The 56161-nt window shown below is 63.6% G+C and carries 56 protein-coding genes, 3 tRNA genes and 3 pseudogenes (2 of these 62 running past the window's edge); 29 read left to right on the top strand and 33 right to left on the bottom strand.

The features are described from left to right. On the bottom strand, window positions 1-769 hold the start of the coding sequence (locus J1M87_RS19390) for a hypothetical protein (RefSeq protein ID WP_241257137.1). The gene continues 1484 nt to the left of window position 1, outside the view; 769 of the gene's 2253 nt are visible here — the first part of the coding sequence; it begins with the start codon at window positions 767-769; its stop codon lies beyond the left edge, outside the window. 205 nt (window positions 770-974) lie between these two features. On the opposite strand from J1M87_RS19390, the gene J1M87_RS19385 reads away from it, so the two are divergent. Beyond that, window positions 975-2867 carry a glycosyltransferase gene (locus J1M87_RS19385; RefSeq protein ID WP_206491187.1) on the top strand — a complete coding sequence of 631 codons (1893 nt, stop codon included), beginning with the start codon at window positions 975-977 and terminating at the stop codon, window positions 2865-2867. On the opposite strand, the gene J1M87_RS19380 is transcribed toward J1M87_RS19385, so the two are convergent. The 5 genes from J1M87_RS19380 to J1M87_RS19360 form a co-directional block, all read right to left on the bottom strand. Beyond that, the gene (locus tag J1M87_RS19380) at window positions 2868-3731 is read right to left on the bottom strand and encodes a TylF/MycF/NovP-related O-methyltransferase (protein ID WP_206491186.1); all 864 of its coding nucleotides are present in this window, start codon (window positions 3729-3731) and stop codon (window positions 2868-2870) included. A 39-nt stretch (window positions 3732-3770) separates the two neighbouring features. Beyond that, on the bottom strand, window positions 3771-4682 hold the full coding sequence (locus J1M87_RS19375) for a glycosyltransferase (RefSeq protein WP_241257136.1): 912 nt from the start codon (window positions 4680-4682) through the stop codon (window positions 3771-3773). After that, complete coding sequence (locus J1M87_RS19370; protein WP_374222410.1) at window positions 4666-5466, bottom strand: ABC transporter ATP-binding protein; 801 nt, start codon at window positions 5464-5466, stop codon at window positions 4666-4668. Before J1M87_RS19370 ends, J1M87_RS19375 begins: the two co-directional genes overlap by 17 nt. A 16-nt stretch (window positions 5467-5482) precedes the next feature. Then, a complete protein-coding gene (locus tag J1M87_RS19365; RefSeq protein ID WP_206491183.1) occupies window positions 5483-6319 on the bottom strand; it encodes an ABC transporter permease in 837 nt (278 codons plus the stop codon). A 107-nt stretch (window positions 6320-6426) separates the two neighbouring features. Next, window positions 6427-7008: a bacterial proteasome activator family protein gene (locus tag J1M87_RS19360; protein WP_206491182.1), complete on the bottom strand. Its 582-nt coding sequence runs from the start codon at window positions 7006-7008 to the stop codon at window positions 6427-6429. Window positions 7009-7184: 176 nt separating this feature from the next. Between J1M87_RS19360 and J1M87_RS19355 the strand changes: the two genes are divergently transcribed. Next, a complete protein-coding gene (locus J1M87_RS19355) occupies window positions 7185-8390 on the top strand; it encodes a cysteine desulfurase-like protein (RefSeq protein ID WP_206491181.1) in 1206 nt (401 codons plus the stop codon). A gap of 34 nt (window positions 8391-8424) precedes the next feature. Here the strand turns inward: J1M87_RS19355 and J1M87_RS19350 are convergent, their stop codons facing one another. Continuing rightward, a complete protein-coding gene (locus tag J1M87_RS19350; RefSeq protein ID WP_206491180.1) occupies window positions 8425-9414 on the bottom strand; it encodes an NAD(P)H-quinone oxidoreductase in 990 nt (329 codons plus the stop codon). A 112-nt stretch (window positions 9415-9526) separates the two neighbouring features. Continuing rightward, window positions 9527-10561, bottom strand: coding sequence for an L-glyceraldehyde 3-phosphate reductase (gene mgrA / locus J1M87_RS19345; RefSeq protein WP_206491179.1), 1035 nt, complete (start codon window positions 10559-10561; stop codon window positions 9527-9529). A gap of 77 nt (window positions 10562-10638) precedes the next feature. Here mgrA and J1M87_RS19340 point away from each other — a divergent pair, with 77 nt between their 5' ends. From J1M87_RS19340 to J1M87_RS29475, 6 genes are all read left to right on the top strand, one after another. Further along, the gene (locus J1M87_RS19340) at window positions 10639-11151 is read left to right on the top strand and encodes a MarR family winged helix-turn-helix transcriptional regulator (protein ID WP_206491178.1); all 513 of its coding nucleotides are present in this window, start codon (window positions 10639-10641) and stop codon (window positions 11149-11151) included. Window positions 11152-11196: 45 nt separating this feature from the next. Further along, window positions 11197-11286, top strand: a tRNA-Ser gene (locus J1M87_RS19335). A 1711-nt stretch (window positions 11287-12997) separates the two neighbouring features. Next, complete coding sequence (locus J1M87_RS19330; protein ID WP_206491177.1) at window positions 12998-13579, top strand: hypothetical protein; 582 nt, start codon at window positions 12998-13000, stop codon at window positions 13577-13579. 611 nt (window positions 13580-14190) lie between these two features. Further along, entirely contained in the window at window positions 14191-14475 is a 285-nt protein-coding gene (locus J1M87_RS19325) for a hypothetical protein (RefSeq protein WP_206491176.1), read from the top strand. A 179-nt stretch (window positions 14476-14654) separates the two neighbouring features. Further along, window positions 14655-14876 (top strand): hypothetical protein, encoded by a 222-nt coding sequence (locus J1M87_RS19320; RefSeq protein ID WP_206491175.1) that lies wholly within the window; start codon window positions 14655-14657, stop codon window positions 14874-14876. A 425-nt stretch (window positions 14877-15301) separates the two neighbouring features. Then, window positions 15302-15574 carry a hypothetical protein gene (locus J1M87_RS29475; protein WP_374222402.1) on the top strand — a complete coding sequence of 91 codons (273 nt, stop codon included), beginning with the start codon at window positions 15302-15304 and terminating at the stop codon, window positions 15572-15574. On the opposite strand, the gene J1M87_RS19310 is transcribed toward J1M87_RS29475, so the two are convergent. Further along, a complete protein-coding gene (locus J1M87_RS19310; RefSeq protein ID WP_206491174.1) occupies window positions 15548-16021 on the bottom strand; it encodes a MarR family winged helix-turn-helix transcriptional regulator in 474 nt (157 codons plus the stop codon). The genes J1M87_RS29475 and J1M87_RS19310 overlap by 27 nt on opposite strands. A gap of 1258 nt (window positions 16022-17279) precedes the next feature. Here J1M87_RS19310 and J1M87_RS19305 point away from each other — a divergent pair. After that, window positions 17280-17654, top strand: coding sequence for an SdpI family protein (locus J1M87_RS19305; protein WP_206491173.1), 375 nt, complete (start codon window positions 17280-17282; stop codon window positions 17652-17654). 23 nt (window positions 17655-17677) lie between these two features. On the opposite strand, the gene J1M87_RS19300 is transcribed toward J1M87_RS19305, so the two are convergent. Then, window positions 17678-18508: a hypothetical protein gene (locus J1M87_RS19300; RefSeq protein WP_206491172.1), complete on the bottom strand. Its 831-nt coding sequence runs from the start codon at window positions 18506-18508 to the stop codon at window positions 17678-17680. 96 nt (window positions 18509-18604) lie between these two features. Here J1M87_RS19300 and J1M87_RS19295 point away from each other — a divergent pair, with 96 nt between their 5' ends. Continuing rightward, a complete protein-coding gene (locus tag J1M87_RS19295; protein WP_206491171.1) occupies window positions 18605-19417 on the top strand; it encodes a formate/nitrite transporter family protein in 813 nt (270 codons plus the stop codon). A 15-nt stretch (window positions 19418-19432) separates the two neighbouring features. Here J1M87_RS19295 and J1M87_RS19290 read toward each other — a convergent pair whose 3' ends face one another. Next, window positions 19433-20356: a pseudouridine synthase gene (locus J1M87_RS19290; RefSeq protein ID WP_307830863.1), complete on the bottom strand. Its 924-nt coding sequence runs from the start codon at window positions 20354-20356 to the stop codon at window positions 19433-19435. Window positions 20357-20434: 78 nt separating this feature from the next. Further along, the gene (locus J1M87_RS19285) at window positions 20435-20698 is read right to left on the bottom strand and encodes an excalibur calcium-binding domain-containing protein (RefSeq protein WP_307830862.1); all 264 of its coding nucleotides are present in this window, start codon (window positions 20696-20698) and stop codon (window positions 20435-20437) included. Between the two features lie 270 nt (window positions 20699-20968). Between J1M87_RS19285 and J1M87_RS19280 the strand changes: the two genes are divergently transcribed. Continuing rightward, complete coding sequence (locus J1M87_RS19280) at window positions 20969-21172, top strand: DUF3072 domain-containing protein (protein WP_206491170.1); 204 nt, start codon at window positions 20969-20971, stop codon at window positions 21170-21172. A 315-nt stretch (window positions 21173-21487) separates the two neighbouring features. Beyond that, the gene (locus J1M87_RS19275; RefSeq protein ID WP_206491169.1) at window positions 21488-22534 is read left to right on the top strand and encodes an alpha/beta hydrolase family protein; all 1047 of its coding nucleotides are present in this window, start codon (window positions 21488-21490) and stop codon (window positions 22532-22534) included. On the opposite strand, the gene hisC is transcribed toward J1M87_RS19275, so the two are convergent. Then, on the bottom strand, window positions 22523-23578 hold the full coding sequence (gene hisC / locus J1M87_RS19270) for a histidinol-phosphate transaminase (RefSeq protein WP_206491168.1): 1056 nt from the start codon (window positions 23576-23578) through the stop codon (window positions 22523-22525). The two genes, J1M87_RS19275 and hisC, sit on opposite strands and share 12 nt — an antisense overlap. Before the next feature lie 94 nt (window positions 23579-23672). On the opposite strand from hisC, the gene J1M87_RS19265 reads away from it, so the two are divergent. The 4 genes from J1M87_RS19265 to J1M87_RS19250 all read left to right on the top strand — a co-directional run bounded on the left by J1M87_RS19265 (window position 23673) and on the right by J1M87_RS19250 (window position 25246). After that, the gene (locus J1M87_RS19265) at window positions 23673-24437 is read left to right on the top strand and encodes a dienelactone hydrolase family protein (protein WP_206491167.1); all 765 of its coding nucleotides are present in this window, start codon (window positions 23673-23675) and stop codon (window positions 24435-24437) included. Window positions 24438-24560: 123 nt separating this feature from the next. Next, window positions 24561-24650, top strand: a tRNA-Ser gene (locus J1M87_RS19260). A gap of 55 nt (window positions 24651-24705) precedes the next feature. Continuing rightward, window positions 24706-24778: transfer RNA gene (locus tag J1M87_RS19255), tRNA-Arg, on the top strand. Window positions 24779-24976: 198 nt separating this feature from the next. Next, window positions 24977-25246 (top strand): hypothetical protein, encoded by a 270-nt coding sequence (locus tag J1M87_RS19250; RefSeq protein ID WP_206491166.1) that lies wholly within the window; start codon window positions 24977-24979, stop codon window positions 25244-25246. Window positions 25247-25431: 185 nt separating this feature from the next. On the opposite strand, the gene J1M87_RS19245 is transcribed toward J1M87_RS19250, so the two are convergent. The 3 genes from J1M87_RS19245 to J1M87_RS19235 form a co-directional block, all read right to left on the bottom strand. Beyond that, window positions 25432-26496 (bottom strand): hypothetical protein, encoded by a 1065-nt coding sequence (locus J1M87_RS19245; RefSeq protein ID WP_206491165.1) that lies wholly within the window; start codon window positions 26494-26496, stop codon window positions 25432-25434. Between the two features lie 193 nt (window positions 26497-26689). Then, window positions 26690-27370, bottom strand: coding sequence for a DedA family protein (locus J1M87_RS19240; RefSeq protein ID WP_206491164.1), 681 nt, complete (start codon window positions 27368-27370; stop codon window positions 26690-26692). Continuing rightward, window positions 27367-28188 carry a phosphatase PAP2 family protein gene (locus J1M87_RS19235; RefSeq protein ID WP_206491163.1) on the bottom strand — a complete coding sequence of 274 codons (822 nt, stop codon included), beginning with the start codon at window positions 28186-28188 and terminating at the stop codon, window positions 27367-27369. The genes J1M87_RS19240 and J1M87_RS19235 overlap by 4 nt, the downstream gene beginning before the upstream one ends. Before the next feature lie 103 nt (window positions 28189-28291). Here J1M87_RS19235 and J1M87_RS19230 point away from each other — a divergent pair, with 103 nt between their 5' ends. Next, the gene (locus J1M87_RS19230; RefSeq protein WP_206491162.1) at window positions 28292-28972 is read left to right on the top strand and encodes a response regulator transcription factor; all 681 of its coding nucleotides are present in this window, start codon (window positions 28292-28294) and stop codon (window positions 28970-28972) included. A 110-nt stretch (window positions 28973-29082) separates the two neighbouring features. On the opposite strand, the gene J1M87_RS19225 is transcribed toward J1M87_RS19230, so the two are convergent. From J1M87_RS19225 to J1M87_RS19210, 4 genes are all read right to left on the bottom strand, one after another. Then, complete coding sequence (locus J1M87_RS19225) at window positions 29083-30303, bottom strand: phosphodiester glycosidase family protein (RefSeq protein ID WP_206491161.1); 1221 nt, start codon at window positions 30301-30303, stop codon at window positions 29083-29085. Window positions 30304-30467: 164 nt separating this feature from the next. Next, window positions 30468-30860, bottom strand: coding sequence for a hypothetical protein (locus J1M87_RS19220; protein WP_206491160.1), 393 nt, complete (start codon window positions 30858-30860; stop codon window positions 30468-30470). A gap of 250 nt (window positions 30861-31110) precedes the next feature. Then, the gene (locus J1M87_RS19215) at window positions 31111-31443 is read right to left on the bottom strand and encodes a hypothetical protein (protein ID WP_206491159.1); all 333 of its coding nucleotides are present in this window, start codon (window positions 31441-31443) and stop codon (window positions 31111-31113) included. Between the two features lie 291 nt (window positions 31444-31734). Then, window positions 31735-32547 (bottom strand): hypothetical protein, encoded by an 813-nt coding sequence (locus tag J1M87_RS19210; protein WP_206491158.1) that lies wholly within the window; start codon window positions 32545-32547, stop codon window positions 31735-31737. Between the two features lie 83 nt (window positions 32548-32630). Here J1M87_RS19210 and J1M87_RS19205 point away from each other — a divergent pair, with 83 nt between their 5' ends. The 3 genes and pseudogenes from J1M87_RS19205 (at window position 32631) to J1M87_RS19195 (ending at window position 36060) form a co-directional block, all read left to right on the top strand. Beyond that, window positions 32631-34034 carry a cell wall metabolism sensor histidine kinase WalK gene (locus J1M87_RS19205; protein WP_206491157.1) on the top strand — a complete coding sequence of 468 codons (1404 nt, stop codon included), beginning with the start codon at window positions 32631-32633 and terminating at the stop codon, window positions 34032-34034. A gap of 576 nt (window positions 34035-34610) precedes the next feature. Beyond that, window positions 34611-34869, top strand: a pseudogene (locus J1M87_RS28755) (ATP-binding protein); the annotation flags it as partial. Window positions 34870-35073: 204 nt separating this feature from the next. Further along, window positions 35074-36060: an alcohol dehydrogenase catalytic domain-containing protein gene (locus J1M87_RS19195; protein WP_206491156.1), complete on the top strand. Its 987-nt coding sequence runs from the start codon at window positions 35074-35076 to the stop codon at window positions 36058-36060. 1045 nt (window positions 36061-37105) lie between these two features. Here the strand turns inward: J1M87_RS19195 and J1M87_RS19190 are convergent. Further along, window positions 37106-37564, bottom strand: a complete 459-nt coding sequence (locus J1M87_RS19190; protein WP_206491155.1) for a hypothetical protein — start codon at window positions 37562-37564, stop codon at window positions 37106-37108. A gap of 110 nt (window positions 37565-37674) precedes the next feature. Between J1M87_RS19190 and J1M87_RS19185 the strand changes: the two genes are divergently transcribed. Continuing rightward, the gene (locus J1M87_RS19185) at window positions 37675-38550 is read left to right on the top strand and encodes a bifunctional methylenetetrahydrofolate dehydrogenase/methenyltetrahydrofolate cyclohydrolase (protein WP_206491154.1); all 876 of its coding nucleotides are present in this window, start codon (window positions 37675-37677) and stop codon (window positions 38548-38550) included. Here J1M87_RS19185 and J1M87_RS19180 read toward each other — a convergent pair. From J1M87_RS19180 to J1M87_RS19170, 3 genes are read right to left on the bottom strand one after another with little or no spacing between them, the layout of a single operon-like run. After that, the gene (locus tag J1M87_RS19180) at window positions 38520-39323 is read right to left on the bottom strand and encodes an IclR family transcriptional regulator (RefSeq protein ID WP_206491153.1); all 804 of its coding nucleotides are present in this window, start codon (window positions 39321-39323) and stop codon (window positions 38520-38522) included. The genes J1M87_RS19185 and J1M87_RS19180 overlap by 31 nt on opposite strands. Window positions 39324-39375: 52 nt before the next feature. After that, the gene (locus tag J1M87_RS19175) at window positions 39376-40068 is read right to left on the bottom strand and encodes a GntR family transcriptional regulator (protein WP_206491152.1); all 693 of its coding nucleotides are present in this window, start codon (window positions 40066-40068) and stop codon (window positions 39376-39378) included. Between the two features lie 41 nt (window positions 40069-40109). Further along, on the bottom strand, window positions 40110-41213 hold the full coding sequence (locus tag J1M87_RS19170; protein ID WP_206491151.1) for an aromatic ring-hydroxylating dioxygenase subunit alpha: 1104 nt from the start codon (window positions 41211-41213) through the stop codon (window positions 40110-40112). Between J1M87_RS19170 and J1M87_RS19165 the strand changes: the two are divergent. Continuing rightward, window positions 41198-42250, top strand: a pseudogene (locus J1M87_RS19165) (amidase); the annotation flags it as partial. The gene J1M87_RS19170 and the pseudogene J1M87_RS19165 sit on opposite strands and share 16 nt — an antisense overlap. Here J1M87_RS19165 and J1M87_RS19160 read toward each other — a convergent pair. Next, window positions 42247-43299 carry an NAD(P)H-binding protein gene (locus tag J1M87_RS19160; protein WP_206491150.1) on the bottom strand — a complete coding sequence of 351 codons (1053 nt, stop codon included), beginning with the start codon at window positions 43297-43299 and terminating at the stop codon, window positions 42247-42249. The pseudogene J1M87_RS19165 and the gene J1M87_RS19160 sit on opposite strands and share 4 nt — an antisense overlap. Before the next feature lie 87 nt (window positions 43300-43386). Between J1M87_RS19160 and J1M87_RS19155 the strand changes: the two genes are divergently transcribed. Both J1M87_RS19155 and J1M87_RS19150 read left to right on the top strand, forming a co-directional pair. After that, complete coding sequence (locus J1M87_RS19155; RefSeq protein WP_206491149.1) at window positions 43387-44187, top strand: alpha/beta fold hydrolase; 801 nt, start codon at window positions 43387-43389, stop codon at window positions 44185-44187. Then, the gene (locus J1M87_RS19150; protein WP_307830861.1) at window positions 44184-45368 is read left to right on the top strand and encodes a SpoIIE family protein phosphatase; all 1185 of its coding nucleotides are present in this window, start codon (window positions 44184-44186) and stop codon (window positions 45366-45368) included. The genes J1M87_RS19155 and J1M87_RS19150 overlap by 4 nt, the downstream gene beginning before the upstream one ends. Here J1M87_RS19150 and J1M87_RS19145 read toward each other — a convergent pair. The 6 genes and pseudogenes from J1M87_RS19145 to J1M87_RS19120 form a co-directional block, all read right to left on the bottom strand. Next, complete coding sequence (locus tag J1M87_RS19145) at window positions 45345-45704, bottom strand: STAS domain-containing protein (RefSeq protein ID WP_206491148.1); 360 nt, start codon at window positions 45702-45704, stop codon at window positions 45345-45347. The genes J1M87_RS19150 and J1M87_RS19145 overlap by 24 nt on opposite strands. Before the next feature lie 66 nt (window positions 45705-45770). After that, window positions 45771-47102 (bottom strand): MCE family protein, encoded by a 1332-nt coding sequence (locus J1M87_RS19140; RefSeq protein WP_206491147.1) that lies wholly within the window; start codon window positions 47100-47102, stop codon window positions 45771-45773. Window positions 47103-47233: 131 nt separating this feature from the next. Continuing rightward, a pseudogene (locus J1M87_RS19135) lies at window positions 47234-47464 on the bottom strand (hypothetical protein); the annotation flags it as partial. A 204-nt stretch (window positions 47465-47668) separates the two neighbouring features. Next, window positions 47669-48226, bottom strand: a complete 558-nt coding sequence (locus J1M87_RS19130) for a class I SAM-dependent methyltransferase (RefSeq protein WP_241257132.1) — start codon at window positions 48224-48226, stop codon at window positions 47669-47671. A gap of 81 nt (window positions 48227-48307) precedes the next feature. After that, complete coding sequence (locus J1M87_RS19125) at window positions 48308-48739, bottom strand: DUF5313 family protein (RefSeq protein WP_206491145.1); 432 nt, start codon at window positions 48737-48739, stop codon at window positions 48308-48310. Continuing rightward, window positions 48736-48981 carry a DUF2892 domain-containing protein gene (locus J1M87_RS19120; protein WP_206491144.1) on the bottom strand — a complete coding sequence of 82 codons (246 nt, stop codon included), beginning with the start codon at window positions 48979-48981 and terminating at the stop codon, window positions 48736-48738. Before J1M87_RS19120 ends, J1M87_RS19125 begins: the two co-directional genes overlap by 4 nt. A 134-nt stretch (window positions 48982-49115) precedes the next feature. Here J1M87_RS19120 and J1M87_RS19115 point away from each other — a divergent pair, with 134 nt between their 5' ends. Further along, window positions 49116-51296, top strand: a complete 2181-nt coding sequence (locus J1M87_RS19115; RefSeq protein ID WP_206491143.1) for an MMPL family transporter — start codon at window positions 49116-49118, stop codon at window positions 51294-51296. A gap of 158 nt (window positions 51297-51454) precedes the next feature. Beyond that, window positions 51455-51718: a metal-sensitive transcriptional regulator gene (locus J1M87_RS19110; RefSeq protein WP_042938034.1), complete on the top strand. Its 264-nt coding sequence runs from the start codon at window positions 51455-51457 to the stop codon at window positions 51716-51718. 197 nt (window positions 51719-51915) lie between these two features. On the opposite strand, the gene J1M87_RS19105 is transcribed toward J1M87_RS19110, so the two are convergent. Further along, window positions 51916-52254, bottom strand: coding sequence for a hypothetical protein (locus J1M87_RS19105; RefSeq protein ID WP_241257131.1), 339 nt, complete (start codon window positions 52252-52254; stop codon window positions 51916-51918). Next, window positions 52251-53456, bottom strand: a complete 1206-nt coding sequence (locus tag J1M87_RS19100; RefSeq protein WP_206491142.1) for an FAD/NAD(P)-binding oxidoreductase — start codon at window positions 53454-53456, stop codon at window positions 52251-52253. Before J1M87_RS19100 ends, J1M87_RS19105 begins: the two co-directional genes overlap by 4 nt. A 301-nt stretch (window positions 53457-53757) precedes the next feature. On the opposite strand from J1M87_RS19100, the gene J1M87_RS19095 reads away from it, so the two are divergent. The 3 genes in view from J1M87_RS19095 to J1M87_RS19085 are tightly spaced (at most 31 nt apart) and all read left to right on the top strand, a layout consistent with a single transcriptional unit that may run on beyond the window. Continuing rightward, window positions 53758-55152 carry an MBL fold metallo-hydrolase gene (locus J1M87_RS19095; RefSeq protein ID WP_206491141.1) on the top strand — a complete coding sequence of 465 codons (1395 nt, stop codon included), beginning with the start codon at window positions 53758-53760 and terminating at the stop codon, window positions 55150-55152. Between the two features lie 31 nt (window positions 55153-55183). Further along, a complete protein-coding gene (locus J1M87_RS19090; protein WP_206491140.1) occupies window positions 55184-55972 on the top strand; it encodes a GntR family transcriptional regulator in 789 nt (262 codons plus the stop codon). Between the two features lie 28 nt (window positions 55973-56000). Continuing rightward, a protein-coding gene (locus J1M87_RS19085) for a rhodanese-like domain-containing protein (protein ID WP_206491139.1) crosses the window boundary here: on the top strand, window positions 56001-56161 show its start. Its footprint extends 178 nt past the window's final position; the window shows 161 of its 339 coding nt (coding positions 1-161); its start codon is at window positions 56001-56003; its stop codon lies beyond the right edge, outside the window.

Here is a 56161-nt window from a genome sequence, read left to right as displayed (position 1 = left end):
GCACTCCGGGCAGGAAGGTGAGGGCCCCACACGCCGCAGCGGCAATGCCCACCGCACAGACCTTCAGCGCTGGACGCCAGAGACGCTGGAACAGGCGTTCGCCGATCGCGACGGATCCGATCATCACGGCGGCCATCACGGCGGCGTGGACGTACCCGACGCTGATAGCGAGGTAGAGGAATGCGAACGGGATGAGCGGGCCGCTGCGGCCGCGGGCGTAGGACACCGAGCTCGCCCACGCGTTCATGATCCACGCGGTTCCCATCAGTGCGGTCACCCACGAGGTGTTCTCGAAGAACAGGGTGAACCCGACGAACGGTGCGCTCGCGCCTGCCACAGCAGCCCAGTTGGCACGTGCGCCGTAGGCGAGTGCGACGCGGTAGACGCCCAATCCCAACACGATCGAGAAGCCGAGCTTGACGGCGGTGGCGAGCAGCACCAGGTTGTCGATCGACGGCGAGATGTAGTTGATCGCCATCTGGACCGGGTTCCACAACCCGCCCTGACCTTCGACCGGGTAGTTGCCGGCCATCCACTGATCGAGCACGAGGGAGGGGAAATGCCCATCGCGCAGGATGCGTCCGAGTTGGAGCCAGTTGGGGACAGCCCCGGACTCGGTGTCGTCGATGTAGAAGAACCGCGGATCGACTACGAGTATCAGCAGATACCCCAGGACGACGACGGCGGCGACAGCTGCTCCCCATACACGCCGTTCTCGTGTGCCGTCGGGCCGAGAAGCGCGCGTGATCTGCGTGTCTGTGGGGGGCAAGGTCAACTCCGTGAGTTCGGGCAACGACACCCGACTGTAGCTCTCGAGGTGCCGTGGAACCGAAACGCAGACGGTTCGCAGAGCGCGCGTCGAACCGATCGGTCGTGGGCTGTGCAACCATGGTCAGTGGTCTTGTTCTCGCTTCGGCCGCACTTGTTCGTCACTCGCACTGTCACTTCTGGAACTGGATGGGGTATTTCTCGGTATGGACGGCACTGCTCTCGATCGTCTCGGCTCGCCTTCGAATGTGTCGGCTTCTGCCGGCGGTGACGGCGAGTCCGAACTGACTGTGCAGAGACTTCTGTTCGACGGTCCGTCACCCCTGGTCAGCGCCGATATGTACAGCGCGGTCGGTAAGGGCAACGCCGAGCGCACTCGTACCGGTATTCGGATCGCCAAGCGCAGCGTCGTGCACACGAACAGCTATTTCGGACGGTTCCCGGCCAGTTACTGGCAGCGGTGGACGACGGTCACCGAGGTGGTTCTGCGGGCGAACGTCGCCGGGGCAGGCCGAGTGGATCTGGTGGCCACCGACTACAAGGGCCACGAGCGGACGATGGCGAGTATCACTGTCGATACGCCCGATGCTTCGACTCGCATTGCCGTTCCGGTGGCCACCACGCAGTTCCTGGACGGCGGTGCGCTGTTCGCCCGGTTCACCACGACGTCGAGTGAGCTGTCGGTGCAGGACGCGGAATGGACGGTCGCCGCGCCGGAGAGGCTGCGACCCACCTCGGTGGTGATCTGCACCTTCAACCGCGCCGACGACTGCGCCAATACCGTCGCCGCCATGGCCGACGATCCGATCGCGCTACTGGGCGTCGACAACGTGTACGTCGTCGATCAGGGCACCGATCAGGTCCAGACGCGCGAGAAGTTCCAGCGCGTGGCCACCGAGCTCGGCGACAAGCTCGTGTACATCACTCAGCCCAATCTCGGCGGCGCAGGCGGGTTCACTCGTGGCCTGTACGAGGTGCAGGGCAAGGGCGGCGATCCGGCCAACGTGATATTCATGGACGACGACGTCCTGTGTGAGCCCGAGGCGATCGTGCGGATGAACTCGTTCGCCAACATGACCGTCGAGCCGGCGATCATCGGTGCGCAGATGCTGTACCTGCTGCATCCCGATCGCGTGCATGTCGGTGCCGAGGTGGCGAACCTGCAGAAGCTCGAGGCCGGAATCCACGTCAAGAATGCGGTGTCGGACAAGAGCGCGTTCAAGCGCAAGCGTCAGCAGGACGTCCGCGTCGATGCGGGGTACAACGGCTGGTGGTCCTGCCTCATCCCGTCCGAGATCGTCGGGCAGGTCGGCTACCCGCTGCCGCTGTTCTTCCAGTGGGACGATATCGAGTACGGATATCGTTCTCGTGCAAATGGATTCGCCACGGTGACGTTGCCGGGTGCGGCCGTCTGGCACGCCGATTTCGCGTGGAAGGATTGGGACGAGTGGCACCGCTACTTCAACCTCCGCAACGGCATGATCACCGCGGCCTTGCACATCGACCTCGACGGTAGGGCACTGGCCAAGCAGCTGTTCACCGATCTGCTGCGCTACCTGGTGTCGATGCAGTACGGCATGGCGTACACGCTGATCAAGGCCATCGAGGACTTCCTGGCCGGCCCGGACAATCTGCTCGACGGCGGCATGGACGCTGCTGGATCCATTCGTCGCGAACGTGCTGCATACGGAGAAACGAAGCGGCACAACGCAAACGAGGTCCCCGGAGTGCGTCCGGCCGATATGTTCATCACTCCTGCAGGCCCGCATCCGAAGAAGAGCATGGAATTCGCGGTCTTGGCCAAGAGGGTGCTCAATCAGTGGCGCGGCTCGGTCGATCCCGGCCCCGTCGCCATCTCGGCCGATGACGCGCACTGGTGGCACGTCTCGCTGTTCGCCCACGCCATCGTCACCGATCGCTCGCAGGAGGGCGTTCGAGTTCGCAAGCGCAACAAGGCACATGCGGCCGAACTCCTCAAGCGCGGAGTGGTCGCGCTCAGGCGTCTGCGCAGCGAAACGCCTGCGGTTGCGGCCTCCTACCGGGCCGCCGCGCCGACGCTGACGAGCCGAGAGAACTGGGCTCGCCTGTACGGGCAGTGATTACTTCTTCCGAACTGTAGGTGCCTTCCGGATACGCACGACGACCTGCTCGTTGTCGGCGGTGTACCCCAGGTAGTCGAACTCGGTGCCGGTGCGTGCGACGAATTCCGTCCACGCCCGGTATTCGTGGTTGCGCCAGCCGGGAAAGTTGAAGTATTCGTCGAAGACGATCACGGTGCCCACTGCGAGTCGATCGGCCACCAGATCGAGCACGGTGACCGTCGAGGAGTACAGGTCGGCGTCCAGGTGCAAGAACGCCAACTTCTCGTGGTGGCCCTTCAGAAAGCCCGGCAAGGAATCCTCGAACAGGCCGGGGACGATCTGCGCGCCCGGGACCTCGGGGATGTTGTCCTGCTCGAACAATCCCTTCGGGAAACCGGTCCGCCACGTTTCGGGTAGACCGGAGAAGACGTCGAATCCGGCGACGACGGTGATGTCCTTGCGTGAGGTCAGTTCGTCGGCGATGATCTCGAGCGTCGTGCCGCTGGCGACGCCGAATTCGAGGGCCATGCCGCGGATGGAGACCTCGCCGAGCGCGAAGCGCAGCGTCGCGTGGGGGCGCAGGAAGGTGGGAGCCTGCGGCATCATCTCTTCGGCGAACTCGGCGCTCTGCGCGGCTGCTTCGACATCGGACGCGTAGGGGATATCGCGACGCATCCGCATCTCGAGGCCGCGGATGAACGCGTGCAGATCGTCGATCTCACGGCGTTGACGCTCGAGGAGGTCGAGCAGTTTCGCCTGCTGGTCGCCGGTCTGCTCGGCCAATTGTGCCGTCTGTTGCTCCAGAACCTCGCCGATGATTCGTTGAAGTTTCTCCCGAGCCGAAATCTTGATGCGATCCGCGAGCTTCCGAGGTTCCGTCATGGGCACACGGTAGCGGTTTCGAACGCGTTCGCAAACACGTCAGGGTCTGCGGAAGTGTTCTCGACGCCCCAGCCCGCGTAGACGGAACCACTCCGCCAGTCCCTTCGGGTTGCGGGTGGTGATCAGGAAGAACCAGGTGAAGCGAATCCACTCCTGCGGCAACAGTTTTCGCATTCCCGGCTGCGACATCAGGTACCCGCGGTTGCGGTAGGTGAAGTAGCGCTTGGTCGCGTCCTCGGGGTACTGCGTATGCATCCGGCCACCGAGGATCGGCTTGAACTCCTCGGCCCCGTTGGGATGGACGTAGGCGGCAGTGAGGCACGTGCCGAATCTCAGGCCCGAGCGCTGCAACCGGCGATGGACTTCCACCTCGTCGCCGCGCACGAACAGGCGCAGATCGGGTACGCCGACGGCATCGATCGTCGACGCCTTGAACAGGGCACCGTTGAACAGTGATGCGATGCCTTCCAAGAGGTCGTCCTCGGGGTTCGCCGGGTCGATCAGCTCGGATCGCAGCCGACGCCATTCGACGCCGCGGCGCAGCGGGAACGCCAACCGATCCGGATCGTCGATATCGCAGACGACGGGTGAGACCTCGTCCAGTCCGTGGGCGAGGGCGCAGTCGTACAGCGTTTCGAGCACCTTCGGCCCCTCGGGGCGACCGTCGTCGTCGGCGAGAAATACCCAATCCGCGCCGAGTGAGAGCGCGTACAGAATCCCGAGCGCGAACCCGCCTGCGCCGCCGAGATTGTGCTGGGAGCCGAGATACGTCGTCGGCAGGTCGATCGATTCCACCAGTGCGCGTACGGCCGGCTCGTCGGCGTTGTCGACGACGACGAGATGGTCGAGCGGACGTGATTGGGCACCGATCACGTCGAGTGACAGAGCCAACAATTCCCGACGCTTGTGCGTGACGATGACCCCGATGATCCGGTCAGTCACCGGCTGCATCCTCGCGCTCGATCTCCTTCAAGATCTGTGCGACGTGGTCTCCCGCGTCGTCGCCTTCGTAGGATCGAACCACGTCTTCGATGCCGCCTTGCTGGCGTATCTGGCCGTGATCGATCCACATCGCGGTATCGCACAGCTGAGCCAGGAACTCGTTGGAGTGGCTGGCGAACACCAGGATGCCCGAGCGCTTGACCAACTCCTGCAGCCGATGACGTGCCTTCTTCATGAATTCCGCGTCGACGGCCCCGATGCCCTCGTCGAGCAGCAGGATCTCCGGGTCGATACTGGTGACGACGCCCATCGCGACGCGCACGCGCATACCCGTCGAGTAGGTGCGCAGCGGCATGTCGAGGTACTCGCCCAACTCGGTGAAATCGGCGATCTCGTCCATCTTCGCGAGCATCTGCTTGCGGGTCTGCCCCAGGAACAGGCCACGGATGATGATGTTCTCGTAGCCGGAGATCTCGGGATCCATGCCGACGCCCAGGTCGAACACCGGCGCGACGCGGCCGCGAATGGTCGCGCTACCCCGCGTCGGCTCGTAGATACCCGAGAGCAGACGCAGCAGCGTCGACTTACCGGCTCCGTTGTGTCCCACCAGTCCGACGCGATCGCCGTCCTTCAGGTTCATCGTGATGTTCTTCAGGGCTTCGACGACGACCACATCGGAGGCGTTGCGGTCGATGGATCCACCGGCCTTGCCGAGGAAGGCCTTCTTCAACGAGCGCGTCTTGGCGTCGAAGATGGGGAAGTCGACGCACGCGTCATGGGTGCTGATGCTGATGGACAACTACTGACCCCTAAACCCAGTAGGGCACGCGGGCCCGGTACTTCTTGAGAGCGAAAATGGCCAGCGCCCACCCGACGACGGTGAAAGCGAGCACGATGTACCAGTGGTACGCCTGTTGATCCTCGCCGATCAGCGGGGCTCGGATGATGTCCAGGTAGTGGAAGAGCGGGTTGATCTCGACCAGCTTGGCGCGGTTGGCGGCCTCACCGCCCATTTGCTGCAGGCCCGTGGTGGTCCACACGATCGGCGTCATGAAGAACATCAGCGTGACGAAGCTGCCCAGGATCGGGGCGATGTCGCGGTAGCGGGTGGCGACGATGCCGAACAGGATCGACACCCACACCGCGTTGAGCAGGATCAACACCAGCGCCGGGATGGCGAAGATCACGGTCCAATGCAGACCGCCGGGCGGCCAGAAGATCGCGATGATGATGACGTAGATCAGCATGTTGTGGCCGAGTAGCAGCAGTTGACGCCACACCAGGCGGTAGACGTGGACGCTCAGCGCACTGGGAAGCTGTTTGATCAGGCCTTCGTTGGCGACGAAGACGTCTCCGCCTTCGAGGATGGCCGCGCTGATGAGGTTCCAGATGATCAGGCCGACGGTCACGTGCGGGAGGAACTCGCGCAGGTCGATGTTGAGCAACACCGAATACAGCAGGCCCATCGCGATGGCCTGGACGCCGGTGGCGATGGTGATCCAGAACGGACCGATCACCGATCGTCGGTAGCGCTGCTTGATGTCCTGCCAGCCGAGATGCAGCCACAGCTCGCGCTGAGCGAAACCGGTTCTCAAGTCACCGAACGCTCGACGGTAGGTCTGCGAGTCCGAAACCGGTGCAGGCATCTGTTCACCTGCCTCGCTCTCGTGGTCCTTCGCTGGTGCCGACACGACGGTCGACACTACCTGGCCCCGGCCTCCGTGCTCGTCTCACCGGCGTCGCTGGTGCCCGATCACAAATACTGGCCGGTGCCGCTGCCGCCGCTCCCGGCGCCGGGTGCGCCCATCACGCCCGGAGGCAATGCGCCCTGTCGCATCTGCTCGAGCTGGGCTCGGGCGGCCATCTGCTGCGCGAACAACGCAGTCTGGATGCCGTGGAACAGGCCCTCGAGCCACCCGACGAGCTGTGCCTGCGCGATACGCAGTTCCGCATCGGTGGGGACGACGTCGTCGCCGAAGGGCAGCACCAGACGTTCGAGCTCGTCGCGCAGTTCGGGTGCGAGGCCCTGTTCGAGCTCGTGAATGGAGGACTTGTGGATGTCTTTCAGACGCGTCCGGCTGGCGTCGTCGAGCGGTGCGGCTCGCACTTCCTCGAGAAGTTGCTTGATCATCGTGCCGATGCGCATCACCTTCGCGGGCTGTTCCACCATCTCCGACAGGCCCGATCCACCGTCGGATTCCTCGTTCTCGGACGATCCGGCGGCGCGGGCGGCAGCGGCGGTCGCTTCCTCGCGGCTGAGGGCGAGCGGCTCTCCGTTGGGGCCGATCACAACGACATGGTCTGCGGGGGCACTGTTCGGCTCGGATTGGGTCATGTATTCATCTTTACGCGTTCCTCGTCGTTGCGCGATCGTCCGGGGCGATTATCCTGGGTCGGTCGTCGGGAACAGGTGAGGTCGGGGAGGATCGAGCGTGCGAGGTGGGCAACGGTTCCCTGGCGAAACGGGACGTGGAACACACGCTCGACCGGTCGGCGCTTAGAGTGTCCGGCATGGGTTACGACGTCGCGCGAGTGAGAGGTTCCATCCCCTCGCTCGGTGACGGGTGGATTCATCTCGACCCTCAACTGGGAATGCTGATTCCCGATCGGGTGTCGACTGCCGTGTCGACGGCCTTCCGGCACAGTGCGACCAACCATTCGGCGGGCAACACCTCGGCCAAGCGCAGTGCAGCCCTGTTGGAGTCTGCCCGCGTCGCGATCTCCGATCTGGTGGGTGCGTATCCGTCCGGGGTCGTCATCGGTCCGGATCGCGCGACGCTGTTGTCCTGGCTGGCGGAGTCGTTGAGTTCACGGCTCGGGTTGGGAACCGGGCTGGTGCTCTCGCGTCTGGACGAGGAAGCGAACGTGGCACCGTGGCTGCGGGTTGCCAGTAGGACGGGCGCGCACGTGCGCTGGGCCGAGGTCGAAATCGACACCTGCGAGCTCCCGACGTGGCAGTTCGAGGACCTGATCTCCTCCACCACGCGCCTGGTCGCCGTCACCGCGGCGTCGCCGATCGTGGGCAGCGCGCCCGATGTTCGGGTCGCGGCGGATCTGGTGCACGAGGTCGGCGGACTGGTCGTGGTCGACGCGGCCGGGGCTGCCCCCTATGCCCACGTCGACATCAAGGAACTCGGGGCCGATGTCGTCGCGATCGACACAGCTGCGTGGGGTGGCCCGTCTGTGGGCGCGCTGATCTTCCGCGACCCGACGCTGATCGAACAACTTCCGTCGATGTCGCTCAATCCGTCGGCCAAGGGGCCTGCGCGGCTCGAGGTCAGCAGTCACCAATATGCGCTACTGGCCGGTGTCGTGGCTTCCATCGACTACCTGGCCAATCTCGACGATGCGGCGACCGGTACCCGCCGTGAACGCCTCGAGCTGTCGATCGGATCGTTGCAGTACTACCACGACGGGCTCTTCGACTACCTGATGAACGCTCTCGATTCGCTCGATCACGTCATGGTGCTGGGCAATGCGCCCACCCGTGTCCCCACCGTGAGCTTCACGGTGGAGGGCGTGCCTGCGGTGAAGGTGTCCGAGCAGCTCGCTCAGGCCCGCATCGGTAGCGTCAGCGGAGTACAGGGCAGCAGCCGTCTGCTCGATGCACTGGGCGTCAACGACGAGGGTGGTGCCGTCTCCATCGGTCTGGCTCCGTACACCACCCGCTACGAGATAGATCAGCTCGTCAAGGCGCTCAACGCGCTCGCTCTCTAGCGGAGCAGCGGCTTCGCACGACCTACGACCGGCGCTACTGGACTCGCAGGATCACTTTGCCGATGGTGTCGGCCTCGTCGAGCATTCGGTGTCCTCGTGCCGCGTCGGTGATCGGAATCTCCGCGTGTACGACGGCCGTGACGCGGCCCTCCGAGATCATCGGCCACAGATTCGCCGTCATGTCCGCGACGATGTTCGCCTTGCTCGACGGCCCGGTTTCGGGGCGTCCGCGCAACCCCGCCGCGTGCACCGAGCCACGCTTGGCGAGCAGCTTGCCGAAGTTCAGCTCGCCCTTCACCCCGCCCTGCATGCCGATGGTGACGACCGTGCCATCCATCGCCAGGGCGTCGATGTTTCGGTCGAGGTACTTTGCGCCCATGTTGTCCAGGATCAGGTCGGCACCGTGATCGTCTGTGTGAGAACGGATCTCGGCGACGAAGTCCTGATTCTTGTAGTCGATCATGATGTCGGCACCGAGGTCTGCGCACATGTCCAGCTTGTACTTCGAGCCGGCCGTCACTGCGACGGTGACGCCCATCTGCTTGGCGAGTTGAATTGCGTGCGTTCCGATTCCGCTGCCGCCCCCGTGGATGAGCAATACCTGACCCGAGCGCATGTGTGCGTCCATCACCAGGTTGGACCACACCGTGGAGGCGACTTCCGGAAGTGCTGCGGCCACATGAAGATCGAGGCCTTTCGGGATGGGAAACAGCTGGGTGGCGGGCACGGCTACCTGCTCTGCGTAGCCGCCGCCTGCCAGCAGTGCACACACCCTGTCGCCGACGCTCCAACCGCTGACACCTTCTCCGAGTTCGGAGATGATGCCCGAGCATTCGAGGCCGAGGATATCGCTGGCCCCGGGCGGCGGTGGATACGATCCCTGCCGTTGCATCAGATCGGCCCGATTGACGGCGGCGGCCGAGACATCGACGATCACCTGCCCGCGACCGGGACGGGGGTCGGGAACCTCGGTCCACTCCATGACGTCGGGATCGCCGAATTCTTTCAATGTGATGGCGTGCATCCATCCATGATGCGCCTCCGGCGCAGTGGTGCGTTCAAGTGCCCTCTGGGGCACTCGAGAGTGGAGCCTGCGCAACGACCCGAGGGCTCAGCCACTCCACTGCGAAGCACCCCTACAGGTCCCAGAGGTTGATCCCGAAGTCCTCGGCGTGCTGGTCGATCTGTGTCAGTTCGTCCTCGGTGAAGTCCAGGTTGTCCAGCGCCGACACATTGTTCTCGAGCTGCTCGACGCTCGATGCGCCGATCAGTACCGACGTCACCCTCGGGTCGCGCAGCGCCCAGCTCAGCGCGAGCTGCGCGAGTGACTGACCGCGGGTGGCGGCGATGTCGTTCAAGGCACGTAGATGTCCGATGTGCTCGTCGGTGAGCCAGTCCGGGTTCAACGACTTACCCTGTGCTGCTCTCGAATTGGGCGGTACGCCGTCGAGGTACTTGTCGGTGAGCATGCCTTGAGCGAGCGGCGAGAACGCGATGACGCCTGCCCCCACCGCGTCGAGGGTATCGAGTAGCTCGGGCTCGATCCACCGATTGACCATCGAATAGCTGGGCTGGTGGATCAGCAGGGGAACGCCCGCGTCGGCCAACAGATCAGCCATCTTCTGCGTCCCCTCGGGCTTGTACGAGCTGATGCCGGCGTAGAGGGCTTTGCCTTGCTGCACTGCGCTGATCAGCGCTCCGGCGGTTTCTTCGACGGGGGTGTCGTGATCGGGGCGGTGGCTGTAGAAGATATCGACATGGTCCAGACGCATGCGCGTCAACGACTGATCCAGTGAGGACAGCAGGTATTTGCGAGAGCCACCGAAACCGTAGGGGCCGGGCCACATGTCCCATCCGGCTTTGCTCGAGATGATCAGTTCGTCGCGATATCCGGCGAAGTCCTCCGAGAAGATCCGTCCGAAGTTCTTCTCGGCGCTGCCGTACGGCGGGCCGTAGTTGTTGGCCAGATCGAAATGGGTGATGCCCAGATCGAAGGCGCGACGCAGGATCGCGCGCTGGTTCATCAGCGGTACGTCGTCGCCGAAGTTGTGCCACAGCCCCAGTGAGATCGCCGGTAGTTTCGGCCCGCGGGATCCCACTCGCCGGAAGGCCATGGCGTCGTATCTGTCGGATGCGGCAACGTAAGGCGGTTCGATGTTGGGATCTGTCATAACTCGACCCTATGTCTGTGGCTTGAATCGAACGTTCAACCAACGCAAGCTACTCGTGAGTAGATTTCTTGCCTAGGATGACGCGGGTGACAGCTGACTCAGCCATTGGTTCCGGGGGGGACCCGCAGTGGCTCGATACTGCGGAAATGCGAGCATGGCGCGCCTACGTAGACGGCGGGCAACGATTGATGGGGGTACTGAACAAGGATCTGCAGGACGGACACGGCCTGTCGATGGCCGAATATCGCATTCTGGTGATGTTGTCCGAATCGATAGACGGCTCCCTCAGGATGAGCGAGTTGGCCGACGGCGTCCTGTCCTCGAGAAGCCGCCTGACGCATCAGATCCGACGCATGGAAGTCCAGGACATGGTCTCCCGCAGCACCTGCGTCAACGACGGTAGAGGGGTGCTTGCGGTCATCACCGAGGAAGGCCGTCGGCGATTGGCGGAGGCGGCACCCACGCACGTCCGCAGCGTCCGCCAACACCTCGTCGACTTGCTCGGTCCCCAGGAACTCGACGTGCTCGGCGACATCTTCGAGAAGGTCGATGCGGCGATGGACGAGTCCGGTACCGCCACGCGACGATGAGGGGCGATTGGGACTCCGGCGCTCGGGCCGTTTAAGATCGCACACGGAAGCGTGGCAGAGCGGCCCAATGCACTCGCCTTGAAAGCGAGAGACGTGTAAAAGCGTCCGGGGGTTCAAATCCCTCCGCTTCCGCCACATGTTCGTTGGTCGAACCCGGTCCACCCGCAAGGGTGGGCCGGTTTTGTTTGCCCCGGTCGAAGCTCAGTAGCGTCGCAAGTTCGCTTGCCTCAACCTTTTTCACGAGTGCCAGGGCGGCTCGGTTCGACAGTCCGTCTGTTCCCGTCAGTCCGAGCTCGCGCACTTGGTCCTGGATGACGCGTGGCACCCGGCTCTTCCGCTTGTCGAAGAAGACGGTGGACAGGTGCGCTACAAGATGCGCGAACGGCTCGGCCAGCCGTCGGCGACGCTCGATGAGCCCATACCCGCTCCGTCTGAGCCCGCGACACCAAGCGATACGAGCGGTACTACAACCCAGCCATCCTTCCCATCGGCTACTAGCGAGCCACTGGTACCACCAGCGCCTGAGGCAAGTACGTCGACGTCCGCCAGCCCGGTGATTTGTCCGACCCCGACACCGACCCCGACCACCCCGACGCCAACTCAGATCCCGAGTTCGACACCGACTTCAACGCCAGGTTGTCTTCCATCAGTGCCGGAAATTACAGAGCCGGCAAATGGCGGTAGTACTTCCACTGACCCCACGTTGACACCAACTTCAACTCCGGACAGAACGTTTGGGTTCTCACCGGCGCTTTCTGCTCCTGCCCGAACAGAACTAAGTCAACGGGAAAATTACAACTGTGAAGTATTCGATGCCCATTGGCATGGCGACCGCCAGTATGCTTGCCGCAGTAGCGATGGTCTGGTGCAGCTATTCGATAAGCCTCTTGGTACCCCCGGAAGGACGTTGGTTGGTGAGGTGGCGGTACGTGAACTGCGAGATTCGGCACTGAGTTGGAAAACTAATAAGTGGACTGAACGCTATTCCCTAAAAATCCTCTATGTGAATGATGCCAGTGGGACAAGTGGAACCACAACCGTCTCGGCAAACGGTGGATGCACGACACTGCAGGGAGTTTGCGGCGTGAGTGGGGAGAACTTGATTGCGAGCCGCACCGCAACCGATGGATTGGATCTGACTCGTCAGTGGACTAACACAATGAACTAGCCCTCCGGATCAAGGCCCGTCGCAACAGGGGCGTGGCAAATGCGAATCAAGTTCAAAAGCGGTACTACCGTCTCGCCGCCGAGTGCGAACAGCCCACTGATCAGATGCGATAATGACCCTAATATGCGGGACTACTTCGGGTGCGCGTTTTACCAAGCACCTCCTGTTCTCGACTACTCGGCCAAGGCTAATATCGGTGACTTCAATGCGCACGTTGCTCGTGCTCAACAGTCAGGCCTCCCCGGTGCTCCAAATGGTGCGCCGCTCAACCGCGTCTACGAACCGACGATTAGCCAAAACCGCAGGGGTGCGTGCGGTCCGGTCACCGGTCCCAGAGAGACGGTGAGCTGCGACGAGTACCCCTTTGGATCCTCTGACCAGGGCGGTCGTGTTGGTGGTCCATACACAGGACCCGCCCGGACCTACAACGGGTGCCAAATACCTATGCTGCCTTCAAGGCCACTGTTGCAGTCTCCCGTCGAGTACTATAACAACCTGGGGCACAGCGTCTGCCTGATCCCAAAGTCCCAAAACAACCGCGCGGGAACCTTTCTGTCCTGGTTCTACACACAAAGCCGAGTGATCGCAGGCGACAAGTTTTATGTAAAAGCGCAGTAGGCACGTCAACTTAGCCCGGTGACCAGGACACAGCACTGGTCACCGGGCTATGCTCATTCTATGGTCAACACTACTGAGATTCGCGTTAGTAACCAGCAGTTTTCAGTGGTCCCGGAGGGTCATGTGTCAATCCCAGAGGGCTACTTAACTGCGTTGGTAGAAGTGACTGACACTTTCATGACTGTTCGCACGGGCACCGACTGGGGCCCTGTCGCTTTATCTATTTCGACCAACGAGGAGGATCTGGCAGCTGTCAATGACGATGAATGGGACGCGATCGAGGAAGGTTACTTCTACAAGATTGCCCCGCTTCGTGTTGAAACCAACGACGGGACCGTCTGGAGCGACTTTACCGACCTGAGTAAATTGCCTAGGAAAGGAAAGATTGAGTTTAGGGTCTTGGCCAAGGGTCGGGCGCAGGGTTGGGGTCGTGATTCTGAAACTGCACAAGAACACTATTCTCTCATTTTTTGGTCTGCAGCGGCAGGAGCGCCGCAACGCCCAAAGCATCGTCTCGTGAAGTCCGACGGCAAAAACACCATCACAGCTCGCAAATCGAATACTCCGTATAACCCGGATGATCATGATGCCTCAGACGCGCGCGTGCGAACAATCGGGCCGTATATTTTCGGCTCTGAGTGAGCCGATGTGTGGAGACGTAGTGCATGATCAGCAAAGGAACTGCCAGTGCCACGATCAGCTTTAAATAAGCCCGAACGCGTCGGGCGGTAGGTCATCCGCGCGGGACCACCATCTCACTGTGCTCAGGGCGTGTTGACGAAGTGGTCACTCGGCTGGGTCTTGGCCCACGATCCCGATTCCATTAACTTACGCGAAGTAATGAGTGCGGAGGTCTGATTCGTGGCTGCAGGGGCCGTGACCAACTTCTCGCTCGAGCACCTTTTTCCGCGTCGGTCAAGAGGTTGTCGTGACCAATAGCTCAGGGGCGATTGTGGATCGAGCGCCGGTGGCGCGAACGGTCGATGGCACCTTCGTGAACATCGAGTATTCGATCAGTCCGGACGGCAGTACTCTGAGCTGGCGTGATGCCGATGCAACTCCGCAAGCTCGCGGTTCCGTGCCGAATGCTTGCGCCATTGCAACAGGTCTTGGTGGTGCGATAGCGGGCGCTCCATGGACAGCCGCCGCCACGTTAGGAGCGGGTCCTGTCGGCTGGGTCATGGGTGCAGCGACCGCTGGCACATTCTGGTACGCAGGGACACAGTGCTGAAGCTCGTATTGGAGAGACAGTTATGAACAATGTGTCGGACGGTGCCGAATCGGTACAGCGCAGTACCTTGATGTCGGTGTTCGTGTCGTCTGCTGCAGTTGTGGTGCTGGGTCTGGTGTCCTGGCTGATCTTTGACGTGGAAGTAACACGGATCATCAATGTCGTGTTTTCGGTGGCGGTCGGTGCAGCGATCGTCACGGGGTCACTACTCGTGACGCGTCGCTATCTCCATGGTGCAGTTCAGGTTGTGGGGTGCTTCGTGGCCGTGTCCGCGCTAGCCGTCGCTACATACTTGTTGCCCAACTGAGCGGCACGCTGCATCCATCCATCCATCCGTCCGACCTGGCCGAACCGCACTGGACAAGGTAAGAACCCGCACCTGCCCACAGCAGGTGCGGGTTCTCTCGTCCACGGGGCGCCTTTTCTACATCGGCAACGACGCGTGGCAGCACTGACAGACCGTCGACACTGTGATAAGCAAGGGTAATGACCGACTTCCTTCGTTCCCTCGACATGCGGACCCGCGCATTCTTCGGTGGGCCCGGTCTCGGGGTGGTGTTCCTCGTCGTGCTCATTGCATTTGGTTTGCCGGTTGTCGGGCGCGGCATGGACCTGAGAGGCGAGTTGATCGCCGCGCTTGTCATCCTCGCGGCCGCGGTCATCTACGCGGTCGGTCGCGTTCGGCGCAGGCTCTCGACGGAAGACTGACACTGCATCGAGCTCATCGACTGCGCTTGCTCGATCCGCGCCACACCAGAACCCGCACCCACCCATCTGGCAGGTGCGATTTTTTCGCTCCGGTTCGAAACTGTAGCCGTCGCAGCATATTCCATCGCGCCCGTTGCTGAAAAGCTGCCCAACTACGATGTCGACCGACTCGTTGATCCACAATCTTGGAGAATCACTGTGGCCGTTTCCGGCTACGCGCCACCCGCATCGAAGAGTCGCCACCAATGGCCATGGATCACCGGGATCGCCCTGTCCAGTTTGCTCGTCGTCGGCTGCGCAGACCCCACGACTGCCGGCGACACCACGTCGGCCGCCGAGCGTGTTTCCTCGGCCACCGACACGGCGATCAGCGCCTCTCCGTCTGCAACTACGACTGATGCTTGCCGGTCGCACCGGTTGCGCCGGTGCCTGTACCCGCACCGGCAGTTGACAGCTCGCCCGATGCCCAGGCCGCCTTCGGCATGCTTGCGACCCTGCCGATCAAGGGACGAGCCCCGAAAACCGGCTACGACCGTGACCTGTTCGGCCAAGCCTGGACCGACGATGTCGACGTCGAATTCGGGAAAATGGCTGTGACCAGCGAAACGATCTGCTTCGACGTGACCTCACCGCGATCACAACCAGTGGACGCGAACGTCGGTGGATTGTTGTCATCCGGCCTCGAGCTTGGCGGCTGATGCGCGCGTCGGTGCAGCGGCGACGAAGCGTTCTAGTCCTTCGACGAATGATTCGGCGAGCCCGGGAGGCCAATCATCGAACGTCGCTTTGATCACGTTCGCGAGTTCAGCGCGGATGCCGGCAACTACGGTGCGACCTTCGTCAGTCAACGTCAGTAGTGACACCCGGGCGTCCCGCTCATCTTGTGCACGCTGCACGAGCCCTGAGCTTTCCAGTTGTGCGGCATACCTACTGGCGACAGTGCGATCCACCCCGACGCGCTCGCTCAATGCGGCGGCACTGAGGGGTCCGTACCAAAATATCCCGCTCAACGTGGGGTAGCGAACAGCATCGACAACGTCCGAAAAGGGTGCCAGCGCGCGTTCGTAGAGGTGGGCGCGGGTGTCACGTTGGATCAACTTCACGAGCGCCAGCTCGGTGCGGGTTCCCAAATCGGACTCGTTCATCCATCAACCGTAGACCATTGCGTGCACTGCACACGCTTTTGTGTCACACTGAGCGGGAAGCGTGCACGGCGCACGCATCTCAGTCGGTGGAGGTTGAATGCAATGGCACTAAGGCCGGTATATCCCGAGGACGTGCTGCCCGACGGTTCGGAGTTCGCGGCGTTCAGCGGACGCAAGATAAGAATGGGGACAGTAGCTGCGTTTATAGCGAACGTTCAAGCGCTACGCGATTCGACTCCGGGAACGCAGCGACACACTGACCTTTGGTCGACAATCATTGATTTGGCACCGCAATTGTCTGCGGTCGGGCTATTCGAAGTCTTCTCGCCGCGCGACCCGCAGATCGCTGAGCTGGTCGAATCCCTTGCACTGGCAACGGATTCGGAGTCAGTGTCATGAGCGGTCCACAGAACATCGTTGCAGGTGGACCTACGGTGTTCGCCGAAAGGTTCGCTGACGTCGAATTTCGGGGTGCGTCCCCAGACTGATACGTGCGCGGCTGTTCTCGATCGCCACGTTTGGTGAAGAGCCCTGCCACGGATGCTTGCCGACTGCTATGGGCGGCTGGCTTGTTCACGCCATAACGAGAACACCAGTTGCCACAGTCCAGCAAATATGATCGCCGAAATCGCCAAAAGCCACCACGCCAGATCGGTTGTGGAATGCAACACAAATCCCAGTATCACGATCAACAAGAAGCAGATTCGCCAGGACCATTGGTTCAGACGGTCGTCATGGGGCGATCCACTACCACCGTCTTGCACAGGCCTCATGGGTTCCAATTCGATCCTGCCCCTTCCAGAGTGCTGGGCGCTTGTCATGTGCGTTGTGGATTGCAGAAGCTCTAGTGGCCGCAGGTTCCGGCGCCCACTCCAACGAAGTTTGCCGGTGTTGGGAGCACTCCTTTTCTTTTAGCGCTGTTGGGGTTCAAGGTACCAACTGTGGCCACAGCAGTCAGGACACCGATGAGACCTCCCTCCCTCCGAGGCCTTGTCCTGGCATCGTCAGCTACTCGACAGGAGATACTCGTTGACCTGCCTGCCGCGAGCGCACGCGCCGAAACCGCAATCGTCGCCTACGCTGTTCCGAACCCGCAGTAGGCGATTGGCGACCGGTTCGACGGCCGCCGAATGCTCGGCGGCGGATTCACCCCTATCACCGCGTCAGCGACTGTCGTCCCCGTGCTGTCGAGCACTGGGCGACAGCACGTACCGACGTTCGTGGGAGATTGACTACGCAATTACGGAAGGAGGTCGAAGTGGACACGGAATCTGTTCGTGGTCTGGCTGTGGCCGTGGCATCAACCCTGTTCGTGCTGTCGATAACCGTCTACGTGACAGCATTCGTGACCAAGGGCGATCAGGAACCGAATTGGGTGATCGGGATCAAGACTCGTGCAACGAAATCGAGCGAACAAGCGTGGGTTGCGGGGCATCGGGCGGCGTATCCGTTCATGATGGCGGGTGCGACGCATTGCCTCGCCTCCGCTGTTCTGATTGCGGCGCTCCTGCTGATCGATCCATCACCTGGTTCAGCGGTTCTGGTCCTCTCCGGTGCATTGGCACTCGGCGCGGCCGTCATCCTCGCAATGAGCGGCATCAAGGCTGATCGAGCAGCGAAGAAACAAGTCTGAACCACCTGGAGCTCGGGGCGCTCTCACGCGCCGCCGCCTTCGAAGAAGGCCAGCAGCGCCGAGGCCGGATCGATGACTGTCGACAGGTTCGCCGCGGCGACGACGCCGAAAGCCAGTGCAAGCGCGAGCATGATCGTCGCGGTGGTGACATACAGCCTGCGCTCGTTGTGCTGAGAACGAGAACGTCGCCGCCACAAAGTGATACCGCCGGCGAGGAGCAGTACCGTCGTCAGACCTGCGCTCACCACCATGGCCGCGTGATAGACCCTGAAATCGCTGACCAAGGCGTCGAGCACAGAAGTGGTCGAGCCGCTGCGCAGCTCCGCGGAGATCTCACCGATCGTGGCCGCCACCGCAGGATCGGATCCGTCGGTGGGGAGAAAGCTCACTACCGAGGACAGGGGTGCCACTGCGCCTTGGATGTTGGCCACCACCATCAGGAGCGCTACCAGTGACGCGAGAGCGCCGAGAACGCCCAACGCTCCGAGCGCGCGCCGTCGGCCACTCCGCCCAGCGCCGATCCAGCGACCCCACAGATCTAGCAGCAGCGCGGCGAGAACAGCAAGGAGGAGGGCGGCGGCCACAGCCTTGACCACGTGGAACCCCTGCCAGTACGCCACGACCTGCGTCAGAGCGGATCCTGGCTTCCGCTGGCCGGCAGCCCAATAGTCGACGAATGCCGGACGCAGGCGCCCCGCCAACGACGCATATGTGGTGGTGCCGCTACCGGGCCACAATTGTGCGATCTTCGCCGGTAGGGCAGCGACTGCGACGCCGAGGACGCCGGCCGTCAAGACGAGAATCGATGTTCTTCGACGCCGGTCCCACGTGCTGGACGCTGCAGTAGTCGCCACCGACAGACCCTTTCAGATCGGGCACCTCGAGCACCGTGGACGATACGGCGGCGGCGGGGCGGGTATCAATACTGCGTCAGCGGGTACTACCTGCGAATGAGCGAAGAAGCACGGCGCAACGACGGCGACAACGACGGACCTCTCGAAGAGGAACTGGAGGAAAGTTTCGACGCCGTCGTCTCCGAGGGTGCCGAACGATTGCATCGCACATTCCGCACGGTGCTGATCACCGGATTGTTCGGTGGGCTCGAAGTCGCTCTGGGTGTGATGGCGTACCTGGCGGTGCTGCACGAGACCGACAGCCATCTACTGGCAGGCTTGGCGTTCGGTATCGGCCTGGTGGCCATCTATCTCGCTCATGGCGAGTTGTTCACCGAGGATTTTCTGATGCCGATTGCCGCGGTGGTGTCCCGCGATGGCACACCGCTGCAGCTGGCGCGGCTGTGGATCGGGACATTGCTGGCGAACCTGGTGGGCGGGTGGTTGGTGATGTGGTTGATCGCGCATGCGTTTCCGCAGTGGCGCGAGGTGTTGTCCGAGGCGGCGCATCATTTCGTCGACGCACCACTCGATCTGCAGTCGATCTGTCTGGCTGTTCTCGGCGGCAGCACGATGACGCTACTGACCCGCATGCAGCAGGGAACGAGCTCGGACGTCGCGCGGATCATTGCCGCGATGGCGGCCGGTTTCCTTCTGGCCGGACTGCAGCTCTTCCACTCGATTCTCGATTCCCTGCTGATATTCGGGGCCATCCACGCGGGTGCCGACGTGACCTACGTCGCCTGGATCGAATGGTTCGGCTACACGGTGGCCTTCAACATCATCGGAGGCGTCGTGCTGGTCACCGTGTTGCGCTTGGTGCGCACCAAGGAACTCGTGAAGTCCGAGCGACACCGGAATCCTGAGTAAGCGAGTGGGCCGTTTTCAGGACCCGCCGCACCGAACCCACCGCTCCAAGCTTCGTCCGGTCTCGAAGCGTCGCGTCTGTTTCGAGATGGGGTCGATGAATTCTATTGCACTGGAGAGTAGTTGGAGTGGGTCCGTGAAATCGTCGACGGCCCGGTTGGTGGCCGTCGGGTACAGGTCGTCACCGAGGATCGGCACGCCGAGCGAGTTCATGTGCAGCCGCAGTTGATGGGTGCGACCGGTCAAGGGTGTCAGTCGATAGCGACCGATTCCGTCGCGGTGGTCCAGGAGTTCGACCGTGGTGTGCGCGTTGGGTTCCCCAGGCACCTCGCGGGCGGTGAATTGCCCTCTCTCGGAGACGATTCGACTGCGGACGACGGTGGGTAGCGTCAGCGTGGGGTCGTACGAGGCGATCGCCTCGTATTCCTTGTGCACCGCGCGATCCTGGAACAAGGTCTGATACGCGCCGCGAAGAGTCGGATCTACGACGAACAGAACCAGTCCCGCGGTGACGCGGTCGAGTCGGTGAGCAGGCACCAGTTGCGGCAGCCCGAGTTCCAGACGCAGTCGCACCAGCGCGGTCTGCAGGATGTGTCCGCCGCGGGGGATGGTCGGCAGAAAGTGCGGCTTGTCTATCACCAGCAGCGCGTCGTCGCGGTACACGATCGAGATATCGAAGGGCACAACGGTTTCCGTCGGCAGGTCGCGGTGGAACCAGACTGCCCCGCCTGCCGTGTACGGCGCGTCGGAGGGGATGGGACCGGCCAGGTCGACGATCTCGCCGGCGTCGAACATGGCGTCGATCCGATGCGGCGGAATACGGGGCTCGGTTGCAGTCAAGAACTCGCGCACGGTGCGCCAGTGTCCGTCCTCGGGCATGCGGATGCGCGCCGGGTCCAGGCCGTGACGCTTCGCCAGGGGCGGTTGCTGGCGTCGTCTCACTCGGTGAGCGTAACTGCCCGTCGAGATCGCACTTGTGCAGGTATTTCGAGGTGATCTACCTGCACAAGTGCGAGTTCGCTATTCGCAGCCGATGCCGTCGTTGTCGCGGTCGAGGTGCGGACCGTAGCCGTAATCACCGCGATAGACCGGAGCTGCTCCGGCCGCGCGGGCCGCGTCGCAATTTTTGTATTCGAATGCACCACCTTGGCGTGGGGCGGGAGCGGGGGCACCTTGGGGCTGTGGTGCAGGCCTTGGGGCTGTGGTGCAGGAGCGGGCACGGCCAGCGGAGCCGGAGGGGGCGGCGGAGGCAGTACGCAGAACTGAGCCGACCCAGCGCTGCACAGGAAATCGGTGATGGGGTCGGCAGAGGCGACGCCCGGGGCAACAGTGAGGGCAGCGGCTGCGATCGCGCCACTGATGCCGACTTTGGCCAGCAAGTTCCGTGTCTTCATCGGACTCCAATTTCGAGGGGGGGAGTTGGATTTTCCTGGGGGATTCGTTGAATTGTCAATGAAGATCATTCGCGTGACCGACGTCTCGAGGGAGGTCGGATCCGAAAATTTGCTACTCGCACGTGTTTGGAAAGCGGCCATCGGGCGTACTTACGAACATATGAGCGAAAACGAGCAAGTGAACCAGAACCCCGAGAAGGATCCCGACGATTGGGTCACCGGTGACGAGCCGATGACCGGACCGCAGAAGAGTTACCTCGGCACTCTCGCGCAAGAAGCAGGTGAGGACGTTCCCGAGGGCCTCAGTAAGGCGCAGGCGTCGGAGATGATCGACAAGCTGCAGGGCGAAACCGGCCGCGGCTGATCGAGTCGATCGGCGAGTCCACTCGATGTGACATCGACCCCCGAACCGGCCGATTTCAGGTCTGGTTTCCGGTGACTGAATGTCACATCGAGTGGACGTCTCGTCTTTGTGTCACTCACTGCATCGGACCAGGTAGATCGGTACTTTTTCGGTACATGTAACAAAGGATCACGCAAGCTTTTGTACCTGCGCTCGCGCGGCTATTGTGAGCGGACCCACAGCATCGCCGTGCGCGCGTGTCGGTGGGTACGTTTGAAACAGATGTTGTTTGTGTTGCGCCCGAAAGGGTCGCGCTGGGGGAGGATGGGCAAGCAGATGCACCGTCGTGTGTTGGCAGTAGCGGGAACTGCTCTGGCAGTTTCTCTGCTCGGTTCGGGTCTGGCCGGTGCGCAGCCGCTGCCTGGGACCGGCAGTGCCGATGGTGGCGGCGCGGTGCCCGGTATGCAGTCTCAGTCCCTCCCGATCGCCACCGCGCGCATCGATCGTGTCGACATGTTGACCGACCGTCGCGCTGCGGTGTGGGTGGAGTCGCCTGCGATGGGTCGCGAAATCCAGGTACAGGTCCTCCTTCCGGCCGCGCAGGGCGTGTCTCGCCCGACGCTGTACATGCTCGACGGTGTGAGCGCAGGCAAGGAGTCCGGTTACAAGGAAAGTACCTGGACGCAGAAGACCGACATCGTCGATTTCTTCGCGGACAAGCAGGTCAACGTCGTACTCCCGGTCGGTGGATCGAGCAGCTACTACACCGACTGGAACGTGCCGGATCCGGTGCTCGGGGTGAACAAGTGGGAGACGTTCCTGACCTCGGAGCTGCCGCCGCTGATCGATGCGCGCTTCTCCGGTAACGGCACCAACGCCATCGGCGGCGTCTCGATGGGTGCCCAGGCCGCAATGGACCTGATCACCCGGCACCCCGATCTGTACACCGGTGTCGCCGGGCTGAGCGGTTGCTACGACAACTCGCAGAACAATTTCAAGGACGCCGTGCGCGCCACCGTCGCGATGAACGGCGGCAATGCCACGAACATGTGGGGTGAGAACTCCGATCCCGGCTGGGTTCAGCACGATCCCTCAGCCAACGCAGAAGCTCTCCGCGGCAAGGACGTCTACATCTCCGTCGGTACCGGACTGCCCGGCCCGTACGAACTCGGCCCCGGTGGCACTGGAGTCGAAAGTGCCCTTCAGGGCGGGCCGCTGGAGGCCGCGGCGCTGTACTGCATGAGCGTGTTCGATACCCGGCTCCGCGCGCTGGATATCCCCGCTACGGTCGTCTACCGCCCCTACGGCATTCATGGCTGGCGGTACTGGCAGGACGATCTGCGTGAATCCTGGCCGACGCTCGAACGCGCGTTAGGCCTGTAGAGCACACCCGAGAAATGCGTCGTTCTCGTGCGGGTCGCCGATGGTGACCCGCACGCCGTCGTTTCCGTAGGCGCGCAACAACACGCCTCGTTCGGCTGCGCGAGCGGCGAACTCGCCTGACCTCTCGGCCAACGGAAGCCACACGAAGTTGGACTGCGACGGGCCGACGTCGAAGCCGCCTGCCACGAGAGCGTCGCGCACTCGGTCTCGTTCCACGATGAGCGCCTCGGTGCGGGCCAGGAGCTCGGCAGAAGCCTCCAACGACGCCAACGCCGCCTGCTGGGCGACCGTGCTGACGGCGAATGCGATACGCACCTTGGACAGTGCCGCGACCACATCGGGATCGCCGATCCCGTAACCCACCCGCAAGCCGGCGAGGCCGTACGCCTTCGAGAAGGTGCGCAGCACGATCACATTGCGTCGTCCGCGCGCCAGTTCCACACCGTCGGTGTGGTTGCCGGAGGACTCCGGGCGGGTGTACTCGAAGTAGGCCTCATCGAGTACGACGAGAATGTTCGACGGCACCGCGTCGAGAAACGCCTCGAGCTTTTCTCGCTGCACGACGGTCCCCGTCGGATTGTTGGGGTTGCACACGAAGATCAGACGGGTGCGGTCGGTGATGGCCGCCAACATCGCGTCGAGATCGTGCACGTGATCCGCGGTCAACGGAACCTGCACGGGCGTCGCGCCCGCTACGCGGGTGATGATCGGGTACGCCTCGAACGAACGCCACGCGAACACGACCTCGTCGCCGGGGCCGCAGGTGATCTGAACGACCTCCTGACACAAAGCAACCGAACCGTTACCTACGGCGACGTTCTCGGTCGCGACGCCGAACTTCTTGGCCAACGACTCGACCAGCGCTGTCGCGCGGATGTCCGGGTAACGGTTGACGCCGCCGACGGCCGCGGCGATGGCGTCACGCACGCTGGGCAGCGGCCCCTGAGTTGTTTCGTTGCTCGCCAGCTTGATCGCGCCTGGGAAGTTGCGGCCGGGAACGTAGGCGGCAATGGCGTCGAGGTCGGGTCGGATATGCGCGGTCACGATTGCCATTATGCGCTGGGGCACCGGGGTTGACTTCTACGCGTCCGTGATATTGCTGTGCACGACTACGAAGATCGTCCTATCTTCGATAAGTATGTCGGGAATCTTCAGCGACTCCGCAGTCCTTCGTTCCGCCTCTGCGCCCTTTGTAGGCGCAGACGACGTGGTGGACACGTCCGCTCACGAGCCGCGTCCGGCGGAGAAGGTGCCGCTGACAGCCGTCGAACCCGATGGCCCACCGCGCGGCGGCATCGTCGTTCTCCACGAGGCGCGTGAGATCCCTGAGTCAGTGCTCGATCTGCTGCGCGCACTCGCGTTGGAAGGGTGGCTTGCCGTCGCCCCGAATTTGTTCCATCGAGGTCACGGCGACGACAAAGAAGTTTTCGGTGACGACCTGTTCGCGGACTTCGACGCCACCTCCGACTGGCTCGTTCAGCGCGGTGTCTATCCCGATTGCGTCGGAGTCATCGGATTCGACGATGCGGGAACGGCAGCGTTCATCGTGGCCACCAGCCGTCCGGTCGGGGCAGCGGTCAGCGTGGCCGCCGCGGGCATCGTCGAACCGCTCAACTCCGACGCGATCGCACTCGTCGATGCCGCGCCCAAACTGCAGGCGCCCTGGCTCGGTCTCTACGGCGAGGATGACCCGCACACCCCACCGGATCACATAGAGGCCCTTCGCGACGCCGCCACGCGCTCCTCAGTGGCCACGAACGTCGTCAGCTACTCCGGTGTGGAGCATCGAGCGGATCATCCCAGGGAGCAACCAGGAAGCAGCGACCACAGCGAACCCGCAGAGGCCGCATTGGTCGATGCCCAGACCCGGATCTTCGATTGGTTCGACAGCTTCATGCGTTGACGAGCAACAAGCGTCATTTACGCGAACGCCGTGCGAACCTGAAGCGTCGACCAGCCGTTTTGCCTTCTGGCCTTTGCCGTGTGTAATCTCTTTCCTCGGCGGTCCGAGAGGGCCGGCAGCCTAGGAGGCGTGCCAGAGCGGCCGAATGGGAGTCACTGCTAATGACTTGACCCTTCACCGGGTCCGGAGGTTCAAATCCTCTCGCCTCCGCCACGCTGACCCGCAAGGGTCGGTACGCAGATTCTTCGGAATCGGCACAACTGAACATGCGCCCGTAGCTCAACGGATAGAGCACTTGACTACGGATCAAGAGGTTAGGGGTTCGAATCCCTTCGGGCGCACAGAAGAAGAAGCCCCGGGCTGCAGCGATGCGGTTCGGGGCTTTTTCGATGACATCGGAGTTGAGCCCGGCTCGACAGCGTTGGTCGGAGTTCGGCGCGAGTGTGCTGAGTTCACGGTGTCGGACCCGATGTCGTGGAACTCAGAGCAATGGTGTGAGAGGGACTGTCGAGCGTTCAGCCACAGTCCTCGGTTGCATCTTGGTAGAGAAACTCTGCATCCTGTGGACGGCGAACGACCCCGACAGTGCTGTTCTACAAGGAGCAGAACCAGGTCGATCGGGCTTCGTTCTGGACAATGCCTACTACGAGCACGGGATTCGTGCCCGCCGCGACGCACACATCCGCCTCGCCGAGCTCGACGATCGGTTCGACGACATCAATGACCGCGTCGACGATCTTTTGCGCACTCTCGTCGACATTCTCGACGAACACGACGAACACGACGGACGGGAGCGCGGCGACCGTTGATGATATCTATCAGGCAACTGGCATCGGCGTAGTCGTTTGCGCTGACTGTGGCGACGATCGGGCGCGCCTACGGTCGTCTCGACGTCTCGACGTCTCGACGTCTCGACGTCTCGGCGGTCGGGTAGGCCGGGATGTCCGATGGACCGAACAGGCGCGCAGCGCACTGGTGTGAAGCATCGACTCCGTCAGGTCGTGTGACGGACGAGGTCGTTCCGGCGACGGGCGTGCACCGCGATCGCCCTGGAGATCAAGGACAACGTGAGCAGTCCGACCAGTAGATCCGCGAGTGCGGAGAATTGGGACTGCGCGAATTCGACGATCTGAACCAATATGAGCGTGGTGATACTCGACATTCGCACGGCTTCGAGAGTCCACCTGCGGTCGGTGCGCCAGACGAGAGCGGGGAGCGCGAGAACAAGCGCAAGACCTGACCCTGCCGCGTCGAGTAGGCGCGCGAATTGCGTTACGTCGTCGATGGGTTCGGTGCCGAGGATGTTGGCCGACGACAGACCGAATGCGGAGTACGTCAGCAGGGCCAGTGCGGACAGTCGAATCCATATGCTGTGGTCGAGGTAGCGAAGTACGCGCCAGTTCCCGATCGTCGACCACCGTCGTCGCCACCGCGTCGGTGCCCGCTCGGTGCAGCTGTCGAGCAGTGCAGTGATTTCGATGACCTGTCGTTGTTCGTGCGCGCTCGCGTGAGCGAGATAGTCGAGGGCTTGGCCGCGGCGGTGATCGTCGAGTCCGCGGACGACCCCGTCCGCGGCGATGAACGCCGCCGCGGCAAGGTCCTCGTGGGGTCGCCGCGGCACCAGATCACGTATGAGGCGGGAGGTGGCGACGACGGTGATGAGCAGGACGTACATGATGGCCACTGCTGGTTTGTAGAAGTAGTCGTTGGTGGTGGTGACGAATTTGCCGATCTCGTCGAGGCCCAGTCCGAGTCCGATTCCGGCGAGCAGGATGGTGATCGGTCGCGTTCGGTCGCCGAGTACCGACAGCGCGGTCAGCGCGGCGACAGTCAGGGCCACGCCGCCCCAGAGCAGATGGGCGATGTGCAGTGGACCGCTACCGACCCGCGGATACCCCAGCAGTTGAAGGGCCGATCGGATGAGGAGGATTGTGGCGGCGGCGATGATGACGACGGCGTCCACGCCACTACCGGCGTGGGGGTGTCGAGCGATACGCCACCGATGAGTGCTCGCGGACATCGACCCCGAAATCTGCTTCTCCTCTTGCCTACCCGACACGGCGTCCTTACACGGCTGAACTCCCGGTGCATCGGGATCACAGATACGAATCGCCAGCGATCGAGTCAAGCATGTCCGATGACAAGAGCACCGGTGGGCTTTTGCGGAACGTCGGTGCTGCGATGCCGTGGAATCGACTCGAGTCGTCGATGCGCCCAGGGTCTCGATGCTTGTGTTGTTCGACCACTGTTGTTCAGTGCGGGGAGGACACGCTCGTGTCCGGGTCGGGCCGATGCTTGTGCTGATTCGCCGGTGCGTGTCCTCGGAAACGAGACCGCAGGTAGTTGACGGCGAGGGGGAGTATCGAGAGTGCGACGACCGTGATGAGGATGACCTCGATGTGGTTGCGCACGAACGGGATTCCGCCGAGGAGGTAGCCGAGAATCGGTACGCCGACACCCCAGGCGAGGGCCCCGATGATGTTGTAGACGAGGAAGGTTCGGTATTTCATCCCCGACGCCCCGGCCATGACGGGTGCGAGTGTCCGGACGACGGGGACGAAGCGGGCGAGGACGATCGTGCGGGCACCGTAGGCGTCGAAGAACGATTGCGCGCGTGCGAGTTGGACAGGGCCGAGTCGTTTGGCATCGGGTCGGTCGAAGACAGCAGGCCCGGCGGCTCGACCGATCATGTAGCCGCACTGGTCACCGAGCGCAGCTGCGATCGGTGCGGACACCAAGATCACCCACAGCGGAACGAACGGATCGGCCTGCGCTACAAGCACTCCGGCGGTGAAGAGTAGTGAATCGCCGGGGAGGAAGAACCCGATCAGCAGACCTGTCTCGACGAACAACGCACCGAGCAGCCCGATCAATCCGAATGTCGCGACGAGGGTACCCGGGTCGAGGACGCCGCCTGTCAGTCCCGATGTCATAGCGAGATCCTGTTCATGAGTAGTCGAGGTGGCGTCGAATCAGTGCCATCGCCGGGAGAGTCGAGACGATGCAGTGCATAGCTGCCGAGGGTGACCGCGCACGCCGCGAGGAGTGCTCCGGCGCCGACATCGGTGAGCCAGTGAACTCCCAGGTACATCCGCGTGCACGCAACGACTACGGCCAGGGCGATGGCGATCCCGAGGAGCAGCATTCGTACGGCCCTCGGTCGCCGCGTGCCGGCGATGAGTGCGAGCATCAACAGCAGGGAAGCGGTGCCGGTCACGTGCCCCGACGGAAACGAGGGATCAGTTTCGAGCATCATCTGGACCGACTGCGGCGGCCGCCCACGTGCGACGATCAGCTTCAACAGCGTGCACGCGATCGAGGCCGTGGCCACGGTCGCCAGCAGCACCAGTGCCGGTCCGTATCGTTTCGTTCTCCACACCAAAACCACTGCGACGACCAGGCCCAATGCGGCGGTCTCTGCGGGGCCACCGGCTGTGGTGACGGCGATGGAGAGTTGGTCGAGTGTCGCACTGCGGTGATCGACGAACCATTGAGCGACTGCGGTATCGGCGCCGGTCAGCCAGCCGTTGCTTCGGACTGCGACGGCGAGCACCAGAACGGCGAAGGCGTAGCCGAGTGCGCCGAAGACCGTCGCGCCGTCCCTGTCGCGGCGTATGCGGAGCATCAATCCGGCTGCGACGAGGCCGACTGCGATCACGAGCCCCGCGATCTCGACGTCGGCGGTGGCGGCTTCGGTGAACACTTCGGTGGCCGTTGCATGTACAGCGGAGATCGATGAGGAAAGGAGCACGGGGATCAGTGTGCTGGGGAGCTCCTGAAGAACCGCTGAGAGCGAGTCTGGTGTCTCGGCATGGGTCTGTTGTACTTGCCGCACTAGACGGACGGAGTTGTCGATGCGGGTATTGGTGGTCGAGGACGAAGTGCGCCTCGCGGAGATGGTGCGACGCGGTCTGGTGGCCGAAGGATTCACCGTCGAGGTCGAACACGACGGGGACAACGGGTTCCACAGCGCGGCCACGGGGGAGTTCGACGTCCTCGTCCTCGATATCATGCTGCCGGGAAAACACGGCTACGACATCGTGCGCGACCTCAGGGCACAGGAGGTGTGGACGCCGATCCTGATGCTCTCGGCCAAGGACGGTGAATACGATTTGGCCGATGCGTTCGATCTCGGTGCCGATGACTATCTGGTCAAGCCGTTTTCGTTCGTGGTGCTGCTCGCTCGTCTGCGAGCACTGGTCAGAAGAGGTGCTCCCGAACGGCCCACGGTGCTCACCGCCGGCGATCTGGACTTGGATCCTGCGCGTCATCGTGTCAGTCGCGGTGGTGTGGAATTGGCTCTCACCCCGCGGGAGTACAGCGTGCTCGAATTCCTGATGCGGCGCAGCGGCACTGTGGTGACCAAGTCCGAAATCGTGAGGTCGGTGTGGGACGTCAACTACGACGGGGACGAGAACATCGTCGAGGTCTACATCGGCTACCTCCGCAAGAAGGTCGATCAGCCGTTCGGGCGCAGGAGCATCGAGACGATTCGCGGGGTCGGGTACCGTCTGGCCGTTGCAGCGGCCGACTGAGCATCCTCGTTCTGCGGCAACGTCACCCTGGCCGCTCGCGTTCTCCCGGTCTGTCGTGAGGTCACTTCTTTGACCCGCAGGGACCGTGTTGGGCGCGCCGGAGCGCGTCCTTAGATGCCCTCGGCGTCGACCACGCTCGGCTGCGTCGATGCGGTGTCCGCTGCGGCCCACTGCTGATTCGGCGTCGGTGTCGCCAGAGTGAGATAGAAGAAGTCGCGTTGATCCGGAGCCAGGTAGCGGTCGGGCCTGTTCTGGACGCCCGGCAATATCGTCGCCGGTGTCAAAGTTCCGGCGGAATCCACTGTCCAGGAGTTGAACTCGGTCAGTCCGCCGTGAATGTCGAGCTCCATCCCGGTCACAGCCCCGGCATCGACGAGCGTCTGCGAGAGAGTGGAGAGGTCGACTTTCGAGGCTGCCACATACACGAGGTCGCCGTTCGCGGTGGTCCCCAGCGCAGACCGCTCGGTGTATTGCAGTTGATTCTTCGCACTACCCCACCGACTGTCGGCGTTCGAGTGCAGCCCCGGCGCGATCGAACCGTGATCGACGATCAACGGCAAATTCTGTCGCACCGCCACGATGTGCGGGTCCACCGCCGCGCCGCTGGTCCAGTCGATGACACTCAGGTGCCCCGAGTCGTCGACGACTGCCGAGGCCTGGCCGTTCTGCAGGTCCTGCCGTGCCACACCGTTCGAGAAGTACCCGCCCGCAATATCTTTCATCTTCCACCCGGAATTGAACGCAGCCACCAGATTCGGTACCTCGGAACCGGGTACCGATGCAGCGGCGTTGCCGTCGGTGCGGGGTTGGCTCGTGCCGTCGACGAGGTGGGCGACCGTCGCGGAACCGGAGACGATCGCTACTCCGGCCACCGCGCTGCGATGGGCCGGGTCCGGCTGGTAATGCGAAATGTACGCGACGGGAGTTCCATCGGCTCCCGTGCGCCCGGGTGTCCAGGTCGGAGCCGGCGATCCGGTGACCGTTGGAAGAACGGGGAGAGTGGCGAACGATGCCGGGGTGCCACCGGGAATGGCTGTGGCCGAGGCGAATCCGGACAGATCGGGTGGGGTGTCCGATGGTGGACTCGCGTAGCGCCAGTTCTCGTAGGCGTTGAGGACGGGGGCACCCCCATGGTCGCGGATCCACGATGATGTCTTGTCGTTCCAGGTCGCATATCCCGGGGTCAGCAGTGCTCGCACGTAGGACATCGAGGCAAGGGTGAGCACGATGAGTGCAGCCGCCGCGAGAAGCTTCCAGATCTTCACCTCGCGGCGCGAAATCTGTCGGTCGTCGCTGTGGTCCGGCGGTGTCGGGCGAGTCGATGCGAGCATAAGTGGGTATCTCCTGCCAGAAGTGATCCGGTACATCTCGATCATGCGCGAACGAGACTGAAGGAACACTGAAAAGCATTCGGAAACAACAGGAGTGGGATGCAATAGGGGCAGTGCCCGTAGGCCAAGGAGGCCTACGGGCACTGCGGGGTGAAGCGAGGAACTTACTGTCCGGGGGCGTCGGCGATATCACCGGCCTCGGGCAGGTCCACCGAGCCCGGCGCATCGGGTGTATCGCCCGCCTCCTGCTTGTCGACCGAGCCCGGTGCATCGGGTGTGTCGCCGGCCTCGGGTACGTCTGCTGCGCCCGGTGCGTCCGGTGTGTCGCCGGCCTCGGGTACGTCTGCTGCGCCCGGTGCGTCCGGTGTGTCGCCGGCCTCGGGTACGTCTGCTGCGCCCGGTGCGTCCGGTGTGTCGCCCGCTTCGGGAGTGTCGACGACGCTGCTGTTCGAGGCTGCCGGCTGTTCGAGGGTCTGTGCGGCTGCGATGCCACCGCCGATGGATGCTCCGGCCAGCACGACGGCGGCGACCGCAACGATCCTGTTCTTGATGTTCACGAGGGTTCCTTCGGTTGTCGGATGCACATCTGATTGCGTGCGGTACAACACCGAATATGCTCGACTGCTCCTGAAGGATCCCTGTGGACAGCTGAGAGAGAGTTCAACATCGCGCGGCGCAGCGCAGTGCCGCTGCACATCGTCGGACACAGCTGGAGCTGCTGTCGACCGGCGAGCTACAGGGGCTCCGATGAGTGGGGGTAGCCGTCGAATCGGTCGATGGTCCTGCACTTCTCGGTTGCGGCCCTGATCACGGTGTTCGGTCACGGTGAGTGAGTGGAGGCTCCGACGATGTCAGGGGTGAGGTGCTCTCCGGCGTCGACGGTGACCTCGGTGCCTCCGACACTCGTGCACCCGGGAAGCGAGCGTGCAGGGAATCGAGTTGGCGATGGAGCTCGTAGAGAATCGTGCGTTGGATTCGTGCATCGTCGGCATACCAACGGCGAGAAGATGTTCGGCCGACCTCCCAGGCCGTCCGGGCCATCTTCTCGGCTCTTTCGATTCGCGCCGAGATCACGGCGATCTCGGCGTGCAACATGGTGATGAACACGCGTGCTTGTTCGGCGTCTGCCGTGTCGGTCATCGATCCTCGTCTCGAGATCGGCCACGGTGGGTCGGGAGCGACTGCTGCCTGTGCCTGGTATCAGTCGATAGGCCCACGGTCGTACGCAGCGGGTGCCCTGCGGGCCGGTGGTCTTCCGCCGGACGCAGCAGTGCGACGGCCCGGCACAGTCGGTGCCGGGCCGTCGGTGCGGTGGGACGCGCCAGGACTATCGGTGAGTGGTCACGCACACCCCGCGGTTCTCGCGGGTAACTAGACCATGGCGCGGTGCTCCGCGCCGGCCGGTGTTTCGGTGACGTTCGTCGTGCGGTGTCATTCTCTGTGCGCGGCGTTGGTCGTCTCGGAGCTGTCGGTGGTGGTGTCGAGGACATCGACGCGTGAGATGCTCAGATAGGCCACCGATCCGACGATGGCGGCGGTGAACACCGCGGTGACGACGGTCGGTCCCAGTCCGAGGCCGCCCACGGTCTTGTCTTGCGTGAGATAGTCGCCGATCGACGCGCCGAGGGGGCGAGTGACGATGTAGGCGATCCAGAACGCGAGGACGGCGTTCAGTCGTAGTCCGTAGTGCGCGACGGTGACCACAGCGATGATCGCCGCGAACACCAGTGCCGATGTCAGGTATCCCAATGCGATCTGCTCGGCGACCAGATCGCCCGCGGCGGTGCCCAACGCGAAGGTGAACAGGATCGCCAGCCAGTAGAACCCTTCACGGCGGCGGGTTCTGATGCTGTGGATCGAGAGTGTTCCCTCGCTGATGTACCACGCCGCGAACGTCAGGATCAGGCCGGCAGCGAAGAACCCGGTGCTGATGGCCAGGGGCACACCGAAGTTGTCGGTGAGATTGTCGGTGATCAACGTGCCGGCGATGCTGATCAGGATGACCACCAGCCAGTAGACCCACGGTACGTACCGGCGCAGCGTGAACTGGTAGATCAGGGCTGCGGCCAGGACTATGCCGACGACGATGGTGGTTCCGGTCAGGCCGAACCCGAGATCGACATTGAGTGCATCGGCGGCTGTCTCTCCGACGGTGGTACCGAGGATCTTGATGATCCAGAAGAAGAGTGTTACTTCGGGGACTTTGCTTGCCAATATGCGCGTGGTGGTCGTGGTCATGGTCATGGTCGTGGACTCTGACAGAGCGTTCCTGAAGAGATGCTGAAGACGAGAGCCACTGTGAGGCAGTCAGGTAGGAGACTGGCGGGATGAGCGCTTTCGTCGATAGTGTGCGTCCACGATCGTGGACGGTGCGTGTGCGATCCGCGGTGGCCTCGACCGTGGTCCTTGCCGTGTGCCTGATCGCGGCGGGTGGCGCGTTGGTCGGTGTTCTCTACAGCTCACTCGAATCCTCCGCCCGAACGGCCGCGACCGCCCGGGCAGTGCAGGTCAGCGAGCAACTCGAGACCGATCTTCCCGCGCAGATCGACGAGTCGTTGTTGGCAACCGATGGCCAGATCGGCATACTGCAGGTCATCGACTCGGCCGGGGCGGTGAAAGCGTCCTCGCGGGCCGACGGCGGACGTGCGCTGTCCACGACCGCGGTTGCGCCCTCGACCACGCAGGATCTCGGACGCATCGACCGAGGCGACACCGGCGACTTCTGGGTCACAGCACGCGGTGCAGTGACCGCAGACGGACCGGTGACAGTACTGGTCGGTGCCGACCGCGAGCCGGTGGAAAAAGTCGTATCCACCGTCGCGGTCCTGCTGGGCATCGTCGGTCCGGTCGTGGTCGCTCTTGTGGCGTTGGCGACATACCGGCTCGTCGGAGCAGCGTTGAGCCCTGTCGAACGCATCCGCACCCGCGTCGCCTCGATCTCGAACAGTGAACTGGGAGAACGAATCCCGGTCCCGCAGTCACGCGACGAGATCGCTCGCCTCGCGCTGACGATGAATCGAATGCTCGAGCGTCTCCAGGCCGGACAACGGGCGCAACAACGATTCGTCAGCGACGCCTCGCACGAGCTTCGGAGCCCGCTGTCGACCATCACTACCGCTCTCGAACTCGCCGCATCGAGGCCGGAACTGATCGACGCATCACTGATCGACGAAGCGTTGCTGCCCGAAGCTCGTCGAATGCGCCGGCTGATCGAAGACCTTCTCCTGCTTGCTCGCTCGGACGAAAAGCAGACCCCGCTCGGTGCGGTCGACGTCGATCTCGACGACGTGCTGTACGCGGAGGGCAAACGGATCGAAGCGGTCACGGACCTGACCGTCGGAACGTCGATCGTTGCGGTCCGAATAACCGGAGATCAGCCCGCGTTGGCGAGGATGGTGCGCAACGTCGTCGACAATGCCATCCGGCACGCCGAAACCCGAATCGAACTGTCCTGCCACCAGTCCGGTGGATCTGCTGTGATCGTGGTCGACGACGACGGCCCGGGGATTCCCGAACAAGAGCATGAACGCGTGTTCGACCGGTTCGTCCGTCTCGATGCCTCCCGGACACGCGACGAAGGTGGTGCCGGACTCGGACTGGCGATCGTGGCCGGCACCGCCGCCGCCCACGCAGGCTCGGTCACTGTTTCTCGGTCCCCGCTCGGGGGAGCACGCTTCGAGATCAGGATTCCCACGCGTTCACCCAGCCCATCGATCGATCTGCAGCCGTGAGGGCACCATCGAAAATCCCGACTACCAGCAGCAGCAGGTCGGCGGCCAGTAGGGTACACAGCGAAAGGACCCGTGCGGACCAGCCCTACACAGATCGGGTCCGCAGAATGGCTCCGACTCTCGTCGACGCACCGGGAGACCGCCCGAGCCATCCGCCGGTTCGGCACCGTCGCGATCCATACCAACCCTCATCGAGCTGTTCCGGTCCCGAGCGCCGGACGGACGACGGGGACCCCGAATCATTGTCGAAAGGGCGTCATGTCGGTAATCGACGTGCAACTGCTGTCCGGAACGGTCGGCGCTGTGCTGCTGGGAGTAGGAGTGGTTGGGTTGCTGGCGCTAGCCGCTGGGCGGGGGCGTCGCTGGTGGTGTCGGCGTTTACCGGCAGCGTTGCTCATCGGGGCGGGAGCGTCTGCGATTCTGATGGTCTCGGTCAACGTGCTGTGGCGGCCGTTCCCCGCTCCTCTTCCTCCGGTCGCGGTGCTGTGGACCGGGCTCGGTGCTGCGGCGGTGGCGCGCAAAAAGCTCGACTACTCGGCCGTGAGGCCCCACCGATCCCATCGTGGGAGCACGTCCCGCAGGGTGACAGCCACAGAAACCAGCGACTTCTACGAACTCATCGTCGAACGCCACCGAAAGAGGACCACTATCGTCATCTCGAACCGGAAACCGGCGGAGTGGCTGACCATGACCGCCGACACCCTGCTCGCACAGTCCGCGATCGATCGACTGACCTCCAACCGCACACACCCTCGTCATCGAAGGACCGTCCTACCGCCAACGCACCCGACCCGGAACAGTTGACGCCACCAACGACAACGAGCATCCTCAATAACGCGCCACGGTGGCCCCTAGCCTCTGGCAGTCAGGTGGTCCCATTACCCTGGCAAGCGACACGCCAGCGCTGCAACTGCCGTGCATCTGAACCCGGAACAAAGTAGCAGCTGCTGTCCCGGCGAAAGCGAGTTCGACTCGACCGACGTGCCGCACTGTGCAGCCGAGTTCCCGGAAGAATGCTCGCTCCTGGTACACCTGTCTGATGCGCGCAATGGTGATCGAGGAGTTCGGACGTCCCGGCACTGTTCGAGACGTTCCCCGCCCGGACCCGGCACCGGACGGTGCTGTGGTGGAGGTAGCCGCGACTGGCGTCTGTCGGAGCGATTGGCACGCGTGGCAGGGGCATGACAGCGGGGTGCGGCTACCGTTGGTCCCTGGTCACGAGTTCGCCGGCACCGTCGTCTCCGTTGGTTCCGAGGTGAGTAGCTCGTGGGTCGGTCGCCGTGTCACCGCGCCGTTCGTCTGCGCATGCGGACGCTGCTCGACATGCGCGTCCGGTGATCATCAGGTGTGCCCGAACCAGGAACAGCCCGGCTTCACCCACGACGGGTCCTACGCGGAGTTCGTCGCGATTCGCCACGCCGACACGAACTTGGTGGAGCTTCCTGACGAGGTGTCCTTCGATGTAGCGGCCACGCTCGGCTGCCGGTATGCGACGGCGTGGCGTGCGGTCCACCGGCGAGCGCGGGTGGTGGCGGGTGAGCGCGTCGCGGTCTACGGATGCGGCGGGCTGGGGTTGTCTGCAGTGATCATCGCCTCTCATGCCGGCGCTGAGGTCACAGCCGTCGACGCATCACCGGCGGCACTGGAGATTGAGGTGCGGCTGGGCGCAACCAAAACGTCCGGCGAGGCGGTCGAGGGCATGGATGTCGCTTTGGAGTGCTCCGGTCACCCGGTACTGGCCGATGCCGCTCTTTCGATGTTGCGCCGCAGGGGTCGGCATGTGCAGATCGGCTTGCTCCCCGACGGCGCTCACATCTCGATGGACGCGGTGATCGGCAAAGAACTCGATGTCCTGGGCAGTCACGGTCTTGCCGCTCACGAGTATTCAGTACTGCTGCGTACGCTGCCTGTAGACGACATCGAGACGATGATCGCAACCCGTATACCGCTCGCCGATGCGCAGAGTGCATTGGACACTCTCGGTCGATCTGCTGGGGTGGTGTTGATTCACCCGGGCCTTGGTTAGTCCTCGCGGAGGTACGTCCACCGGGCTTCGCAGGTATCGATGTCGTGACGGGTGCCCGCGGTACCGCTCGTCGACCGGATGGGCCCCGCACGGCAGATCCGCGACGCAGCTTCGACTTTCGCTATGGATTCATGGGCCCGTGCTCGTTGTCGCTTCTGCTGCGAAATGTACTGATCCCGGTCAGGATTGCGGCCGCAGCAAACAAACAAGTAGCGACCCACGACCAAACCGGAGACGCACCGTCCTGAGTTCGAGTCACCGAAACAACGGCCCACAGCAACGCCTGTGCAGACCAGAAGAGAACCCACCATCTCCCGCTCGGAAAATTCACCGTCAATTCCTCGCATTCAGAAGGGATCCCGCGCACCGGTCACGCTGGATTGTGGTTGTTCCATCACGACAATCAGACGCTGAGGCGGGTAGCTGTACTCATCCACAACCCCGTCAGACCGATTGGTTCGGATTCTCCATCAGTGAAACAGGGTGGGGTGGCACACGCAACCGTTCACGGGTCCACGCCAGTTCGCTTGGACGACGGTCGATTACTTTCAGCATCTCGTGCGCGACCAGTTCGGGGTTGATCGACTGTCGTTCTCCAGCAATGAGTTACATGACTGGTAGGCGATCGTTCGGAGCAGCCGCCGAGGATTGGCGGTCGGGTAGTGCCCGTGACCTGTACGAGAGTGCTCCCAGCATGGGCCACGTCGCGCACACTCCGAGTGGCTCGAAACCAGCGACAGTTGAGCTCCGACCGGCTAGCCCTTTCCACGGAGGCAGTGGACACTGACTTTCGTCGATGAGCGTCGAACCCTGGCCGACGGTACCGTCCTCGATATCACGTCGGGTGAAAACCGTAGTCGCGTAAGGGTGTACAGGACCGATGGCAGTCGTGCCGATGTATCCGCAGGCCGCGTCCTGACGGTCCGGCAAGTAACCGATATCGCAATGGCCCCTGGCCTCCGTGTGGGTGGTCCACACTGAACCAGCTGGGTACTACCGGAATCGGCTCAGATCTTTCGCTGCGCTGTGTGTGCAGCCGAGTCCGTCAGCGATCGGAGGTGTCCTGATGGACCCGATAGTTGTGCCATGCCTGTGCCGATAGAGTCACCGCGATGAAGGCGAAGCCGATGATCGGCAGAAAAATCGGCCATGGAATCGACAGGTTGTTCGCCGCCATCAGTGCGCCGGTCAATGTCATCGATGCGCCGACAGTCTCGAGCAGGTCGACCTTGCGCGGACGCACTGGCGGGAATCCGATCCACGGAATGCGTCGACCTGCGTTCTCTCGTGAGATCCGCCGCGCTGCTGCGATGGAAAGAGCCGCCCCGATCGCGAATATGAAGATTCCGGCGGCGACGATCCACCGATAGCCCCCGTCGATCCACATCGATGCCAGGAACAGCGCTGCGAGACCGACATAGGCGCACCACAGTTTCCAGGACGGTGCAGACTCTCGCTCGTCCTGCTGCACGCTGACCGGTCGCATCGGCTGCAGTGGCTCCATGGTTCGACCCTCTCATGTCATTGCTCTTGACCGGCGGCAGCCGCACGCCGTATTGTGATCGACAGTTGATATATCAGTACGATGACGGCCGACTCCAAGGAACCCACAGCATGACCACAGCGCTCAGGATCGACGGCAACGCAGTGAGTGCGATCGTCAAGGACGACCTGCGTCACCGCGTTCAACGGCTCGCGCAGCAGGGGATCAGGCCCGGCCTCGGCACAATTCTGGTCGGTGAGGATCCAGGAAGCCGCTCCTACGTCGCGGCGAAGCACCGCGACTGCGCCGAGGTGGGGCTGCATTCGATTCAGGTCAGGTTGCCCGCGACCGCGAGTCAGCGCGAGATCGAAGATGCGGTGCACGCTCTCAATGACGACCCGGAGTGCACCGGCTTCATCGTTCAGCTGCCACTTCCGCCGCACATCGACACGCATCGGGTGATCGAACTGATCGACCCGCGTAAAGACGCCGACGGCCTGCACCCGACGAACCTGGGCCGGCTCGTACTCGGCATGGATGGGCCGCTGCCCTGCACCCCGCGCGGAATCCTGGAACTTCTTCGCCACCATGATGTACCGATCACCGGTGCCCGCTTCTGCATCATCGGTTGCGGTATCACGGTCGGCCGCCCGCTGGGGCTGATGCTCACCCGCCGCAGCGAGCACGCGACAGTGACCATGTGCCACGAAGCCACCGTGGACACCGCCGCGCACACGCGCGCCGCCGACGTCGTCATCGCGGCGGCAGGCGTTGCACACCTGGTGCGTCCGGACTGGATCAGCGCCGGAGCGACGGTGCTGTCGGTGGGAATCACTCGTACCGTCGAAGGAATTCTGGGCGACGTGCATCCGGGCGTCGAGCAGATCGCGGGACGGCTCAGCGGTGCAACGGGCGGAGTCGGCCCGATGACTCGGGCCATGCTGTTGACCAACGTCGTCGAGTGCGCCGAGGCCGCTCAGGTCGAGGGAATGAACGATTCCCGGTAGCCCATCTTCTCGCTGATCTCTGCGGCGGCGGCAAGCACATCCGGGACGATGGCCCGCATTCTTGCCTCGTCGAAGCGATACACCGGACCGGAGACGCTCAGGGCGGCGACCGTCTTGCCGGTGTAATCGAGGATCGGGGCTGCGATGGCGTTGAGGCCGGTCTCGAATTCTTCGACGACCACCGCGTATCCGAGCGAGCCGGCAGCGTCGAGCTCGGCCGTGAGTGCGGCCGTGGTGGTGACCGTGTGCTCGGTGTGCCGATGAAGATCGAGAGAATCGACCATGGCCCGACGACCATCGGGATCGAGAGCGGCCAGCAGCACCTTGCCGCTCGCCGTGGCGTGCAGCGGAGTCTGTTCGCCGATCCAGTTGTGGGTTCCTACCGAACTGGGTCCTCTGGCCTCATCCAGGTGGACCGCGGTATCTGCTCGTCGCACAGCGATGTTCACTGTCTCGCCGAGCTTCGTCGCCAGGCGCTCGAGTATCGCGTGACCGTACTCGGTGATCTCCAACCGCTCGGGGACTGCGGCGGCCAGCCGAAGTACTCCGAGGCTGAGTCGATACTTGCCGCGGTTGTGCGTCTGCATCACCATGTCGTGCTCTTCGAGCGACGTCAGCAGGCGCGACACCGTGGACTTGTGCACACCGATCTCTGTGGCGATGGCGCTCACGCCGGCTTCTCCTAGCCGTGCCATGACCTCGAGTACGCGAAATGCGCGGTCGACCGACTGGACGCCACCTTCCGGGGCGCGGTTCGAATCGTCAGTGGCCATCCCCGCGACTATACGTAACACGCACTTGCCCGGCGGCGTGCCCCCTCGAGACCTAGATGACCGCTCGGACTGCGTCGTCGAACTCGGTCACGTGCGCCCGCGCGATGCTCGCAGCGTTCTCGGCTTCCCCGGCCGCGATCGCGCGCAGCAACTCGGTGTGGGTACCGACGTGGTCGGCCAGTGGGGGCAGCCGATCCAGGAACAGCCAGAAGATTCGCGTCGCAAGATTGCTGTAGCGAATCAACGCATCCTCGAGAACCGGATTCGACGCGAGCCGGTACACGGTGCGATGCACCTCGGTATCCCACTCGATCAGATCGTGTTGGCTCGGGTTCGTTGCCTCGAGCTCCTCGGTACGGTCGGCCATACCCCACAGGACTTGGCGTTGCGTCGCGGTGGCCGCGGCGGCGGCCTTCGCTGCCGCGAGTGGTTCGAGCCGCTGGCGAATCTCGGAGATGTCCCCCAGGTCGGCGACCTCGATGGAGGTCGCGAAGGTGCCGCGTCGGGAATGCGAGATGACCAGCCGCTCGTATTCGAGCCGTTTGAGTGCCTCCCGGACGGGAGTGCGGCCCACACCGAGTTCGGCAGACAGCGCCGACTCGACGACGGCGTCCCCGGGTTTGATCGCCAGCTTGATCAATTTGTCGCGAATGGCCGAATACGCGACGTCGGCCATTGTCGCCCCCGTGTCGCCGTGCACCCCCGGAGAACCGGGGGTGCCGGACGACGCGACCTCGACACTCATAGGTACCGATCCTATCGGTACCGCACATACGACCGGTTCGGTCAGCCCTCGATGCGGTTCTTGAGCCAGTCGTGGAAGATGCCGATGTGGTGTTCGCTGCCCACCAGGACACCGCCGTCGCGGTACTTACGTGAACTCATCGCGGGCTGGCAGCGTTCACACGCCTCGAAGTCCTGCAGGTTGACGCGGTGGAACAACTCCACCGAGTGCTGCAGGTCTCGGCCGGAGGCGACCACACCGGGCAGATACAGCCAATCGCATTCCACCAGGGTGCGATCGGGGGCAAGCGGATACATCCGATGGATGATCACGTGATCCGGGACGAGGTTGACGAACACCTGCGGCCGGACAGTGATGGCGTAGTAGCGCCGGTCCTGCTCCGGTGCGATTCCGGGGATGGAGTCGTGCCCAGCGGTGCCATCGAGTGTGAAGCCCTGAACTGATTCACCGAATTCGGCTCCGTGCCCCACGTAGTACTGGGCGGCATAACCGTCGGCGAATTCCGGAAGAACCTCGGTGAGCTCAGGGTGAATGGTGGCGCAGTGGTAGCACTCCATGAAGTTCTCGATGATGAGCTTCCAGTTCGCCTTGACGTCGTAGCTCATGCGCCTGCCGAGACCGAGATCCTCGACCTTGTAGCGGTCGATCGATTCGACGTCACCGAGTCGGTCGCGAATGTCCTGCACCACGGTGGTGTCGAAGGACGCCGGATTGTCACTGAGATTGACCCAGACGTATCCGAGCCATTCCTCCACCGACACCGACGACAAGCCGTAGCGAACCCGGTCGATATCGGGCATCTTGGTCAGGTTCGGTGCAGCGATGAGCTTTCCGTCCAGGTCGTACGTCCAGGCGTGGTACGGGCACTGGAACGATCGCTTGACTTCGCCCTTGTCCTCCATGCAGATTCGCGCGCCGCGGTGCGCGCAGACGTTCAGGTAGGCCTTGATGGCACCGGTACGTGTGCGCGTGATGATGACGCTCTCGCGGCCGATCTGCACGGTCCGGAACGAGCCGGGCTTGTCCAGATCCGCTGCGCGGACAGCGCAGATCCACAGCTCCTCGAAGATCTTCTCCTGCTCGAGCTCGAAGATGTCCGGGTCGGTGTAGTACCGACCGGGCAGGGTCGAGATCAGACCCGCCATCACTCGCCCCCGCCACCGCCGCGGTTGCTGCGGGCATCGCGGCGGTGGCGGGGGCGAGTGATGGCGGCGGGTCGATTCGCATTCCGTCGTCGTGCTGCGGTCTCGTGGGCCTCAAGCCGGGCCGTGGCCTGGTGCCGTCGGGACCCACTTTCGGAGAGCCGATGCACGGGGCAGCGGTGCAGGGTGTGGTCTCCCGGTCGGTACGGGACACCGCTGCGATGCTCGACGTGTTGGCGGGCGGTGAACCCACGTCCGGGTACCTGTCCGCACATCCAGACGGTAGCTTCCTGTCTCGAATGGACGCCGACCCGAGGCCGCTACGCATCGGGATGTACGCGGCCACGTCCGTCAATCCCAGTCCCGCCCCGCAGGCAGTTGCCGCAATGGAAGCGGCGGCGAGCACACTGACGGACCTCGGGCACACCGTCGAGCTACTCGACGCCCCGCCGTACGACGACGCAAGCCTCAATCGCGAATTCCTGCTGGCCTGGTTCACCTACCTGGCTTACGAAATGGACGAGGTGAAGCGCCGAACCGGTTGTGGTGACGACAAATTCGAGCGCGACACCCGGATCATGGCGGCGCTGGGAAGATCTGCAAGTGGGGTCGATTACCTCGAGGCGGTAGAGGGGCGGCATGTGCATGTGCGCGCGCTGGCCACGTATTTCGAGACGTACGACCTGCTGCTGACGCCCACGATTGCCGAGCTGCCGCCGAAGGTCGGCGCATTCGATCTAGCGAGGCCGCTGGAGCTGGCATCGGAGCTGTTGTTGCGCAGTAGAACTGCGGGGATGCTTCGACACACGGGCATCGTCGATCAAATGATCGACGACAATATTTCGTGGATTCCCTACACCCAGTTGGCCAACGTCACCGGACGTCCGGCGCTGTCGTTACCGCTTCACTGGACCCCGGACGGCCTGCCGATGGGCGCGCAGTTCACGGCACCGCTGGGCGGCGAGGGTCTGCTCGTCCAACTTGCAGCACAGTTGGAACGAGCAGCGCCCTGGTCGCACCGCTATGAAGAAATCGGCTAGCGCGTCGCGCCGAGCTGGGCTTTGCCCAGGATTCCCGACGGTCGTTGTCGCAGTTGACCATCCACGATGTCGATCACCCCGCCTGCCCACTCCGGATCGGTGTCGGCGGCCGCCTGGGGATCGGCGTGCGTATCGGTGCCTTCCTCGGCGGTCACGGTGATCGCACGCTGCAAGGCCTCTCGCACGCTCATCAGCGTCGTATCGGAATCGGCGAACACATCGGTGGCCGCGTTGCCGCGGCGCACCACCATATCGTGAGTGAGGCTGTCCACCAACGAGATCACCGTTCCGGGAGGCATCGCGGTGATGGCGGCAACGGCGCGGCCCACCAATCCGGTAGGCAGCAGCGGAACGGGAATCTGGGCTCGCCGCAACCCCGCGACGCTGCCGTAGGCCCTGAGCAGATCCGGGTAACTCATCGTTTCGGTCCCGCCGATGTCGAACGAACCCGGACGCGCTTGGCCGCCGAGCGCTCGGCCGATGATGGCCACCACATCGCCGACAGCAATCGGCTGGACCTGCTTACGCATCCACGTCGGAATCGGGGTCACCGGTATGCGCTCGGTCATTCGCCGAACCAACTCGAACGACGTCGATCCGGAACCGAGGATGATCGCGGCGCGGAGCACGGTCGCGTCGACGGAGCTGTCCAGAAACACCTCCTCGACCTGGAGGCGCGAGCGCAGGTGGTCCGACAGCGGCGCGCCGTCGTCGGGGATGAGGCCGGACAGGTAGACGATCCGGCCGACACCGTTGCGTTCGGCCGCCGCGGCCATGGACTGTGCAGCGTGTCGATCCTTCTCGACGAAGTCTCCCTCGTCCATCGAGTGCACGAGATAGACGACGGCATCGACGTTCGCCGTCGCAGTATCGAAGCTGTCGTGCTCGTCGAGGTCGAAATGCACCGCGGTGACGCTTGCCCCCCAGGCGAACCGCGACTTCTTGTTCGGGTCACGCATCGCGGCATGGACGTCGTGGCCCTGTTCGACAAGCACCGGGATCAACCGAGACCCGATGTATCCCGTTGCGCCGGTGACCAGTACTCGCATGGCATCTCTCGTTTCTGTAGACAGTGTCCATACCCGGTCGGGGCGGTCTCACTCCCCGCTGTCGTGGCGAGATGACAGACTGTCCCGGTGAACGCGCGAACCAGGAACAACGTCAGGGTCGTCGGGGCTGCCGACGGGCCCGTCGTCATGCTGGCGCACGGGTTCGGATGTGACCAGACGCTGTGGCGGTCGGTGACCGAGCTCTTGGCTCCCGAATTCCGGGTCGTCCTGTTCGACCATGTGGGTTCAGGGGCATCGGACCCGGCGGCCTGGGACGCCGAGAAGTACGCCGGCCTCGATGCCTACTCCGACGACATCATCGATATCGCCGCAGATCTCGACCTGCGCGGGGCCACGTTCGTCGGCCACTCGGTGGCGTCGATGATGGGTGTTCTCGCGGTCCCGAAGGCCCCCGAGCGATTTTCCAAACTGGTGTTGCTGACGCCTTCTCCCCGGTACATCGACGACGGCGACTATCGCGGCGGTTTCAGCGCCGAGGACATCGACGAACTGCTCGAATCATTGGACAGCAATTATCTGGGCTGGTCGGCGTCGATGGCTCCGGTCGTCGTGAACGCACCGGAACGTCCGGATCTGGAGAACATGTGGACCGCCAGCTTCTGCCGAACCGATCCGGCATGCGCCCGGGTGTTCGCCCGTGCCACCTTCTTGGCCGACAACCGAGCGGATCTGGCGTCGGTTGCTCTGCCAACTCTGATCGTCGATTGCGCGCGGGATTCGCTGGCACCGCCTCAGGTCGGTAGGTACGTACGCGACCACATCGCCGGTGCCACGTTGACGACCATCGACGCAAGCGGGCACTGCCCGCACATCACCGAACCCGAGCGGACCGCCGAGGCGATTGCGACGTTCGTGAGATCCTCGTGATCAACGACCTCGACATCGAGGATCTGTACGAGAACGCTCCCTGCGGCTACCTGTCGGTCCTGCCTGACATGACCATCGCGAGGCTGAACGCGACACTGGCCGGTTGGCTCGGCTTCGAGGTCGACGCGTTGATCGGGACCGACTTCACCCGATTGCTCACTGCGGGCGGACGTATTCATTACGAGACGCATTTCGGTCCGATCCTGCAGATGAACGGCCAGCTCGACGGCATCGCACTGGATTTCGTGACCTCGGATCGCCGGCGGATACCGGTCTTCATGACCGCCAATGTCAAGGCCGACGACGCGGGAGTTCCGCTGTTGATCCGGATCACCGCCCTCGATGCGAGGGATCGCCGCACCTACGAACGCGAGTTGCTCGAGTCCCGCACGCGAGCGGAGCTACTGGCCAGGACGCTGCAGCGGTCGCTGTTGCCGCCCGCGCTGCTGCCTCCGTCGGGGATGACGGCCGCTGCGCACTATCACGCGGCCTCCGGTGACGAGCTGGGCGGCGACTTCTACGATCTGTTCCCGTTGTCCGAGGACCGATGGGGTTTTTTCCTCGGGGACGTGTGCGGCAAGGGCGCGGCCGCTGCAGCGGTGACCTCGTTGACGCGGTACACGCTGCGTGCGGCCGCGGTCTACGACAACGACCCAGTGGCAGTGCTGCACAATCTGGATTCGGTTCTGCGTCAAGAGTTTCGTGACAACAACGCACAGTTCTGCACTGCGGTGTTCGGAGTGCTGTGCCGGTCGGCCGGCGGATTCGAGGTGTGCATGGCCAACGGCGGCCATCCGCCTCCGTTGGTGATCCGCGCCGACGGCACCGCGCACTACGTCCACATGACCGGCGGTCAGCTGGTGGGACTGCTCCGCAACGCGCGGTTCGTATCGACCACCGTGACGTTGAATGCGGGAGATACGTTGATGCTGTACACCGATGGTCTCACCGAGGCGAGGGTGGGCCGAGGACGCTTCGACGACGAGGGCGCGCTGCTGGAGTTCGCAACCGAGCATGCCCCCACTGCTCCGGCCGCACTGATCGACAACTTGCAAACGCTGTTGAACAGCTTCGGCGACGGTCTCGTCGACGATGTCGCGCTGATGGCGCTGGGCGTTCCCCCTGCGTCGGCAGTGCCCTCTGCGTCGACAGCTCCCTCAGTCCAGGGCGGCGAGAGCTGACTCCAGGTCCGCGTGCAGGGCGAATTCCTGATCCAGCCCCATCAGCTTGATCGGACGACTGGTGGTGGGACCGTCGGCGACGACGGAGTACGCAAGTGTGTCCCCGTGGTCCTTCTGCGTCGTGGCCAGCACCGTCATCGCGGCCGAGGCCAGGAACGACACGGCCGAGAGATCTACGATCAATGCCGAGGGCGTCGATGCGACCTGTTGGTCGATCGCGGTGGCGAGGGCCGGTGCGGTCGTGACATCGAGTTCGCCGGCGACCGCGACGACGGCCACATGGCCATCGTTGCTGGACTGAATCGAGAATCCGGCGGTGTTGCTGTCGGCTGGCATCTGTACTCCTGAATCTGTACCCGTCGCGCTCGTCGGCGGGGTTGCGAACCATTCAATCAGTAGTTACTACCGGAAGGTGACCTGCGTTCCCCTGAGTGCGGGTGCGCCGAGCGTCGTCGTCCAGGACGGCACCGCGGCGGGATCGATTCCGGTGGCCCCACCGTAGACGACGGCCAAGGTCTGCTGCTCGGTGACCGACCCCGCGTAGGAGGCGGGCACGGGGGAAAACTGCGGAACCGGAAGTGCCGAAGTGTCCTGTTCCCCGGGGTTTCTCGACGGCACCTGGTACGAGCCGTCGTTGGGGGAGCCGCCGGGGTACTGCGGGAAGTACTCGCCCGCCGAGCGGTCGAGGGAGGAGTAGCAGGTCGGCCCGCGCTCCTGCTCGAACAATCGCGGTTCGTCCTGGTTCGGCAGGTACCGACCCTTCGGGTTGACCAACGGCATCGAGACATTGATGCCGGGGTACTCGTCGCCGACGCCGGTGACGATTCTGCCGCGCCGGGCACCCTCCGCGAACTGGGCGACGGTGCAGCCGACGGCCGGAGAGAACTGGGCGAGGACCTCGAGTGCTTCGCGAGAGTTCGCGGCCAGCCCGATGACATCCGCCGAGTTGGCGTCGAGGAAGTCGGCGGTCGTGCCCGAGGCCGACGTCAGCGAGGAGTACAGCGTCTCGAGGGCAGGCCGCTTCTGGACGATGGTGTTGCCGGTGGTCCGCAGGTTGTCCAAGGCATTGATCAGCTCGGGAGCCGCATCGGAGTAGGTCTGCGAGAAGTCGGCGAGTCCGCGCAGGTCCTCCTGGATTGCGGGCAACTCGGTGTCGAGCCCGGCGAAGATGCTCTCGAGTCTGTCGATCGTGAGGCCGAGTTGCTCGCCGCGACCGCTCAGACCCTGCGCCAGCGCGCCGAGAGTGTTGGCCAGGTTCTCCGGCGGCACGGCCTGGAGCAGCGGCAACAGGCCGTCGAGTACCTGTCCGACCTCGATGGCGTTGCCGCTGCGATCCTGCTTCAATACCGTGCCCTCGGTGATCGGTGCCCCGGGTCTGCCCTCCGGTAACACCAAGGCGACGTACCGCTCGCCGAACAGCGTTTTCGGTAGCAGTCGCGCGGTGGCGTTCGACGGAATCATCTCGGCCATGTCCGGTTCGATGGCCAACTCCGAGGTGACCACGCCCCCGGCCGTCGTCGCCGATCGCACTTCACCGACGATCAGGCCGCGAACTTTGACATCAGCGTTGCGGGGAAGTGCGTTGCCGACGGAATCGGTCTCGAGCGAGACGGTCACCACGTTCGCGAACGTCTTGTTGTACGAGGTGATGGACCACCCGACGAAGACGACGATGAGCACGACGAGAGTGATTCCGAGGAGTCGGTTCTGCACCGGCGAGGGGGAGCCGGTCATTGCAGAGTCGAGACGACGACAACAGCCATGCCGCGAACCTTAGTGGTACACAGCGTCACACTTACTACCGAAGATCGGTTTGTGAGATGGACCTAGCACTTCGGTCGAAGTGTGATGTGTGTCACGCCTTGTCAGGCTGCTACCAGCTGAGTGGAATGGAACCAGTCACCCCGTCCACCTTCACGCTGACGGCCGATGACGTATCGACCCGGCACGATTCCGGTGGCTCCGTGTTCGGGATGAATGAGGTACGCCGTCTGCGAGTTGGTCAGGACGCCCAGAGCGAGACCTCGAACGTCGTGGACGGGACTGGCCCATGAGCAGATGCCGCCGTCGGCAACCATGCTGTGCGGATTTCGGCCGCACTGACCGACCGCACCGGCTATTGCGAACACAGGACTCGGGCACGCCGGGAGAAACACGAGCTACTCGGGTGGCGTCGGCTCGACTCTCGACGATGTCGAAGATCGTGCGGATGCGCTGTTGAAGCGGCTTGACGAGTTCGTCGAGGCAGAAGTGCCGGAGTGTGGTCGGCCGTTCGTGCCGCGGCTATCGTCCTCGCCTGTTCAGGACACCTTTCGGGCGTGAAGACGCTCGACGAGACCGAGGGTGAACCGATCGATGTCCTCGATGGAGAAGGTCTCGTCACCAGAGATCGTGAGCGAGGGTCGGCGCAGAAAATGCTCTCCACCGACCGGGATGCTCACCAGTTCCAGGCCGCGTTGGATCCAGCGAACCGGCCGGATCGATGAGGCGACGTGATCGGCGAGGAGCAACGTTCCACCTGGACGCAGCACTCGCGACATTTCCGCGAGCGCAATGTCCGTGGCGGGGATGGCGCAGAGCGAGAACGTGCACACCACGGTGTCGAAGGATGCATCGGGAAAGTCCAGTGCGTGAGCGTCCCCGAGAGTCAGGTAAGCGTCGGGTCTGACGTCGGCGGCGCGAGTATGCGCCTGCGCGAGCATGTCCGGGCTCAGCTCGATTCCGGTCAACGATGTCCCTGCCGGGTAGTGCTCGAGATTGAGTCCCGTTCCCACTGCGACCTCGAGAACCTGGCCTCGGGCGCGACTGCAGATCCAAGACCTTGTGTCGCGGAAGAGGACTCGGTCGAGGATGGTCATGTGCTTGTCATAGCCGGCCGCTTGCTTGTCCCAAAATCGCTGCCACCGGGCGAGGCGGTGCGTTGGATCGACAACCATCGCTCAGTGCTCCCGGGCAGGCGCGATGGGTGCCGCGTCGGTGCGGGAGGCTTCGGACCCGGGGTGAGCCGCGAGATAACGCTTCTTGACCAGTTCCGATTTCTCCGCTTTGCGGGGGTTCGTCAGGTCACGGGGCAGCATGTGCCGCACGAGGCGGCGTTGCCGATTCTCTTCCATGTACGAGGCGGTGAAGAACATCGAGAGCAGGACCGCCAGGAGCACCATGGAACCACGCAACCACAGCTCACCCGGAAAGAACATGAACACGGCGTAGATGGGAAGAAACGGAACCTGGCCGCGAATCAGGTGCCGAACGACGGCGTGATCACCCGTCAGATCGTGGGCCACCCAGTCCGTCATGGTCGAGGGAAGAGTGCGGCCGAAGGCGTAGCCGACCCACTGCCACGGTGTCGGGCGGGCCCTGTGGCGGTTCATCGGGCCGGGGTCACTGTGCTCTGGCGCATCCCCAGCCGCCTCATTGCCAAGCTGCTCGGGCACCATCCGACTGCCGAGTACAGCAGTAGATTCCCGCCGACGAATGCTGTCAGGGCATGCCAGCGGCGGTTGTGCACGGAACCGGCGGCGAGGCTGGCGAGGATCATGGTGCCCGCCAGCGCGGGGACTGCGCGTTCGATACTCGGTCCGCCCGGACCGATGAGGGTGTCGGTGCATGACATGAGGTCGAGTCTCAATTCTGTGAGTGTGGTGCGGCACCACATGTATACCCCAGGGGGTAGTAATTATCACCCACTATACCCCATGGGGTACCGTGCTACGGTTCCTTCATCTTCCCGACCAGTAAGGACACACAGTGAGTTCTACGGACGTTCGAACCGACGAGAGTTCGGCCGACAGTTCGCCGCCGGACATCACCGGCGGGCCGTTGGCGCGGTTCGGTGCGCGCATGGCCGGCAATTTCAAGTGGGTGGTGACCGCGTGGCTGGTGGTGATCATCGGACTGGGTGCCTTCGCGCCGTCGGTGTTCGGGTCTCTCGCCGGTGCTGGTTGGCAGGCCAACGGATCGGAGTCGGTCCAGGTTCGCGAGCTGGCTCAGGAGCATTTCGGCGGGAACTCCTCGGCGGCGATCCAGGTGGTCGTGCATTCGGACACCGAGCAGGTGTCGGATCCAGCCGTCCAGGCCGTCATCTCCGAGGTCACCGACATTCTGGCCGGCGACCCGCGGATTTCCGAGGTCATCGCCCCGCAGCCGGGAATGTCGATCAGTCCCGACGGGCGCACCGGAATCATCATCGGTGGGGCGAACGGGACCACCGACGAGATGGTCAAGGCGGTCGACGATCTCAAGGGCGAGCTGACCGGCGCCTCCACGGACTCGATCGAGGTGTACCCGACCGGAGCGTCGGCGCTGTGGAGTGATTTCAACAAGGCCAATCACGACGCGATGATCAAGGCCGAAATCATCTCCTGGCCGGTCACATTGGCGATCATGGTGCTCGCTTTCGGTTCACTCGTCGCCGCCGGACTACCGCTGCTGCTGACGCTGGCGGGCCTGGTCGCATCGGCGGGTGCTCTGGTGCTGCTGAACGAGGTCACACCGATCTCGGTGTGGGCGATGAACTTTGCGCTGATGTTCGCTTTGGCTCTGGGTATCGACTACGCACTGTTCCTCGTCGTGCGGTTTCGCGAGGCCCTCCGTAAGACCATCGACGCCGGACAGATGGATGCTCGGCGTGCGGTGGCCGAAACGATGGACACCGCAGGCAAAGCCGTTGCCCTGTCCGGTCTGACGGTGCTGATCAGCCTCTCTGCCGTGCTGCTGGTACCGGCCCCGGCGGTGCGCACGATGGCCGTGGGCATCATGCTCGCGGTGATCTTCGTTCTTGCTGCCACCCTCACGTTGCTTCCCGCGGTGCTGGGCAAGCTCGGCCCCAAGGTCAATGCTGCTTCCCTGCCTTTCGCGAAGCGGCAGGAGCATCGCTCGCCGAAGTTCGCCTCCTGGGGTCGGGTGCTGCACAAGTATCCGTGGCCGTTCGCCATCGGTGCGCTGCTGATTCTGGTGGCGCTGACGCTCCCGGTGTTCGGCCTCAAGGTCGCCATGCCGTCGATTTCGGTGGTGCCCGAGGACGCCCCGGTGCGGCAGGGCTATGAACTGGTGCAGGCGCAGATGGGTGAGGGTGCCCCGGGCATGTTGCAGATCATCGCTCCGGCTTCCGAAGCGGAGCAGACCGCGCAGATCGCCGCGAGCGTGGACGGCGTGTCGATGGTGACGCCGCCGATGCCCGCGATGGACGGCTCCGATTACGTCATGCTGCAGGCCATTCCGGACGTCGACCCGTCCGACCCGGCACTCGCGGCCACTCTCGACACACTGCGTGCCGAGCTGCCCGAGGGCGCGATCGTCGGCGGTGCACCCGCGGAGAACCTGGACCTGCAGACCGCGTTGAACGACTATCTGCCCATCGTGGTGTCGGTCATTCTGGTGCTCGGATTCCTGTTGCTGCTGATCGCGCTGCAGGCACCACTGATCGCCTTGCTCGGCACTGTGGTGAGTTTGCTGTCGACCGGTGCGGCGTTCGGTGTCGCGAAGCTGATCTTCCAGGACGGGCACGGCGCGTCGTTGCTCGGTTTCACCCCGCAGGGCTTCCTGAACGGCTGGGGCCCGGTGTTCTTCTTCGCGATGATCTTCGCGATTGCGATGGACTACACGGTGTTTCTGCTGTCGAGCGTCAAGGAGCACTACGAGAACACCGATGATCCGCACGGGTCGCAGGTCGACGGGATGGCGCATTCGGGGCGGGTGATCTTTGCTGCGGCAGCGGTGATGGTCGCGGTGTTCTTCTCGTTCGCGCTCGCCCAGCCGCTGCCTCCCAAGGAGATGGGAATCATTCTGGGTGTGGCCGTACTGTTGGACGCGATTTTGATCAGATTGGTCCTGCTGCCGGTACTCCTGCGCCTGACCGGTCACGCCGCGTGGTGGTCCCCCGCGTGGCTGCGTGCGGTGTTGCCGAAGATCGGCTTCTCGCACGGCTGACGCTCGGACGGCTGAGACTCGGACGGCTGAGACTCGGACAGCTGACACTCGGACGGCTGAGACTCGGACGGTGGTGGGCGAGCGTGGTGTGCTCGAGCCTTCACCGTCCGTTACCCCAGGGGGTAACCTGGGGTTACTCGAACGAAGGATTGATGGACATGACCGGTGATACCGAAAGCATCGCATTGGTATTGAACCGCCTACGGCGTGCGCAGGGCCAGCTGTCAGGCGTGATCGCCATGATCGAAAGTGGCCGTGACTGCAAGGACGTCGTCACCCAGTTGGCTGCGGTGTCGAAGGCGCTCGACCGGGCCGGGTTCAAGATCGTCGCCACCGGGCTCCGCGAGTGCATCACGGGGGCGGAAACGGGCGAGAAGATGAGTGAAGCGGAGCTCGAGAAGCTGTTTCTCGCCCTCGCCTGAGGTCGGCGCAGCAGTCGGCCGGAATCAGGTCAGCGGGGTCCGTGCGGGTGGGTGAACACCGCACGGGCCCATAGCGCTGTGGACAGCACGGCTGCCGCGGCACCCAGATACAGCCCTATCGACGGCCCCGTGTACGCCGCATCCGGAGCCAGTGATTGCCGCGAGCACACCGAACACCATAGTGACGCCGTTGCCCGCTAATGCCAAAGCGGCCCAACGGAACCGCCGAACCAGACGCGCGATCGAGGCCACCTAACGGTGAACGTGACGCTGAATGCAGTGAACAGCGTCGCCAAGACCCCAGCTGATTCCGCATCGGCGCGCGCGGTGCGAAGAAGAACGTCGTACCCGTGCGCTGCGCCTGTGTGCGGAAGAACGATTCCGGCTACGGCCGCCGACGCCAGAACGAGCAGATGCGGCGTGAGCCGGGTAATCACCACCTCGGGTATCACGCGTCGTTCGATGGCCTCGAACACCGACCGATAGTGGCTCAGGTCGCCCTCGCGGTCATGGCTGTGCGGCGGTCTATCGCTCACGCTCGGCCGGTGAGGATGGCGTTCCAATACAGCGCCGGCAGACCGCGCCTCTTCAGGAACCACATGTCGCGGCGTTCGTGGGTGGTGTCGATGAACGGGATAGAGGGTGCGGGCTGCATCGTGTAGTCGAATTCGGCGAGAAGCATTGTGTTACGTGAGGTCGTCAGGGGGCAGGACGCGTAGCCGCCGTACTGCGCGGTCAGCGGACGGCCGGCGATGCTCGCCTGCAGGTTCTCGGCGACCACGGGTGCTTGCTTGCGGATGGCGGCACCGGTCTTGGAATTCGGCGAGGATCCGGCGTCACCGAGGGCGAAGATGTTGCCGAATCTGTTGTGCCGCAGAGTGTTCTTGTCGATCTGTACGTATCCGGCGGGGTTGTCGGGGTCCGCTATGGGGCTGGCCTTGATCCAGTCCGGTGCGGATTGGCGCGGTACGACGTGGAGCAGGTCGTAGGGTAGCTCTTCGCTCACTCCCGCAGCATTGTCGGTGATCGTCACCGAGCGGCCGTCGGGATCGACGGCGGTGACCTCGCTGTTCTTACGCACCTCGATGCCGTAGCGCGCTATCACCCGCTCGAGCTCCTCGGCGAAGACCGGCACCCCGAACATTCCGGGCGTGGGCAGGACGAGGACAACTCGGATGGCGTCGAGCACGCCCTGCTCGCGCCAGTAGTCGGCCGCGAGGTACGCGATCTTCTGTGGCGCACCCGCGCATTTGATGGGGCCGGAGGGCATCGTGAACACGGCGGTGCCCGAACGCATCTTCTGGATCATCTGCCACGTCTTGGGTGCGAGATCGTAGCGATAGTTGCTCGAGACCTGCGGGGTGTCGATCGATTCGGCCATGCCGGGAACGGAGTCCCAGTCCAGTTGAATACCGGGGCACACCACCAGGTGGTCGTAGTGCACGGTGGTTCCCGAGGAGGTGCTGACCGTCTGGGCATCGGGGTCGACCCCCTCTGCTCGATCCTTGATCCAGCCGACGCCCTGCGGCATCACCGACGCCTCGCTGCGCGCACTTTCCGCGGCCGGGGCGCGGCCACCACCGACGAGGGTCCACAGCGGTTGGTAGTAGTGGGTCTCTGCCGGCTCGATGACGCCGATGTCGGTCATTCCTGCTCGCCGCAGACGTGCCGCGAGCGAGATACCCGCGTTGCCGCCACCGATGATGGCGACCTTGTGGTCGATGGTGTGCGCGGACATGTGGTCCTCCTGTTCGTGACACGAGCTCGGTAAGCGCGGTCTCGATTCGGCTGGCGTGGGCGGGGAATATCGCCCCTTCTTGATTGTTCGTACGGATGTACGTACATTTAAGGAGGCTAGTCGCCGATCGCGACGAACGCCACACTCGGGTCGGTCGAATTTTCTTCCCCCGTCCCGGCAGAGACAGACGTGTTGGTCGACGACCCTTGCAGTGCGTGCCGAACCTGTTGAACACACCCCCGCCGGGTGGGACTACTTCTTCATCTGCACGAACGCCGCCACGATCGACAAGGAGATTTGAATGCTTCTCGAACGCATCTACGACGAAGACCTCGCCCAAGCCGGATACTTCATCGGCTGCCAGGCCAAGGGAGAGGCAGTGGTGGTCGACGCCCGCCGCGACATCGGTGTGTACCTGGACCTGGCCGATCGGCATGGCATGACCATCACCGCCGTGACCGAGACCCACATCCATGCCGACTACCTGTCCGGCACCCGCGAGCTGGCCGAGGCCACCGGCGCGACCACCTACGTCTCAGGAGAGGGCGGCGACGACTGGCAGTACGGCTTCGATGCCGAACGCCTCCACGACGGCGACACGCTGGCTCTGGGCAACATCACCGTGCAAGCCGTTCACACGCCCGGTCACACCCCGGAGCACCTCTCGTTCCTGGTGACCGACGGTGCCTTCGCCGATTCTCCGGGATACATGTTGACGGGCGACTTCGTTTTTGCCGGCGATCTCGGCCGCCCGGACCTACTCGACGAAGCTGCCGACGGTGTCGACACCCGTTTCGAGGGGGCCAAACAGATTTTCCGCAGTCTCAAGCGGTCATTTGTCACGCAGCCGGATTATATCCAGGTCTTCCCGGGTCACGGTTCGGGCAGCGCCTGCGGAAAAGCTCTCGGCGCGCTCCCGTCGACCAGCGTCGGCTACGAACGCCGTTTCGCTTGGTGGGCCGGGTATGTCGAGCGCGACGACGAGCAGGGCTTCGTCGATGAGATGCTCGACGGCCAACCGGATGCACACGCCTACTTCGGCCGGATGAAGCGTCAGAACAAGCAGGGCCCGGTCGTTCTCGGGCCACTCTCTCCCTTGCACGAGTACGACTCCACCGAATTGGCACGCGCCCTCGATTCCGACGAGGTCGTCCTCCTCGACACCCGCGGCCAAGACGAGGTGCACGCCGGCGCTGTCCCCGGAGCGCTCAACATTCCCGGCATCGGCAAGGCAGCCTCGTTCGGTGCCTGGGTCTACGACCCCGAGCGCGAGGACACTCCACTGGTGGTGCTCGCCGAGGACCACGCCGTCGCCGACGAGCTACGTGATCACCTGCTGCGGGTCGGCATCGATACGGTGACCGGGTACATCACAAGTCTACGAGGACTCCCCATGACGACACCCGAGACGATCGGTGCGGACGAGCTGGATTCGTTCGACCCGGCAATGGTGCTGGACGTGCGCAACAAGACCGAACATGCCGACGGCCACATACCTGGTTCCGAACAACTCAGCGGTGGCCGATTGCTGTGGAACCTCGATGGACTGCCCACGGGCGGTCCGATCGTGACCTACTGCCAGAGCGGCGTCCGTAACGCGGTCGCAGCCAGCGCATTGCGCCGCGCCGGCTACCGAGTTATCGAACTCGAGGGCAGCTACGCCGCCTGGGCCGAGCACAACCTCGAAACAGTCTGATCGAATACACAGATCGACAGGAGGGCCTTTGATGGTTGAACCCGATCGCAGTGCCGCGCTCGACCGCTCCAGTGCGATGCCGCTGTGGGCGCAACTGCATGCCGATCTGGTCCGCCGAATCGGTGACGACGAATTCGCCGGCTCCGAGTTCCCGGGCGAGCATGCGTTGACGACGAGCTACGGCGTGAGCCGTCACACCACCCGCGAGGCCCTGCGACACCTGCGGAACGAAGGCATCTTGATTGCAGAGCGTGGCCGGCCTTCTCGGTTGGCGGCTCCGCCGGTGATCGAGCAACCGCTCGGTGCGCTCTACAGTCTCTTCGCTGCCGTGGAAGCCACGGGAGTGGCTCAGCACAGCGTGGTGCGTGCACTCGAACTGCGGACCGACCCCGCGGTGGCCGCCACCTTGCAGGTCGGTCCCAAGGCTCCGCTGCTCTACCTGGAGCGCATCCGTATGGCAGGGACCATGCCGTTGGCGCTCGACCATGCCTGGTTGCCGGGGGATCTGGCACGCGACCTCCTGGATGCGGACTTCACTCACACGGCTCTGTACATCGAGCTCGAGCAACGCTGCGGAATCCGCCTGACCGGTGGCCGCGAGGACGTCACTGCCGTCGTCCCGGATCCGGAGGATGCGGCAGCACTCGAACTCGACTCGAAGACCGCCGCGCTGTCGATCCGCCGCTTGGGTTGCATGAATTCCCGGCCGGTGGAGTTGCGGCACACAGTGATTCGAGGAGATCGGTTCACCGTCTCGGCCACGTTCTCACCGAGCGACGGTTATCGCTTCGTGCCGGCCACGCCGCTGCACGCCCTCTGAGCACCCACTGATCCAAGGAGCGTTCTTCATGACTGGAGCACCACCGGAAGCCGATCCGGCCGCCGCACACGCACTGATCGCCGAATCGGGAGCCATCCTGATCGATGTCCGCGAGGACGACGAATGGGCAGCCGGCCACGCCCCGGACGCCGTCCATGTACGCCTCGGCGATCTCGATCCTGCTGCCTA

Source organism: Rhodococcus sp. KRD162, from assembly GCF_017168335.1.
Classification (GTDB): Bacteria; Actinomycetota; Actinomycetes; order Mycobacteriales; family Mycobacteriaceae; genus Rhodococcoides.
This window is presented reverse-complemented; position numbering and strand designations above follow the sequence as displayed.

Bases quoted from the DNA above. Each gene is read 5' to 3' on its own strand.
- J1M87_RS19385 (WP_206491187.1), top strand. From the start codon at position 975: ATGGACGGCACTGCTCTCGATCGTCTCGGCTCGCCTTCGAATGTGTCG.
- J1M87_RS19380 (WP_206491186.1), bottom strand. From the start codon at position 3,731: ATGACGGAACCTCGGAAGCTCGCGGATCGCATCAAGATTTCGGCTCGG.
- J1M87_RS19375 (WP_241257136.1), bottom strand. From the start codon at position 4,682: ATGCAGCCGGTGACTGACCGGATCATCGGGGTCATCGTCACGCACAAG.
- J1M87_RS19365 (WP_206491183.1), bottom strand. From the start codon at position 6,319: ATGCCTGCACCGGTTTCGGACTCGCAGACCTACCGTCGAGCGTTCGGT.
- J1M87_RS19360 (WP_206491182.1), bottom strand. From the start codon at position 7,008: ATGACCCAATCCGAGCCGAACAGTGCCCCCGCAGACCATGTCGTTGTG.
- J1M87_RS19355 (WP_206491181.1), top strand. From the start codon at position 7,185: ATGGGTTACGACGTCGCGCGAGTGAGAGGTTCCATCCCCTCGCTCGGT.
- J1M87_RS19350 (WP_206491180.1), bottom strand. From the start codon at position 9,414: ATGCACGCCATCACATTGAAAGAATTCGGCGATCCCGACGTCATGGAG.
- mgrA (WP_206491179.1), bottom strand. From the start codon at position 10,561: ATGACAGATCCCAACATCGAACCGCCTTACGTTGCCGCATCCGACAGA.
- J1M87_RS19340 (WP_206491178.1), top strand. From the start codon at position 10,639: ATGACGCGGGTGACAGCTGACTCAGCCATTGGTTCCGGGGGGGACCCG.
- J1M87_RS19330 (WP_206491177.1), top strand. From the start codon at position 12,998: ATGGTCAACACTACTGAGATTCGCGTTAGTAACCAGCAGTTTTCAGTG.
- J1M87_RS19325 (WP_206491176.1), top strand. From the start codon at position 14,191: ATGAACAATGTGTCGGACGGTGCCGAATCGGTACAGCGCAGTACCTTG.
- J1M87_RS19320 (WP_206491175.1), top strand. From the start codon at position 14,655: ATGACCGACTTCCTTCGTTCCCTCGACATGCGGACCCGCGCATTCTTC.
- J1M87_RS19310 (WP_206491174.1), bottom strand. From the start codon at position 16,021: ATGAACGAGTCCGATTTGGGAACCCGCACCGAGCTGGCGCTCGTGAAG.
- J1M87_RS19295 (WP_206491171.1), top strand. From the start codon at position 18,605: ATGAGCGAAGAAGCACGGCGCAACGACGGCGACAACGACGGACCTCTC.
- J1M87_RS19280 (WP_206491170.1), top strand. From the start codon at position 20,969: ATGAGCGAAAACGAGCAAGTGAACCAGAACCCCGAGAAGGATCCCGAC.
- J1M87_RS19275 (WP_206491169.1), top strand. From the start codon at position 21,488: ATGCACCGTCGTGTGTTGGCAGTAGCGGGAACTGCTCTGGCAGTTTCT.
- J1M87_RS19265 (WP_206491167.1), top strand. From the start codon at position 23,673: ATGTCGGGAATCTTCAGCGACTCCGCAGTCCTTCGTTCCGCCTCTGCG.
- J1M87_RS19240 (WP_206491164.1), bottom strand. From the start codon at position 27,370: ATGACATCGGGACTGACAGGCGGCGTCCTCGACCCGGGTACCCTCGTC.
- J1M87_RS19230 (WP_206491162.1), top strand. From the start codon at position 28,292: ATGCGGGTATTGGTGGTCGAGGACGAAGTGCGCCTCGCGGAGATGGTG.
- J1M87_RS19225 (WP_206491161.1), bottom strand. From the start codon at position 30,303: ATGCTCGCATCGACTCGCCCGACACCGCCGGACCACAGCGACGACCGA.
- J1M87_RS19215 (WP_206491159.1), bottom strand. From the start codon at position 31,443: ATGACCGACACGGCAGACGCCGAACAAGCACGCGTGTTCATCACCATG.
- J1M87_RS19210 (WP_206491158.1), bottom strand. From the start codon at position 32,547: ATGACCATGACCACGACCACCACGCGCATATTGGCAAGCAAAGTCCCC.
- J1M87_RS19205 (WP_206491157.1), top strand. From the start codon at position 32,631: ATGAGCGCTTTCGTCGATAGTGTGCGTCCACGATCGTGGACGGTGCGT.
- J1M87_RS19195 (WP_206491156.1), top strand. From the start codon at position 35,074: ATGCGCGCAATGGTGATCGAGGAGTTCGGACGTCCCGGCACTGTTCGA.
- J1M87_RS19190 (WP_206491155.1), bottom strand. From the start codon at position 37,564: ATGGAGCCACTGCAGCCGATGCGACCGGTCAGCGTGCAGCAGGACGAG.
- J1M87_RS19185 (WP_206491154.1), top strand. From the start codon at position 37,675: ATGACCACAGCGCTCAGGATCGACGGCAACGCAGTGAGTGCGATCGTC.
- J1M87_RS19180 (WP_206491153.1), bottom strand. From the start codon at position 39,323: ATGGCCACTGACGATTCGAACCGCGCCCCGGAAGGTGGCGTCCAGTCG.
- J1M87_RS19175 (WP_206491152.1), bottom strand. From the start codon at position 40,068: ATGAGTGTCGAGGTCGCGTCGTCCGGCACCCCCGGTTCTCCGGGGGTG.
- J1M87_RS19170 (WP_206491151.1), bottom strand. From the start codon at position 41,213: ATGGCGGGTCTGATCTCGACCCTGCCCGGTCGGTACTACACCGACCCG.
- J1M87_RS19160 (WP_206491150.1), bottom strand. From the start codon at position 43,299: ATGCGAGTACTGGTCACCGGCGCAACGGGATACATCGGGTCTCGGTTG.
- J1M87_RS19145 (WP_206491148.1), bottom strand. From the start codon at position 45,704: ATGCCAGCCGACAGCAACACCGCCGGATTCTCGATTCAGTCCAGCAAC.
- J1M87_RS19140 (WP_206491147.1), bottom strand. From the start codon at position 47,102: ATGACCGGCTCCCCCTCGCCGGTGCAGAACCGACTCCTCGGAATCACT.
- J1M87_RS19130 (WP_241257132.1), bottom strand. From the start codon at position 48,226: ATGACCATCCTCGACCGAGTCCTCTTCCGCGACACAAGGTCTTGGATC.
- J1M87_RS19125 (WP_206491145.1), bottom strand. From the start codon at position 48,739: ATGAACCGCCACAGGGCCCGCCCGACACCGTGGCAGTGGGTCGGCTAC.
- J1M87_RS19120 (WP_206491144.1), bottom strand. From the start codon at position 48,981: ATGTCATGCACCGACACCCTCATCGGTCCGGGCGGACCGAGTATCGAA.
- J1M87_RS19110 (WP_042938034.1), top strand. From the start codon at position 51,455: ATGACCGGTGATACCGAAAGCATCGCATTGGTATTGAACCGCCTACGG.
- J1M87_RS19100 (WP_206491142.1), bottom strand. From the start codon at position 53,456: ATGTCCGCGCACACCATCGACCACAAGGTCGCCATCATCGGTGGCGGC.
- J1M87_RS19095 (WP_206491141.1), top strand. From the start codon at position 53,758: ATGCTTCTCGAACGCATCTACGACGAAGACCTCGCCCAAGCCGGATAC.
- J1M87_RS19090 (WP_206491140.1), top strand. From the start codon at position 55,184: ATGGTTGAACCCGATCGCAGTGCCGCGCTCGACCGCTCCAGTGCGATG.